The organism is Sphingomonas pokkalii (assembly GCF_003096275.1).
Lineage (GTDB): Bacteria > Pseudomonadota > Alphaproteobacteria > Sphingomonadales > Sphingomonadaceae > Sphingomonas > Sphingomonas pokkalii.
Genome location: NZ_QENQ01000001.1, coordinates 1,253,297 through 1,310,967, shown reverse-complemented (window position 1 = coordinate 1,310,967; position 57,671 = coordinate 1,253,297). Strand labels below are relative to the sequence as shown.

General features: G+C 63.9%; 48 protein-coding genes, 1 tRNA gene and 1 pseudogene (1 of these 50 cut by a window edge). 20 read left to right on the top strand and 30 right to left on the bottom strand.

The features are described from left to right. Window positions 1–313, bottom strand: partial view of an FAD-dependent oxidoreductase gene (locus DD559_RS05925; protein WP_116468370.1) — the beginning only. It extends 1,328 nt beyond the left edge of the window; only the first 313 of its 1,641 coding nucleotides appear in the window; its start codon is at window positions 311–313; its stop codon lies beyond the left edge, outside the window. Window positions 314–382: 69 nt separating this feature from the next. Further along, a complete protein-coding gene (locus DD559_RS05920; protein ID WP_116468369.1) occupies window positions 383–745 on the bottom strand; it encodes a hypothetical protein in 363 nt (120 codons plus the stop codon). Between the two features lie 126 nt (window positions 746–871). Between DD559_RS05920 and DD559_RS05915 the strand changes: the two genes are divergently transcribed. Beyond that, complete coding sequence (locus DD559_RS05915) at window positions 872–1,285, top strand: EVE domain-containing protein (RefSeq protein WP_116468368.1); 414 nt, start codon at window positions 872–874, stop codon at window positions 1,283–1,285. On the opposite strand, the gene DD559_RS05910 is transcribed toward DD559_RS05915, so the two are convergent. The 7 genes from DD559_RS05910 to DD559_RS05880 all read right to left on the bottom strand — a co-directional run bounded on the left by DD559_RS05910 (window position 1,179) and on the right by DD559_RS05880 (window position 6,922). Then, a complete protein-coding gene (locus DD559_RS05910; RefSeq protein ID WP_116468367.1) occupies window positions 1,179–1,799 on the bottom strand; it encodes a hypothetical protein in 621 nt (206 codons plus the stop codon). The genes DD559_RS05915 and DD559_RS05910 overlap by 107 nt on opposite strands. Before the next feature lie 63 nt (window positions 1,800–1,862). Further along, window positions 1,863–2,087, bottom strand: coding sequence for a hypothetical protein (locus DD559_RS05905; protein WP_116468366.1), 225 nt, complete (start codon window positions 2,085–2,087; stop codon window positions 1,863–1,865). Window positions 2,088–2,179: 92 nt separating this feature from the next. Beyond that, complete coding sequence (locus DD559_RS05900) at window positions 2,180–2,797, bottom strand: response regulator transcription factor (protein WP_116468365.1); 618 nt, start codon at window positions 2,795–2,797, stop codon at window positions 2,180–2,182. Then, window positions 2,794–4,563: a PAS domain-containing sensor histidine kinase gene (locus DD559_RS05895; protein ID WP_116468364.1), complete on the bottom strand. Its 1,770-nt coding sequence runs from the start codon at window positions 4,561–4,563 to the stop codon at window positions 2,794–2,796. Before DD559_RS05895 ends, DD559_RS05900 begins: the two co-directional genes overlap by 4 nt. Continuing rightward, window positions 4,560–4,925, bottom strand: coding sequence for a response regulator (locus DD559_RS05890; protein WP_116470743.1), 366 nt, complete (start codon window positions 4,923–4,925; stop codon window positions 4,560–4,562). The genes DD559_RS05895 and DD559_RS05890 overlap by 4 nt, the downstream gene beginning before the upstream one ends. A 147-nt stretch (window positions 4,926–5,072) precedes the next feature. Continuing rightward, window positions 5,073–6,449: an FAD-containing oxidoreductase gene (locus DD559_RS05885; protein WP_116468363.1), complete on the bottom strand. Its 1,377-nt coding sequence runs from the start codon at window positions 6,447–6,449 to the stop codon at window positions 5,073–5,075. Beyond that, window positions 6,446–6,922, bottom strand: a complete 477-nt coding sequence (locus DD559_RS05880; protein WP_116468362.1) for a DUF4126 domain-containing protein — start codon at window positions 6,920–6,922, stop codon at window positions 6,446–6,448. The genes DD559_RS05885 and DD559_RS05880 overlap by 4 nt, the downstream gene beginning before the upstream one ends. A gap of 154 nt (window positions 6,923–7,076) precedes the next feature. On the opposite strand from DD559_RS05880, the gene DD559_RS05875 reads away from it, so the two are divergent. From DD559_RS05875 to DD559_RS05815, 13 genes are all read left to right on the top strand, one after another. Beyond that, window positions 7,077–8,189, top strand: coding sequence for an S-(hydroxymethyl)glutathione dehydrogenase/class III alcohol dehydrogenase (locus tag DD559_RS05875; protein WP_116468361.1), 1,113 nt, complete (start codon window positions 7,077–7,079; stop codon window positions 8,187–8,189). Window positions 8,190–8,203: 14 nt separating this feature from the next. Beyond that, a complete protein-coding gene (locus DD559_RS05870; RefSeq protein WP_116468360.1) occupies window positions 8,204–8,587 on the top strand; it encodes a VOC family protein in 384 nt (127 codons plus the stop codon). Between the two features lie 10 nt (window positions 8,588–8,597). Further along, window positions 8,598–9,452, top strand: coding sequence for a formyltetrahydrofolate deformylase (gene purU / locus DD559_RS05865; protein ID WP_116468359.1), 855 nt, complete (start codon window positions 8,598–8,600; stop codon window positions 9,450–9,452). After that, window positions 9,449–10,291 (top strand): S-formylglutathione hydrolase, encoded by an 843-nt coding sequence (gene fghA / locus DD559_RS05860; RefSeq protein WP_116468358.1) that lies wholly within the window; start codon window positions 9,449–9,451, stop codon window positions 10,289–10,291. Before purU ends, fghA begins: the two co-directional genes overlap by 4 nt. Window positions 10,292–10,354: 63 nt before the next feature. Further along, the gene (locus DD559_RS05855; RefSeq protein WP_116468357.1) at window positions 10,355–11,278 is read left to right on the top strand and encodes a TraB/GumN family protein; all 924 of its coding nucleotides are present in this window, start codon (window positions 10,355–10,357) and stop codon (window positions 11,276–11,278) included. Between the two features lie 40 nt (window positions 11,279–11,318). Continuing rightward, entirely contained in the window at window positions 11,319–11,804 is a 486-nt protein-coding gene (locus DD559_RS05850) for a DUF1440 domain-containing protein (RefSeq protein WP_116468356.1), read from the top strand. 263 nt (window positions 11,805–12,067) lie between these two features. Continuing rightward, window positions 12,068–14,257, top strand: coding sequence for a sodium-translocating pyrophosphatase (locus DD559_RS05845; RefSeq protein WP_116468355.1), 2,190 nt, complete (start codon window positions 12,068–12,070; stop codon window positions 14,255–14,257). Window positions 14,258–14,445: 188 nt separating this feature from the next. Next, window positions 14,446–14,664: a translation initiation factor IF-1 gene (infA, locus tag DD559_RS05840; protein WP_003049127.1), complete on the top strand. Its 219-nt coding sequence runs from the start codon at window positions 14,446–14,448 to the stop codon at window positions 14,662–14,664. Between the two features lie 13 nt (window positions 14,665–14,677). Next, complete coding sequence (locus tag DD559_RS05835; RefSeq protein ID WP_116468354.1) at window positions 14,678–15,247, top strand: Maf family protein; 570 nt, start codon at window positions 14,678–14,680, stop codon at window positions 15,245–15,247. Then, complete coding sequence (locus DD559_RS05830) at window positions 15,240–16,190, top strand: ribonuclease E/G (RefSeq protein WP_116468353.1); 951 nt, start codon at window positions 15,240–15,242, stop codon at window positions 16,188–16,190. Before DD559_RS05835 ends, DD559_RS05830 begins: the two co-directional genes overlap by 8 nt. Window positions 16,191–16,195: 5 nt before the next feature. After that, window positions 16,196–16,378, top strand: coding sequence for a DNA gyrase inhibitor YacG (locus tag DD559_RS05825; RefSeq protein WP_116468352.1), 183 nt, complete (start codon window positions 16,196–16,198; stop codon window positions 16,376–16,378). A gap of 31 nt (window positions 16,379–16,409) precedes the next feature. Beyond that, window positions 16,410–16,485 (top strand) — tRNA-Phe (locus DD559_RS05820). A gap of 162 nt (window positions 16,486–16,647) precedes the next feature. Beyond that, window positions 16,648–17,859, top strand: a complete 1,212-nt coding sequence (locus DD559_RS05815) for a tyrosine-type recombinase/integrase (RefSeq protein WP_116468351.1) — start codon at window positions 16,648–16,650, stop codon at window positions 17,857–17,859. Window positions 17,860–18,108: 249 nt separating this feature from the next. On the opposite strand, the gene DD559_RS05810 is transcribed toward DD559_RS05815, so the two are convergent. From DD559_RS05810 to DD559_RS05790, 5 genes are read right to left on the bottom strand one after another with little or no spacing between them, the layout of a single operon-like run. Beyond that, window positions 18,109–18,711 carry a plasmid pRiA4b ORF-3 family protein gene (locus tag DD559_RS05810; RefSeq protein WP_116468350.1) on the bottom strand — a complete coding sequence of 201 codons (603 nt, stop codon included), beginning with the start codon at window positions 18,709–18,711 and terminating at the stop codon, window positions 18,109–18,111. After that, window positions 18,708–20,297: an IS66 family transposase gene (gene tnpC / locus DD559_RS05805; protein ID WP_116468349.1), complete on the bottom strand. Its 1,590-nt coding sequence runs from the start codon at window positions 20,295–20,297 to the stop codon at window positions 18,708–18,710. The genes DD559_RS05810 and tnpC overlap by 4 nt, the downstream gene beginning before the upstream one ends. A gap of 55 nt (window positions 20,298–20,352) precedes the next feature. Then, entirely contained in the window at window positions 20,353–20,700 is a 348-nt protein-coding gene (gene tnpB, locus DD559_RS05800) for an IS66 family insertion sequence element accessory protein TnpB (RefSeq protein ID WP_066727407.1), read from the bottom strand. Further along, window positions 20,697–20,942, bottom strand: coding sequence for a transposase (locus DD559_RS05795; RefSeq protein ID WP_116468347.1), 246 nt, complete (start codon window positions 20,940–20,942; stop codon window positions 20,697–20,699). The genes tnpB and DD559_RS05795 overlap by 4 nt, the downstream gene beginning before the upstream one ends. Next, on the bottom strand, window positions 20,911–21,834 hold the full coding sequence (locus DD559_RS05790; protein ID WP_116468346.1) for a HEPN domain-containing protein: 924 nt from the start codon (window positions 21,832–21,834) through the stop codon (window positions 20,911–20,913). Before DD559_RS05790 ends, DD559_RS05795 begins: the two co-directional genes overlap by 32 nt. 411 nt (window positions 21,835–22,245) lie before the next feature. Here DD559_RS05790 and DD559_RS05785 point away from each other — a divergent pair, with 411 nt between their 5' ends. After that, on the top strand, window positions 22,246–23,550 hold the full coding sequence (locus tag DD559_RS05785; RefSeq protein ID WP_116468345.1) for an ATP synthase subunit B family protein: 1,305 nt from the start codon (window positions 22,246–22,248) through the stop codon (window positions 23,548–23,550). A 369-nt stretch (window positions 23,551–23,919) separates the two neighbouring features. Here DD559_RS05785 and DD559_RS05780 read toward each other — a convergent pair whose 3' ends face one another. The 3 genes from DD559_RS05780 to DD559_RS05770 all read right to left on the bottom strand — a co-directional run bounded on the left by DD559_RS05780 (window position 23,920) and on the right by DD559_RS05770 (window position 29,148). Next, window positions 23,920–26,349: a TonB-dependent receptor gene (locus DD559_RS05780; protein ID WP_116468344.1), complete on the bottom strand. Its 2,430-nt coding sequence runs from the start codon at window positions 26,347–26,349 to the stop codon at window positions 23,920–23,922. An 85-nt stretch (window positions 26,350–26,434) separates the two neighbouring features. Continuing rightward, window positions 26,435–27,889 (bottom strand): GH39 family glycosyl hydrolase, encoded by a 1,455-nt coding sequence (locus DD559_RS05775; RefSeq protein ID WP_116468343.1) that lies wholly within the window; start codon window positions 27,887–27,889, stop codon window positions 26,435–26,437. Next, window positions 27,889–29,148 (bottom strand): FAD-dependent monooxygenase, encoded by a 1,260-nt coding sequence (locus DD559_RS05770; RefSeq protein ID WP_165831004.1) that lies wholly within the window; start codon window positions 29,146–29,148, stop codon window positions 27,889–27,891. Before DD559_RS05770 ends, DD559_RS05775 begins: the two co-directional genes overlap by 1 nt. A 75-nt stretch (window positions 29,149–29,223) precedes the next feature. On the opposite strand from DD559_RS05770, the gene DD559_RS19585 reads away from it, so the two are divergent. Next, complete coding sequence (locus DD559_RS19585) at window positions 29,224–29,895, top strand: GntR family transcriptional regulator (protein ID WP_165831002.1); 672 nt, start codon at window positions 29,224–29,226, stop codon at window positions 29,893–29,895. A gap of 58 nt (window positions 29,896–29,953) precedes the next feature. Here DD559_RS19585 and DD559_RS05755 read toward each other — a convergent pair whose 3' ends face one another. Next, on the bottom strand, window positions 29,954–31,135 hold the full coding sequence (locus DD559_RS05755; RefSeq protein ID WP_240610139.1) for an MFS transporter: 1,182 nt from the start codon (window positions 31,133–31,135) through the stop codon (window positions 29,954–29,956). A gap of 1,036 nt (window positions 31,136–32,171) precedes the next feature. Here DD559_RS05755 and DD559_RS20450 point away from each other — a divergent pair. Next, window positions 32,172–32,399: pseudogene (locus tag DD559_RS20450) on the top strand (tyrosine-type recombinase/integrase); the annotation flags it as partial. A gap of 7 nt (window positions 32,400–32,406) precedes the next feature. After that, the gene (locus DD559_RS20445) at window positions 32,407–32,520 is read left to right on the top strand and encodes an integrase core domain-containing protein (protein ID WP_438270418.1); all 114 of its coding nucleotides are present in this window, start codon (window positions 32,407–32,409) and stop codon (window positions 32,518–32,520) included. A gap of 172 nt (window positions 32,521–32,692) precedes the next feature. On the opposite strand, the gene DD559_RS05740 is transcribed toward DD559_RS20445, so the two are convergent. The 6 genes from DD559_RS05740 to DD559_RS05715 all read right to left on the bottom strand — a co-directional run bounded on the left by DD559_RS05740 (window position 32,693) and on the right by DD559_RS05715 (window position 48,025). Then, complete coding sequence (locus DD559_RS05740) at window positions 32,693–33,913, bottom strand: ArsA family ATPase (protein ID WP_116468338.1); 1,221 nt, start codon at window positions 33,911–33,913, stop codon at window positions 32,693–32,695. A gap of 53 nt (window positions 33,914–33,966) precedes the next feature. Then, on the bottom strand, window positions 33,967–35,178 hold the full coding sequence (locus DD559_RS05735; RefSeq protein ID WP_116468337.1) for an ArsA family ATPase: 1,212 nt from the start codon (window positions 35,176–35,178) through the stop codon (window positions 33,967–33,969). Beyond that, window positions 35,175–36,542 (bottom strand): patatin-like phospholipase family protein, encoded by a 1,368-nt coding sequence (locus DD559_RS05730; RefSeq protein ID WP_165831001.1) that lies wholly within the window; start codon window positions 36,540–36,542, stop codon window positions 35,175–35,177. Before DD559_RS05730 ends, DD559_RS05735 begins: the two co-directional genes overlap by 4 nt. Window positions 36,543–36,558: 16 nt before the next feature. Continuing rightward, on the bottom strand, window positions 36,559–46,224 hold the full coding sequence (locus tag DD559_RS05725; RefSeq protein WP_165830999.1) for a non-ribosomal peptide synthetase: 9,666 nt from the start codon (window positions 46,222–46,224) through the stop codon (window positions 36,559–36,561). A 70-nt stretch (window positions 46,225–46,294) separates the two neighbouring features. Next, window positions 46,295–47,167 (bottom strand): class I SAM-dependent methyltransferase, encoded by an 873-nt coding sequence (locus DD559_RS05720; RefSeq protein WP_116468334.1) that lies wholly within the window; start codon window positions 47,165–47,167, stop codon window positions 46,295–46,297. A gap of 57 nt (window positions 47,168–47,224) precedes the next feature. Continuing rightward, a complete protein-coding gene (locus tag DD559_RS05715; protein WP_165830997.1) occupies window positions 47,225–48,025 on the bottom strand; it encodes a class I SAM-dependent methyltransferase in 801 nt (266 codons plus the stop codon). 379 nt (window positions 48,026–48,404) lie between these two features. Here DD559_RS05715 and DD559_RS05710 point away from each other — a divergent pair, with 379 nt between their 5' ends. Both DD559_RS05710 and DD559_RS05705 read left to right on the top strand, forming a co-directional pair. After that, entirely contained in the window at window positions 48,405–48,665 is a 261-nt protein-coding gene (locus tag DD559_RS05710; RefSeq protein ID WP_240610138.1) for an MbtH family protein, read from the top strand. A gap of 69 nt (window positions 48,666–48,734) precedes the next feature. Further along, complete coding sequence (locus tag DD559_RS05705; RefSeq protein WP_165830996.1) at window positions 48,735–49,625, top strand: DUF1796 family putative cysteine peptidase; 891 nt, start codon at window positions 48,735–48,737, stop codon at window positions 49,623–49,625. 405 nt (window positions 49,626–50,030) lie between these two features. Here the strand turns inward: DD559_RS05705 and DD559_RS05700 are convergent, their stop codons facing one another. From DD559_RS05700 to DD559_RS05675, 6 genes are all read right to left on the bottom strand, one after another. After that, complete coding sequence (locus DD559_RS05700) at window positions 50,031–51,353, bottom strand: glycosyltransferase (RefSeq protein ID WP_116468330.1); 1,323 nt, start codon at window positions 51,351–51,353, stop codon at window positions 50,031–50,033. Beyond that, window positions 51,353–51,688 carry a hypothetical protein gene (locus DD559_RS05695; RefSeq protein ID WP_133243782.1) on the bottom strand — a complete coding sequence of 112 codons (336 nt, stop codon included), beginning with the start codon at window positions 51,686–51,688 and terminating at the stop codon, window positions 51,353–51,355. Before DD559_RS05695 ends, DD559_RS05700 begins: the two co-directional genes overlap by 1 nt. A gap of 214 nt (window positions 51,689–51,902) precedes the next feature. Then, the gene (locus tag DD559_RS05690; RefSeq protein ID WP_116468328.1) at window positions 51,903–53,234 is read right to left on the bottom strand and encodes a family 1 glycosylhydrolase; all 1,332 of its coding nucleotides are present in this window, start codon (window positions 53,232–53,234) and stop codon (window positions 51,903–51,905) included. Window positions 53,235–53,307: 73 nt separating this feature from the next. After that, entirely contained in the window at window positions 53,308–54,210 is a 903-nt protein-coding gene (locus DD559_RS05685; protein WP_116468327.1) for an alpha/beta hydrolase, read from the bottom strand. Window positions 54,211–54,260: 50 nt separating this feature from the next. After that, complete coding sequence (locus DD559_RS05680; protein WP_116470741.1) at window positions 54,261–56,633, bottom strand: TonB-dependent receptor; 2,373 nt, start codon at window positions 56,631–56,633, stop codon at window positions 54,261–54,263. 140 nt (window positions 56,634–56,773) lie between these two features. Beyond that, complete coding sequence (locus DD559_RS05675; protein ID WP_116468326.1) at window positions 56,774–57,553, bottom strand: cyclase family protein; 780 nt, start codon at window positions 57,551–57,553, stop codon at window positions 56,774–56,776. Window positions 57,554–57,671 lie beyond the last annotated feature (118 nt).

The window sequence follows — 57,671 nt, the reverse complement described above, 5'->3', positions numbered from 1 at the left end:
GCGCGCGAGCGCTCACCAGGATTTTGCGATCGTTGAACAGGTCTAGCTCGCCGGTGAACTGGCCCGGCCCATGGGTATGGATCGGGCGCTCGCTCCTCTTGGCGTCGGTGTCGACGATCGCGATTCCGCCGGCCAGACACAGGAAGAAATCGACGCTCTGGTCGCCACGCGCATATAGAGTCGCGCCGTCCGCGAGCGCCTGTTCTTTGCCGAAGGCGGCGACGCGCGCCACCATTTCGGCGGGCAGGACCGGGAAGGTCTGGGCGGATCGCGCATAGGGATCGGCCGGATCGAGCGACTCGGGTGGTGCCATGGCGCGATCCTATCGCGCCGAGTGGCGCGCACGAACCATCTCTTCAGATGGTCGCGCGCATCCGTGGGATCAGTCGCAATAACGGATCAGCACCGGCTGGCCGATATAGGGATCCCATACCCGGCGAACGCTGCAATATTCGTAATAGCGATAGCGCGGGTAATTGTCGCGATACCAATAGCCGTCGACCGGATAATAACCGCGTTCGCGGTAGAAACGGCGATCATAGTCGTAGCGTCGATCGTTCGAGATCGCCACGCCGATCGCCAGCCCGGCGATGCCGGCCACCAGCGCCGCGCCGGCCACATCGCCACCGCGATCGCGGTAATGACGGCGCCAGCGCCAATCCTGCGCCTGGGCAGGCGCAATCGAAATCAGCAGGCTGGCGCCGGTGGCGACGCCGAGAACCAGCTTCTTGGCCAGAGGGCTCATCGAATCTTCTCCTCACCTCTCAGGCGCCGCGAGTCGCTGAGCGCCGACACCCGCTGGATGCCACGCCGCGGCTTAATCGGGTTGGAACCGGCTGTTCAGCCGCGGTTTAGCTGGGTAACGAGCGGCATGGCCTACTGGATCCTTCGCTCCGAACCCGATGCCTATTCCTGGGACGACCTGGTGCGCGACAGCACCACCGAATGGAACGGCGTGCGCAACTACACCGCCCGCAATTTCCTGAAGGCGATGGTGCCCGGCGACCAGGCGATCTTCTACCATTCGAACATCCAGAAGGCCGCGGTCGGCATCATGGAGATCACCCGTGCCTGGCAGCCGGACGGCGACGACGGCAAATGGGCCAGTGTGGAGGTGAAGGCCCTCCGCCCGCTGCCCCACCCCGTGCCGCTGTCCGATATCAAGGCCGAACCGCGGCTTACGGCACTCGAGATGGTGCGCCAGTCGCGCCTGTCGGTAACACCGGTTCGGCCGGAGGAATGGGCGGTGCTGATGGAGATGGCCGGGCTGTCACCGGATCGCTGAGATCGATCGGCATGCGGTTCGACTTATCGGTCTTCTTCTTGAACGCCCGGCCGATGCCTTTGCCCGCATCGCCGACGAGCTTGAAGAAATTCGTCGATTCGCCCGGCTCTTCGCAGCAGCTGCCGGGATCGATCGCCTTACCCACCAGCCGAACCGCCGTCGTCGCCGCGCCGAACAGGTCGATGCCGGTGGTGCAGCCGCCCATCCGCGCGGCACAGGGCTCGACGGTGGCGTTGAGCGCGCCGATACCGGTGCGATCAGGATTGCTCGGCATCGGCCGATCGGGCGGGCCACGTTCGCCCGGCAACGGCAGGCGCGGCGCCTGCACGCCCTTGCCGCACACCACGATGGTATCGCTGCTGGTGCCGTCCTGCACCGAAGCGCAGGGATCGGCCAGGACGGACCAGCGCATCGTTCCGTCCGCCGCCTGCTGCGGCGTATCGACCGTTGCTGCGGTGCCCGGAGCACGGTCCTGCGGAACCAGGACCGAAAGAGATAACGCGATCAGCAACATACTCACCTCCCGCGGCGATGCCACGCGTTAGAGCATGTCCTGCAGCCGCGCGGAAGGGCCGATTCAGGCGAAGAGCGCCCGCTCCTCTTCTTCCAGCACATCCGGAATCGGCAGCAGTGCACCGCGCTCCGCTTCGCGCCCATGCGGCGGCGGCACCAGGTTCCACGGGGTCATCACCGCCTGGCACCAGGCCGTGAACAGCCCGCAAGACCAGGCGCCGAGCGTCGTCTCCGTCGCCTTGATTGCACTGCCTTCGAAAAACTCGATCGGTGTTGGTTGCATCGTCATCGTCACCGCTCCCTGTCGCGTGGATGATTCCGTCCCCCGAGTCTCTCGACCATAGCAGAAAAATGGCGTGACCGCACGGCTTTACCGCCCATTCACCCCTTGCCCATTCCCGCCGCGAACGCGATGCGCAGCGCCTCCGAAAGGCTTTTCGCACCCAGCTTCGTCATCACATTGGCGCGGTGCACTTCCACGGTGCGCGCCGAAATGCCCAGATCATAGGCGATGGTCTTGTTGGGATAGCCCTGTGCCAGCCCTTCCAGCACCTCGCGCTCGCGCACCGTCAGCGCGCCGAGCAGCGTTTCGGCATCCTCGGCACGGGTCTTTACGTCCTCCGCCGCGTCCAACCGGTCGAAGCCGCGGTTGATGGCTTCGATCAGCGCCTTGCTGTCGATCGGCTTTTCCAGAAAGTCGATCGCGCCCGCCTTCATCGCCTTCACCGCGATCGAAACGTCGCCGTGCCCGGTCAGCACGATCACCGGCAGGGCAATGCCGCGCACGTGCAGTTCCTGCTGCACTTCCAGCCCATCCATCTCCGGCATCCGCACGTCGAGCAGGATACAGCCGGGTTCCACCTGCCGCGCTTCCTTCAGGAACGCCACGCCCGAGGGCCAGGTCTGCACCGCGAAGCCGGAGGTCTTGAGCATGAAACTGGCGGAACGGCGAACGCCATCCTCGTCATCGACGATATGGACCAGGCGTTTCTCGGTCACGATGCGTCCCCTTCTTCTACTTGGACCAGGGTGAAATGAAAGCAGCTGCCGCCCCCGGAACGCGGCTCCAGCCAGATGCGGCCGCCATTGGCCTCCACAATGGTGCGGCAGATGGATAGGCCCAGCCCCATCCCGTCGGCCTTGGTGCTGTGGAAGGCACGGAACAGATCCTCCGCCACCGCCGGTGCCACCCCGGGCCCGGTATCGGCGACGGTGACGCGGACGAAGCCCGCCGATTCGACGCGGCTCGAAACCGTCAGCCGCCGCTCGGGCGAATCGGCCATGGCTTCGATGGCGTTGCGCATCAGGTTGATCAGCACCTGCTGGATCTGGATGCGATCGACGAGCACGCGCCCAGCGCTGGGATCGAACAGGAATTCGGCGATCACGCCCTTCTCGCGCGCACCGATCAGCGCCAGCTTGCACGCCTCGTCGACAAGATCGGGAATTGCCTCGACGCTCTTCTCGACCTCCCCGCGCGCCACGAATTCGCGCAGGCGCCGCACGATCGTGCCGGCCCGCAGCGCTTCCTGGATGGTATCCTCCAGCGCTTCGCGGATCATGGGCAGATCATCGATGCCGCCACTGTCGATCAGGTTGGCTACGCCGTGGACATAATTCACCACCGCGGTGATCGGCTGGTTCAGCTCATGCGCCAGCGTGGAAGCCATGGTGCCCATCGCGCTCACCCGCGCGGCATGGATCAGGCCCGATCGCAGCTCCTCGATCCGCGCCTCCGCGCGCTGCTTGTCGGTCAGGTCGCGGATGAACCCGGTAAAGACGCGTTCGCCCTCGGTGATCGCTTCGCCTACCGAAAGCTCGATCGGAAAGATCGATCCGTCCCGGCGCCGGCCGGTAACGGTACGGCCGGTGCCGATGATCCGTCGCTCGCCGGTTTGCAGATAGCGGCGGATATAGTCGTCGTGCCGGGCCCCGTCGCCGGCCGGCATCAACAGGCTGATGTTCGCGCCGACCAGCTCGTCCTCAGGATAGCCGAACATGCGCTCGGCCGCGGCGCTGAACGAGAGGATGTTGCCGCGTTCGTCGATGATCACCATCGCGTCGAGCACCGTCGCCAGAATCGACCGCAGATGGTTCGCCGCGGCCGTTGCCTGGCGCTCGCTGGCGCGCTGTTCGGTGATGTCGCGCACGACCTTGCCGAAGCCGCGCAACCGGCCGTCCGGCCCGCGCAGCGGCGTGATCAGCACCTGCGCCAGGAACTCGCTGCCGTCGCGGCGCAAACGCCAATCCTCTTCCTCGAGCTTGCCGTCGCGCAGCGCCGCGTCCAGGTCTGCCCGCGGTTTGCCGGCGGCAACGGCGGAGGCCGGGTAGAAGAGCGCCATGTCACGCCCCAGCACCTCGTCCTCGCGCCAGCCTTTCACCCGCCGCGCCCCTTCGTTCCAGAAGGACACGCGGCCCATCGGATCGACGGTGTAGATCGCATAGCCGACGGCGCCATCGATCAGCAGATTGAGTTCGGCAGCCAGCTCGTCCGCACGATCGGCGCGATGACGGGCATCCGCCTCCTCGGCGCGCAGGCGGCGGCGCAGCGCCCGGCTATACGCCGCCAGCAACAGGATCGCCGCCGCCCAGGCTATCAGCACGCCGACCAGCACATAGCGCTCCCCGCGCGAGACGAGCGGCGCCAGCGCCAGGCCGGAAACCAGCAGCAGCAGCGTCGCAAGCGCTTCGGGCACACGCATCCGCAGGCGATCCGCCAGGCTGGGGGGCAGCGCATGGTCGAACTGCGGAAGCGGAACGTTCATCGCGCCAACGCGCCCAGCAGTTCCAGCCGCCCGACCGGCTTCTTTACCACGCCGGCGAAACCGGCATCGCGCGCCGCATCGTCCAGCTCGGCATGGCTCTCGCCCGCGATCAGGATCGCACGCCCGCGCCAGCCACGCGCAGCAAGCCGACGCAGCAACTCGATCGCGTCGCCATCAGATAATTGCCGCGCGATCAGCAGGGTACGGATCTGCTCGAGCATCGTCTCCGCCATCGCTGCGGCGGCCGAGGAGAAGGCGCGCACGTCCATCCCGCAGCCCTGGAGCAGCAATTGCAACGCACGGCGCGATTCATCCTGCGAATCGACAAGAAGGACGCGTTCGCGGACGGAACGACCCGGCATCGGAGCGCCCTCCTTCATGCATGAACGCAGCCGCACGGAGCGGACGGCGCGATGGGAGGGAAAGGGCAGACGCTGAAACGCATGGAGCCAAAATAATGGCCTCACCGCGCAGCGGGATGCGGATTGGTACGTACGTAATGGCCGCGCTCAGGCCGGCTTCCGCTCTCCGGCGATGGTCGGCAGCAGTTCGGCAACGGTGGGGTGGATATGCACGGCATGGGCCAGATCCTGTGCGGTGCCCTGCTTTGCCATCAGGTCAAGCACGCCGTGGATCGCCTCGTCGCCACCGGTGCCCAGGATCGCGCCTCCCAGGATGCGACCGCTATCGGCATCGCTCACCAGTTTCATGAAGCCTTGCGTCTCGTTCTTCTCCACCGCCCGGCCGACGCGGCGCATCGGCCGTTTGCCCAGCTCGATGGCATGGCCGGCAGCCTTCGCCTCCGACTCGCCCATGCCGACGCGGCCCAACGGCGGATCGATATAGAGTGCATAGGCGGGAATGCGGTCGCTCACCTTGCGGTCGGCGCCATCGAGCAGGTTGTCGGCGACGATCTCGAAGTCGTTATACGCGGTATGGGTGAAGGCACCGCGGCCGTTGCAGTCGCCCAGCGCCCAGATGCCGTCGACATTGGTGCGGAGCCGGTCGTCGACCTGTATATAACCTCGCGCGTCGGTTTTCACCCCCGCCGTTTCCAGTCCGAGATCGTCGGTATTGGGCGTGCGCCCGACCGCGAGCAGCACATGGCTGCCCAGCACCTCAGGACTGCCCTCACGGCAATCGACCCCCACCAGCACGTCCTCGCCCTGCGCTGCGAAGCGGATGCATTCCGCGCCGGTGCGCACCGCGATCCCCTCGTCTTCCAGGATGTCGCGCACCGCATCCGAAATGTCGGGATCCTCGCGGCCGATCAGCCTGGGGCCTTTCTCGACGATCGTCACCTCGGCGCCGAAGCGGCGGAACATCTGGCCGAACTCCAGCCCGATATAGCTGCCGCCCACTACCACCAGATGGCGCGGCACCGCACCCAGCTTCAGGATCGTGCTGTTGGTGAGGAACGGCACCGCGTCCACGCCCGGCATGTCCGGCACCAGCGCGCGACCGCCGACATTGAGGAAGATTCGCTCCGCCTCCAGCACCGCGTCGCCCACCCGCACACGGTGCGGCGATTCGAACCGAGCATGGCCGAAGAACAGGGTGCAGTTCGCCATGCCGCCGATCCATTGGCGCAGCGAGGCGCGCGAATCGGCCGAGATCTTCTCCGCCCGCGCCCGTACCTTGGCGAAATCGATGCCGATCTCGCCGCCGATCGTCACGCCGAAATCGGCGGCGCGGCGGGCCATGTGCGCGGCATAGGCGCTGGCGACCCAGGTCTTGGTCGGCTTGCAGCCGGTGTTGACGCAGGTGCCGCCGAGCAGGTGCCGCTCGATCAGCGCCACCGACATGCCCGCCGCGCTTAGCCGGCCGGCCAGCGGGCTGCCCGCCTGCCCGGCACCGACGATGATCGCGTCGAACCGCCGGGTCATAGCGATGCTGCCAGGAACGCGGCCACGGCAATCGCGGCACCGTCTTCGATCAAGGCGGCCGGCAGGTCTGTGCCGAAGGCTCGGCACAAGCCCATCCGCGCGGCATAGCCGCCGAACGTACCGATCACCGCCCCCACCATCGCCGCCGCGACGCACAATGGCAACGATCCGTCGCCAATGCCGATCGCCGCACCGCATATCGCAGCGGAGAGGAGCCGGGCGATCAGTCCCGGCGGCGCCTTGCGGCTGGGCGTGGTCGGCCGCTTATCCCCCACATATTCCAGGATCGCCAGCAGTGTGAAGATCCAAGGCGTTCCCCACCAGCCGAACCAGGCGAGCCAACTGCCCTCCAGCGGCAGCCAGCCCGCAGCGGCGGCCCAGGCGATCGCCGCCGGGGCGGTCATGGTGCGCAATCCGGCGACGCCGCCGAACAACAACGCGAGAATCAGGGGCGGCATCGTCAAGTCTCCCATGGGCCGATCGGAGCGCGTTTCCCGCGGTCGCGCAATTGGACGTGGGTATGGTTCCGCGCTCCCGTCGCCAACGAAACGAACCGCCACGGGTTGCAACCTGCCACCGATTGAAGGATCAGGCTGCCCAAGCCCACGCCATAGGAGAACCGGCCCCATGAAGACGCGCGCCGCCGTCGCCTTCGAAGCAAAGAAGCCGCTGGAGATCGTCGAACTCGACCTGGAAGGCCCCAAGGCGGGCGAAGTGTTGATCGAGATCATGGCCACCGGCATCTGCCATACCGATGCCTACACGCTCGACGGGTTCGACAGCGAAGGCATCTTCCCCTCGGTACTAGGCCATGAAGGCGCCGGCATCGTCCGCGAGGTGGGCGCCGGCGTCACCAGCGTGAAGCCCGGCGACCATGTGATCCCGCTCTACACCCCGGAATGCCGCCAGTGTAAGTCGTGCCTCTCGGGCAAGACCAACCTGTGCACCGCGATCCGCGCCACCCAGGGCAAGGGGCTGATGCCGGACGGCACCACCCGGTTTAGCTACAGGGGCCAGCCGATCTTCCATTACATGGGCTGCTCGACCTTCTCGAACTTCACCGTGCTGCCCGAGATCGCGGTGGCGAAGATCCGCGAGGACGCGCCCTTCCAGACCAGTTGCTATATCGGCTGCGGCGTCACCACCGGCGTCGGCGCGGTGGTCAATACCGCCAAGGTCCAGGTCGGCGAGACCGTCGTGGTGTTCGGCCTGGGCGGCATCGGCCTCAACGTGATCCAGGGTGCACGGCTGGCGGGTGCCGGCCAGATCATCGGCATCGACGTAAACCCGGACCGCGAGGCATGGGGCCGCAAGTTCGGCATGACCCAATTCCTCAATACCAAGGGCATGTCGCGCGAACAGATCGTCGCCAAGGTGGTCGAGCTGACCGATGGCGGCGCCGACTACAGCTTCGACGCGACCGGCAATACCGAGGTGATGCGCACTGCGCTGGAATGCTGCCATCGCGGCTGGGGCGAATCGATCATCATCGGCGTGGCCGAAGCGGGCAAGGAAATCGCCACCCGCCCGTTCCAGCTCGTCACCGGCCGCGTCTGGAAGGGCACCGCGTTTGGCGGCGCCAAGGGCCGGACCGACGTGCCGAAAATTGTCGACTGGTACATGAACGGCAAGATCGCGATCGACCCGATGATCACCCATGTCCTGACGCTGGAAGAAATCAACAAGGGCTTCGACCTGATGCATGCGGGCGAGAGCATCCGCAGCGTCGTCGTCTATTGAGAGGAGAAAAAGGCATGTTCAGTCACGTGATGCTCGGCGCCAACGATATCGAGGCGTCCAAGGCTTTCTACGACGCAGCGCTCGGCGCCCTCGGCATTCCTGCCGGACGCATGGATGACAAGGGCCGGGTGATCTATCTCCACGAGGGCGGGCTGTTCATGCTGACCAAGCCGCTCAACGGGGAGCCCGCCTGCTGCGCCAATGGCGGCACGCTCGGTTTCAGGGCGGCGACTACCGAGGCGGCCGATGCCTGGCATGCGGCCGGCGCGGCCCATGGCGGCACCCCCGTCGAGAACCCGCCGGGCTGGCGCGACGGCAGCTTCGGCAAGCTGTACCTCGCCTATCTGCGCGATCCTGCCGGCAACAAAATCTGCGCGCTGCATCGCCCGGCGGCGTGACGCAAGCGGCATGTCGAACTGGATCCTCACCGTCACCTGCGATGATCGCGTCGGCATCGTCGCAGGCGTAAGCGGCTTTCTTGCCGCACGGCAGGGCTTCATTCTCGACAGCCAGCAATATGCCGATCTGGAAACGGGGCGCTTCTTCCTGCGCCTCGTCTTCCAGGCTGGCGGACCGGACTTTCCCTCCGTTGAAACGCTGCGCGCCGACTTCCAATCGGTGGCGCAGGCACTCGAACTGAACTGGTCGCTTAGCCCCGCCGATCAACGTCCACGCATCCTTGTGGCAGTATCGAAGGGCTCGCATTGCCTCGCCGATCTGCTCCACCGCCGGGCGAGTAACGCACTCGCCGCTGACATCGTCGCGGTAATTTCGAATCATGATGCATTGCGCGGACTGGCCGAATGGCACGGGGTGCCCTTCCATCATCTGCCGGTAGACGACGCCAACCGCGCCGAACAGGAAGCGGCAATCCTTGCGCTGATGACCGAGAGCCACGCCAACTATCTGGTGCTCGCCCGCTACATGCAGGTGTTGTCCCCGTCGCTGACCGAAGCGCTGGCAGGCCGCTGCATCAACATCCACCACAGCTTCCTGCCCGGCTTCAAGGGCGCCCGGCCCTATCACCGCGCCCATGCACGCGGGGTGAAGCTGATCGGCGCCACCGCGCATTTCGTGACCTCCGACCTCGACGAAGGGCCGATCATCGAACAGGCGGTGGAGCGGGTGGATCACCGCGCTACGGCCGACGATCTCATCCGCATCGGCCGCGATATCGAAGCGCAGGTACTTGCCCGTGCCGTGCATGCAGTGGGCGAGCGACGGGTATTTCTCAACCAGGGCAAGACGGTGGTATTCCAATGAGCTTCGAGACCCTTTCGACCAACAAGGCGTTCGGCGGGACCCAGGGCGTCTATCGCCACGCCTCTGGTGCCACGGGCACGCCGATGACCTTTTCGGTCTATGTGCCGCCGCACGAAGATGGCGCGACGCTGCCCGTGCTCTGGTATCTGTCGGGTCTCACCTGCACGCACGCCAACGTGACCGAAAAGGGCGAATATCGCCGCGCCTGCGCCGAGGCAGGGGTGATCTTCGTTGCGCCCGACACGAGCCCGCGCGGCGAAGGCGTGATCGACGTGCCCGACTATGATTTCGGCCAGGGCGCCGGCTTCTATGTCGACGCGACGGAAGCGCCCTGGGCGCAGCATTTTCAGATGCGCGCCTATATCGAGCGGGAACTCCCCGCGCTGGTTGCCGAACGGTTCCCGATGGCGGACATGGGGCGGCAGGGCATCACCGGCCATTCAATGGGCGGCCACGGCGCGCTTACAGTGGCGTTGCGCAACGCCGAGCGCTTCCGCAGCGTCTCCGCTTTCGCGCCGATCGTGGCCCCGGGCCAGGTGCCCTGGGGCGAAAAGGCGCTCGGCGGCTATCTGGGCGCAGACCGCGCTGCCTGGCGCGCCTATGATGCGGTGGCGCTGATCGAGGATGGCGCTCGCCTTCCCGAACTGCTGGTCGATCAGGGCGATGCCGATGCGTTCCTCGCCGAGCAGCTTCGCCCGCAATTGCTGGCCGATGCCTGTGCAGCTGCACGCATCCCGCTGACGATGCGGATGCAGCCCGGCTACGACCACAGCTATTATTTCATCTCCAGCTTCCTCGCCGAGCATGTCGAATGGCACGCCGCGCGTCTGAAAGCGTGATATGACACCAGCATATATGCGAGGCGCGGAGCCTCGCCATGTCCATCGGGGGAGTTTTCGGGCGTGAAGTTGAAGTCGCTGTTCGCCGTCGCCACTGCGCCGCTTGTGCTGTTGTTCAGCCCGCTCGCCTGGGGTCAGGCCGCCCCCGTCGCCACATCCGCCGGCGTGCAGAGCCGGCCCGCCGATCCGGCGCTCTGGGTGGTGAAGGATGCCGATACCACCATCTATCTTTTCGGCACCGTCCATGTGCTCAAGCCGGGGCTGGACTGGTTCGATTCGGCAGTGCAGGCGGCGTTCGACAAGAGCGACACGCTGGTCCTCGAACTGATTGAGCCGGACCCTGCGACGATGCAGGGCCTGCTGGTGAAAATGGCGCGCGCGCCTGCCGGTTCTAAGCCGATCGCCGAGCAACTGCCCGCCGACAAGCGCGGCGCTTATCTCAAGGCCATGGCCGATATCGGCATACCGCCAGCCGCGTTCGATGTCTTCCAGCCCTGGCTGGCGGGCATCACGATCAGTATCGCGGGTCTGCCCAAGCTGGGCTATAATCCCGCCAGCGGCGCGGAAAAGGTACTGACCGTCGCAGCCAAGCAAGCCGGCAAACCGATCATCGGGCTGGAGACCGCCGAACAGCAGCTCGGCTATTTCTCCGGCATGTCGCCGGCGCTGCAACTCGCCTTCCTTGGCTCCGCGGTGGAGGATTATCCGAAACTGGGCAGCGAACTCGACAGGATGATCGACCAATGGGCCGCCGGTGACCCGGAGGGTCTGGGCGCGACGATGAACGAAGGCATGCGCGACACCCCGGAGCTCGCCAAGATCCTGCTGACCGATCGCAATGCGCGTTGGGCGAAATGGATCGAAGCACGGCTCAAAACGCCGGGAACGGTGTTCTTGGCGGTAGGCGCCGGCCATCTCGCCGGTACCGATAGTGTCCAGGCGTTCCTCGCCAAGGATCGGGTGGCGGCCGAACGGGTCCCATACTGACGATTCCGGCGACCAATCGCATCCTTTTGGAGCAGTTCGAATGGCATCGAATCCCCGTCCCCTGATCGGCCTGCTCGCGGGCGTCACCGCCGGCCTGGTCGCCTCCGCCGCGATGGCGGCATTCCAGCACCAGGCGGGCAAGCTGATCCCGAAGGGGGATCAGAGCGACGGCGACCCCGCAACGGTCAAGGCAGCCGATGCGGTGGTGGAAGCGACCACCGGTGAGAAGGTGTCGGAACCGTATCGCGAAGCCTCCGGCCAGGCGGTGCATTACATCGTGGGCGGCGTGCTGGGCGGCATCTACGGCGTGATCACCGAATATCGGCCGGAAGCCGCCTCAGGATTTGGCGGCGCATACGGCGTCGTCACCTCGGCGCTGCTGGATGAAGGCGCGGTGCCGGCGCTGGGCCTGGGCAATGGCCCGGCCGAGACCCCCGCCGCTATCCACGCCTATGGCGCGGCTTCGCATCTCGTCTTCGGCTGGGTGCTGGAGGGCGTGCGGCGGATCATCGCCGGCGCGCGGTAACGGCGCCCCATACCAACAGCCGTCATCCCCGCGAAAGCGGGGATCCATTGGGGTCGCCGGGTCGGCGCTTGCCGTGAACGCACAGGCGAATGGATCCCCGCCTTCGCGGGGATGACGTTAGGGTTGGAAAAGCGGCCTGCCCATCTCCCCGCCCCTCGCGCCTTGCGCGAACCCCTTATTGCTATACCCTCCGTAGTCGCGGACGAGACTGGACAGACCCGGCGCGCGCCGCAACCCGCAATAGCAGGGGAGGATGTCACTCTATGACGATCGTCTATTTCGCCATCGTCTGCGGCCTGATCGCCGTGGCCTATGGATTCATCACCAGCCAGCAGGTGCTGCGCGCACCGGCGGGCAACGCCAAGATGCAGGATATCGCCGCCGCCATCCAGGAAGGCGCCAAGGCCTATCTGACGCGACAATATACCGCCATCGCCGTGGTCGGTGCCGTGGTGGGCGTCGTGCTGTTCCTCACGCTGGGGATCATCCCCACCATCGGCTTCCTGATCGGCGCGGTATTGTCCGGCGTGGCCGGCTTTGTCGGCATGAACATCTCGGTGCGCGCCAATGTGCGTACCGCCGAGGCGGCGCGCGGCAGCCTGCAGGGCGGGCTAACCCTCGCCTTCCGCTCGGGCGCGATCACCGGCATGCTGGTGGCGGGCCTGGGGCTGCTCTCGATCGCGGTGCTGTTCTGGTATCTGGTGGAGGTCGCGCAGCATGCGCCGAACGATCGCCTGGTCGTGCTCACCTTGTCCACGCTCGCCTTCGGCGCCTCGCTGATCTCGATCTTTGCGCGGCTCGGCGGCGGCATCTTCACCAAGGCCGCGGACGTCGGTGCCGATCTGGTCGGCAAGGTGGAAGCCGGCATCCCGGAGGACGACCCCCGCAACCCGGCGGTGATTGCCGATAATGTCGGCGACAATGTCGGTGACTGCGCCGGCATGGCCGCCGATCTGTTCGAAACCTATGTCGTCACGCTCGGCCTCACCATGGTGACGATCGCGCTGCTGATGCGCGGCATCGACGCGGCGCTGCTGACGAAGCTGATGGCGCTGCCACTGCTCGTTGGCGGCGTGTGCATCATCACGTCCATCATCGGCACGTACATGGTCCGCCTGGGCGCCAACCAGTCGATCATGGGGGCGCTCTACAAGGGCTTTTGGACCACCGTGATCCTCGCGGTGCCGGCGATCTACGGCGTCACCCACTACACGCTGGGCGGCCGCATGCAGGACTCGATCGCTTCGCTCGGCGAGCCCTCGGCGCTGCTCGACGGCAGCACGCTCTCGGCCGATGCCCTGGCGGCCGCCGCCGCAATGCCGACTGTCACCGGCATGGGGCTGTTCTGGTGCATGATGATCGGCCTGGTCGTCACCGGCCTCTTGGTGTGGATCACCGAATATTATACCGGCACCAATTTCCGCCCGGTGAAATCCATCGCCAAGGCCTCGGTGACCGGCCATGGCACCAACGTCATCCAGGGCCTCGCGATCAGCCTCGAATCGACCGCGCTGCCGACGCTGGTGATCGTCGTCGCGGTGATCGCGACCTATCAGATCGCGGGCATCCTCGGCGTGGCCTTCGCCGCCACCTCGCTGCTGGCGCTGGCCGGCATGGTAGTCGCGCTCGACGCCTATGGTCCGGTGACGGATAACGCCGGCGGCATCGCCGAGATGGCCGGCCTCGAAGACGAGGTCCGCCACAAGACCGACGCGCTCGACGCGGTGGGCAACACCACCAAGGCGGTGACCAAGGGCTATGCGATCGGCTCGGCGGCACTGGCGGCCCTGGTGCTGTTCGGCGCCTATACCACCGACCTCGACCATTATCACGACGCGCTGGGGCTCACCGGGCCGGTCAACTTCTCGCTCTCCAACCCGTACATCATCGTCGGCCTGCTGCTCGGCGCGCTGCTTCCCTATCTGTTCGGCGCGTTCGGCATGACCGCGGTGGGCCGCGCCGCCGGATCGGTGGTGGAAGACGTCCGCGCGCAGTTCCGCGACAATCCGGGCATCATGGCGGGCACCAGCCGGCCCAATTATGCCCGGACGGTGGACATCGTCACCAAGGCGGCGATCCGCGAGATGATCATCCCCTCGCTGCTGCCGGTGCTGAGCCCGATTCTCGTCTATTTCCTGATCGCCGCGGTCGCGGACAAGGAACAGGGCTTCGCGACGGTGGGCGCGATGCTGCTCGGCGTGATCGTCTCCGGGCTGTTCGTCGCCATTTCGATGACCAGCGGCGGCGGTGCCTGGGACAATGCGAAAAAGTACATCGAAGACGGCAATTACGGCGGCAAGGGCAGCGATGCCCACAAGGCTGCGGTGACCGGCGATACGGTGGGCGATCCGTACAAGGATACGGCGGGCCCGGCGGTCAATCCGATGATCAAGATCACCAATATCGTCGCGCTGCTGCTGCTCGCAGCGCTCGCGGCCGGCGGCACGCACTAATCGACCATCCCCCCTCCCGCGCGCGGGAGGGGCATTTTTGCGGGGTGATCGGGCCGGTCTTGCACCCCCGCCCCCAAATCGCCATGTCTTGGGTGTAGACGTGCGCGTGTCGCGCCGCCTTCCCTTTTTCCTTCCAGCGCGGTAAGGGCGACGCACTTTTACGCGCGCTAATCCCTGAGAGGCATTTTTTGGCCAAAGAAGAACTGCTTGAAATGCGTGGACAGGTTGTGGAGCTTCTCCCCAACGCCATGTTCCGCGTCCGGCTCGAGAACGATCATGAGATTCTCGGCCACACCGCCGGCAAGATGCGCAAGAACCGCATCCGCGTGCTGGTCGGCGACGAGGTGCTCGTCGAGCTGACCCCGTACGACCTGACCAAGGGCCGCATCACCTACCGCTTCAAGTAAGCGGGTGCCGCCCATGCGGCTCGTGCTCGCTTCCACCTCGCCGCGACGGCTCGATCTACTCACCCGGATCGGCGCCGCGCCCGATCGCGTTGCCGCGCCCGATGTGGACGAGGATGTCCGCCCCGGCGAGCTGCCGCGACCCTATGTGCTGCGCGTCGCCACCGCCAAGGCGCATGCGGTGACGCGTGCCGCGGACGAGATCGTCCTTGCCGGCGACACCACCATCGCCGTCGGCCGCCGCATCCTCGGTAAGCCCGAGGATGAAGCCGATCTGCGGCGGATGCTGGCGCTGCTCTCCGGCCGCCGCCACCATTGCCTCTCCGCGCTCTGCGTGATCGGCCCGGACGGCCGGGCCCGCACCCGCGTTGCCGACACCGTCGTCGCCTTCAAGCGCCTCAGCGACGCCGATATCGACTGGTACGTCACCAGCGGCGAAGGCATCGGCAAGGCGGGCGGCTATGCCATCCAGGGCAAAGCCGAGGCGTTCGTGCGCTTCCTCTCCGGCAGCCATTCGGGCGTGGTCGGCCTGCCGGTGTTCGAGGCGCGCGCGCTGCTGGCCGGCGCCGGCTATCCCCTTGGCTGAGTGGCTGTACGAGGCGGGAATCGGCGAGAACCGCGCCGCCCTCGTTTCGCGCGGGGTGATCTGGAAGGCGCGAATCGAGCTGGCGGGCACCCGCCCCCAGGTCGGTGCGATCTGCGCGGCACGGCTCACCGACAAATCCACCGGCAAGGTGACGCTCGACCAGGGCGGCGAGGCGCTGTGCGATCCCCTCCCCAAGGGCATCACCCAGGGCGCGCCGCTAAAGGTGAAGATCGTCCGCGAGGCGATCCCCGAACCCGGCCGCGCCAAGCTCCCCAAGGCCGTCCCCGCACCGCCTGAGGCGCCGTTGGGCGACGGCCCGGACCTGCTCGCCCGCATCACCGCCAGCGACCATCCCGTGCGCACGCTCCGCTCCCACGAGGCCGATGCGCTGGAAGAGGCGGGCTGGTCCGAATTGCTCGACGAGGCCTATAGCGGCGAGATCGCCTTTCCCGGCGGCGCGCTGCGCATGAGCCCCACGCCCGCGATGACGCTGTTCGACGTCGACGGCGCCGGCCCGCTCGAACCCCTCTCGATCGCCGCCGCCCACGCCATCGCCCGCGCGATCGAACGATTTGGCATCGGCGGCTCGATCGGCATCGACTTCCCGACGCTGAGCAGCAAGGCGGCGCGCAACGCCGTTGCCGAGGCGATCGACGCCGCGCTACCCCAGCCGTTCGAGCGCACGGCGGTGAACGGCTTTGGCTTCCTCCAGATCGTCCGCCGCCGCACTCGCCCCTCGCTGCCCGAGCTGCTCCACGCCGATCCGGTGGGCGCGGCGACGCGCGCCGAGCTGCGCCGGCTGGAACGTCTTCCCCCGCCGGTGCCCGCGACCCATATGGTCGATACCCGAATCGCCCGCCGCCTGGCGCGCGAACCCGACTGGACCGAGACGCTCGCCCGCCGCATGGGCGGCGTGGTCCGGTTCGTGACCCCCAAGGAGTGACCCGCATGCCTCGCGACGCCTGCCCGATCTGCGGCAAGCCCGGCACCGCCGACTTCAAGCCCTTCTGCAGCCGCGGCTGCAAGGATCGCGACCTGCTGCAATGGCTGGGCGAGGGCTACCGCGTGCCGGGCGAGCCGGCCCCAACAAATGTGCAATCAGGGCTGGACAGCCAAGAATTCCCCGACTAACAGGCGCGCTCCCCGGCGGCTCCGCCGGTGTGCCCGGGTAGCTCAGTTGGTAGAGCATGCGACTGAAAATCGCAGTGTCGGCGGTTCGACTCCGTCCCCGGGCACCATCCACCTCTCCGCACAGATCCATCAATGTCCAAAAATCGGCAGATTTGCGTGGTTTTTGACGGTATCTGATCCGCCCAAATCCGGGCCGATCCATTGGAACCCGCGGGCTTTGGCGGTATATTTGACGGTATCAGCACTGCGCCAGCGGAGGAGATACCGTCATGCTCACCGATGCAGCCGTCCGTCGAATCAAACCGCGCGACAAAGCGTTCAAGACTCAGGACATGCACGGCATGTACCTCCTCGTTCAGCCTGGCGGCGGTCGGTACTGGCGGTGGGACTATCGTCACGACGGCAAGCGCGGCACGGTGGCGCTTGGCGTATATCCTAACGTCTCCCTAAAGGAAGCGCGCGAGCGCCGAGAGAACGCTCGGAAACTGCTCGAGAAGGGCATTAACCCCTCCTCCTACGGCAAACTGACGCGCGGCGTGGGCAGCATTTCGGCCGGAGATACGTTCGCCACCGTCGCCGACGAATGGCTGAAGAAGATCGAGGCGGAAGGGCGAGCGGCGAAGACACTCGAAAAGCTCCGCTGGCTGATCGCGTTCGCCAACCCACTGATCGGCACTCGACCGATCGGCGACATCAGCGCACCAGAGCTGCTCACCGTGTTGAGGACCGTGGAGGTTCGGGGCCGCTATGAGACGGCACGACGCCTCCGCAGCACCTGTAGCAGCGTCATTCGCTACGCGATCGCCACCGGACGCGCGCAGAGAGATGTGACTGCCGATCTCCAGGGCGCCCTGATCACGCCCAAGGTCAAACATCATGCCGCGATCATCGAGCCCGACAAGGTCGGCGCACTCTTGCGCGCCATAGACGGGTACGAGGGCCAGCCATCGGTTGCCTTGGCGCTTCGGATCGCCCCACAAGTCTTTGTGCGTCCGGGCGAGCTGCGCGCTGCTGAGTGGGCAGAGTTCGACCTATCAGCAAAAGTTTGGACCATCCCCGGCGAGAAGATGAAGATGGGCCGCCCGCATCGGGTCCCCCTTTCCAATCAGGTGCTTTCGCTTCTAGCGGAGCTTCGAGGGATGAGCGGCAGGTCGAAACTTCTGTTCCCGAGCGTCCGGTCAGACGCTCGCCCCATCTCCGACAACACCATCAATGCCGCCCTACGCCGGCTGGGGTACGACAAGACGCAGATGACGGGCCACGGCTTCCGCGCGATGGCCAGCAGCCTCCTCAACGAGAGCAGGAAGTGGCACCCCGACGCGATCGAGCGGCAGCTCGCGCACGTGGAGAACAATGACGTCCGCCGCGCATATCTCCGCGGCGAGCATTGGGACGAGCGGGTTCGGATGATGCAATACTGGTCAGATTATCTCGACCGCTTGAAAGCCAACGGTAACGCCAGAAGGTCGAAACCCGCCTAGCCTTTCGCGAGGAGGAGCCGGCTACATCGCTCCGAAGGCAGAGGCCACAGGTTCGAATCCTGTCGGGTGCGCCATTTTTCAATGGCTTAGCTGGCTCAGCAGCAAACTTGTCAAATATACGTCAAATATACACGGCCGGACCCCTGCGGTTGCGGGCGCACGCCTTTGTTCGACTCCGACCGGTTGCAGCTTTGGCCGCTCTCCGACTCGTCGCGGAAATTAGGTAAGCGAGGCCTGTAGGCCGCCTTGCTATTGTGCTCGGCTTTTCAGGTAGGCGATCTTCCCGGCATGGCGGCGGTTGGCGATGGCAGCGAGAGCGCGTCTGGTGAAGCGTTCGTCGATGTCGTCGGGATTGTATGGGCCGCCATACCATTCCCGTAGGCGGTGGTGCTCCTCGTGGCTGGGGTCGGCCATGGCATCGAGGAACATCTCGAAGCCGGGCAGTCCCCCGACATCCTCGGGCGGACAACGTCGCTCGCCATCGACAAAGCGCGGATATTGTTGGTCTGGTTCACCGGGGCCGATGCTCTCGATGGTGATGGTGTGCCGCCAGTCATCGCCCATGTCGTAGGTGTAGAGGAGTTCCCGCACCCCGCGGTCGAGGAGCGCCGCGAGCTTGACGTTCCGCGCCGCAGCCATGCCGTGGTCCGGCCATGCCGGATCGGGCACACCGTAGCGCCGGTCTCCGGCCTCGAAATGCCACAGGTGGTAATTCTCCCAGCCCATGGCGGCCTGGATGATGTCATGGAGCATCTTCAGGCTGGCAGTGACCGGCACGTCGACCTGGCGCCAGATGGCGGGTTCGATGTCGTTCAGGACGATATGGAGGCGGGCGATGGTTTCGGCGCTCATGCCGCCATTCTGGCAGGTTCGCCTGCCCAGTTCCACGGCAGGAGTTCGTCCCAGCGGCTGGCCGGCCAGTCGTCGGCGATTTTGGCAATGACGTCGGCGATATAGGCCTGGGGGTCGACGTCATTGGCCTTGCACGTCTGGATGACGGTGTAGATGGCGGCGGCACGTTCACCGCCCACGCGGGAGCCGGCGAACAGCCAGTTGCGACGGCCGATGGCGACGCCGCGCAGCGCGCGCTCGGCCCTGCGCGTCTCCGCCATGCCCCCGGCATGGCTACGATGCTCGGTGTTGTCGACCTCCAGCCGACCGTCGTCGAGGAAGCGCGACAGCGCCGGCCAGCGCTTGGTGCCATACGCAATCGCCTTCGCCATGTCGGACTTGGGCGACAGGCGACGCAGCGCGGTGTTGAGCACCGCACGCAGGGCCTCGACCAGCGGTTTGCTGCGTTCCTGCCGCGCCCGGTGCCGGATATCCGGCGGCTGGCCGCGCACTTCCACCTCCACGGCATAGAGCGCGCCGATCCGCTCGAGGATGTCGATGGTCAGCGGCGTGGCGGTGCGTTCGTGCAGGTCGAAGATCTTGCGCCTGAAATGCGCCCAGCAGGCCACCTCGGTCACCCCATTGCGGTAAAGTCCATCATAGCCGGCATAGGCATCGGCCTGGAGGAAACCGCGAAAGCCGGCGAGATGCGCCAGTGGGTGCGCGGCGGTGCGGTCGGGTGTGAAGCGATACCAGGTTGCGCGCGGCGCCGTACTGCCCGAGGCCTGGTCGTCGGCCGCGTACACCCATAGCCGCCCGGTCGCGGTCTTGCCGCGGCCGGGATCGAGCACCGGCACCGGGGTGTCGTCGGCGTGGATCTTGTCGGCGTGCAGGACTTCGTCGCGGATGCGGGCGACGATCGGATCGAGCAACGCTGCGGCCTGTCCGGCCCAGCCGGCCAGCGTCGAGCGGTCGATATCGAGCCCTTGCGCCGCCATCATCTCTGCCTGGCGGTACAGCGGCAGATGGTGCTCGAACTTCGACACCACGACATGCGCGAGCGTGGCGAAGCTGGCCTTGCCGCGCGCGACGGCGCTGGCCGGCGCGGGTGCCTGGACGATCTTGTCGCAGACCCGACAGCTATATTTTGGGCGGACGTTGCGCACCACCCGCCAACGCACCGGCACCACGTCGAGCATCTCATGGGCATCCATGCCCAGCCGGCGCAGCGCGCCGCCGCAATCCGGGCAGGTGCAGGCGCCCGAGGCCGGTTCGTGGACGACCTCTTCGCGCGGCAGGTGCGCCGGCAGGCTGCGAACCGGTGCCGGCCGCGACGCGCTTTCCGGCGGGCGCTCCTCTATTGGCCCCGCATCGCGCTCGGCTTCCAGCTCTTCCAGCGCCAGTTCGAGCTGCTCGATCTCGCGGCCCAGCTTTTCGGAGGAGGCGCCGAACTGCATCCGCCGCAGCCGGGCGATCTGCCCGCGCAAGCTGTCGATGAGCAGATCGCGGGCGGCAAGCGCGGCATTGGCCCGGGCGAGCAATGCCTCCAGCGCGGCGATCCGCGCGGCGGCATCAGCAGGGGAAACGAGTGCTTCCGACACCCGAATTTGCTAGCAGATCGCGGCGCTTCAGGCGAGCAAAAGCGACGCAAAACCGCCGGTTTCAGCCCGCCAGCGTCGGCGTGCAGGTCCGCTCCGGGCGGCGCCAGTCGATGCCCTCCAGCAGCATCGACAATTGCGCCGGTGTCAGCACCACCGTTCCGCTTGCCGTCACCGGCCAGACGAAACGGCCCCGGTCGAGCCGCTTCGAAAACAGGCAAAGGCCTTGTCCGTCGAACCACAGCAGCTTGACCAGATGCCCGCGCTTGCCGCGAAACGCGAACAGCGCGCCCGAATGCGGGTCTTTCGCCAGCACCTGCTGCACCAGCACCGCCAGGCCGTCGAACCCCTTGCGCATGTCGGTCACGCCGCACGCCAGATATACCCGGGTCGGCAACGGCGCCGGACTCACCGCAGCACCGATAACACCCGTGCCAGCGCACCCGCATCCACCCCACCGTCGACACTGATCCGAACACCGCCGGGCAGCTCGATATCGATGCGCCCCGACGAACACGGCACCGGCGGTGACGCCGGCACGACCGGCTCGGCGAACGCAGTGAAGCGCTGCAGATGCAGCGCGAATTGTCGTTCGCGGACGCCGGGAAAATCGCCGCCTAGGTCAGGCGGCGGCGCTGCGTTCCAGTGCCGCAATCCGCTCTTCGCAGATTACCTGCACGGCTTGGCCAAGCGCTTCGACGCGCTCGCCCAGCCACGCCAGTTCCTCTTCGCTGATACGGTAATGTTTCGAGTAGCGCGCCTTCACATAGGCCTCTTTCAACTTCTCGAACCGGGCGCGGGCGCCGCGCTGATCACGCGGCCAAGCATCGACCAAACGCGGGTCGATACGCTCTGCCTGGGTGCGCAGGAACCCCAGATTATGCACATGCGGCGTGTAGAAGGTGCAGACCAGCAGCACGCAGTGATAGAGGCGCTCTGCAGCTTGGTGTAGCTGAAACGCAGCGTTGTTCGATCGACCTTGCGACAGATTGAATTTGAAGTTGTCGTAGAACTCTCCGCCGCTCGGATACCACTCGTCAAAATACTCCCGCGCCATCGCCAACGCCTGCTTCGGCGTTTTCGGTTTGGGCTGATGCAGTTCCGTGTCGTCGCTCTGGTACAGCGCGATGCCGTCGCGTGCGACATCCATGAAGAAATACCGCCCATGCGCCAGCCCATCATTCACCTCCTGCAGGGTGTGGACGATGAAATTGACGGGCGTGCGGAGCGTCTTGGTGATCGCCAGTTCGCGGTTGAGCCGGTCGTCGACGGTCGTCCAAAACTGGGCGCGATCGGTGAGCCTGTCGTTGTTGACGATAACCAGAAGGTCAAAGTCTGACTGATAGCCCTTGGCGGTATGGGGCTCGTCGACCCATCCGCCGCGCGCGTAGCTGCCGTACAGAATGACCTTGAGGATGCGCCCCTGCTTCTTCCAGTCCGAGGTCGCAACGGCGGTCGCGTCGCCGAATTCCTGGAACAGGATTTGGACGACACGCTCCAGCTCGCGCTGCTTGGCTGGCGGCAGATGATCGAGGCCGGTCCTCATGGATCGATCCTAACGCGCTGATGCCGCGAGGTACACCTCGCCCGCAGGTCGCGGGCGAGGTGTCGCGTTTATCTCGGCCATTTGCCGCGTTCGGCGCGATCCAGCGCGCGCGCCGCACCCGCGTTCCGCTGCCGGCACTTGCCGGCGGCCGACCCGCAGGATCGGCCAACGTCCGCGATCAAAACCCGAAGGGCCGAGACGGCCCAGCCCGACTCGGCGCCGCGTGAGCGGCGTGCGAGCGCAATCACGCCGCTGGCGTGAGACGCCCAGCATGCTCCACCAAGCCGCATGTCGATCAAAAGGCGCGACTGAACACGAATAGCCTCAGGCCCATTCGGATCCGTCTGGCCAAGGCGATAGGACCAGCACCGCACTGCCGAAACGACAGGTTGGATCGCAAGGGAGCGGCACGTGGTCACGCGTGAGGAACTCTACCGCCTTATCTGGGCGATGCCGATGACCAAGGTCTCGGCGCAACTGGGCATCTCCTACGGCAAGCTGGTACAGATCTGCTCCGCTCTGGGCGTACCGAGGCCGGCGCAGGGCCACTGGACACGCCTTGAGCTCGGCAAGGCCGATCCTGTTCCGCCGTTACCCGCAGCAGCGGAAGGACAGCCCACCACATGGACCGGAGACGGCATGCCCCTCCCAAAGGCGCCACCCGCCGCCCGCGCGCCTCGAAAAAAGGCGATAAAGGGCAACAAGACGGCTCCGGCCATGCACCCGCACCTGCGCGGCACGAAGGCACAATTCCTGAATAGCCGCCCGGCCAGGGATGATGGCTTCCTCCGACCGTACAAACGCGCCCTGCCCGACCTGCGCACCTCCTCCGCTGCGCTCGATCGTGGGCTGCTGCTGGCGAATGCTCTGTACAATGCCTTCGAGGAGGCTGGTCACCACGTGGTACTCAGCGGGCTCAATTCTGCCGCCCGCCGCCTGCAGATCGACCCCAGAGAGGCACCGATAAAGGGACAGCGGTACGCCCCGTATCCACAGCCATGGCGGCCCGATCGACCCACTCTCGTCCAGACAGAAGGGGTGAGCATCGGTCTCATTGTTCTCGAGATGACCGAGCACGTAAAAATGCGCTATACGAACAACGGGTTTGTCCGAGACAGCCCCGAGCTTACTGCACGCCTGGAGCGGTCCCACGGCTCCGGCTGGACAACATTCGAGGATGTGCCGTCGGGTCGGCTCCGTATCGTCGCCTATGCTGCAGACTCCGGCGTCGACTGGTCGCAAAGCTGGCAGGAATCGGAGGATCAGACAGCACCGCTCTCCCCCGAAACCATCGTCAAAGCCGTTCTGGCGCAAAAGCGCCAGCTTTTGGAAATGGCAGAGGAAGCCGCGCGCCGGGCCGAGCTTCGACACCGCGCACGGTTGGAGGAACAGGAGAAATGCCGCCGCCGCGAGGACGAACGCAACATCGCCAAATCTTATGAGGAAAGCATGGCAACCCTGCAACGCGCTATCCAGCGATGGTCAAGGGTCATGGAGATCGAGCAGTTCTTCTCCCAAGCCGAGCAACGCGCAGCGACACTCCCGAGCAAAGCCCAAACGAACGTGCTGGAGCGGGTCCGCCTTGCCCGAAACCTGATCGGTCATCAGGATCCCCTCGATCTCCTTCGAGAATGGAAGGCGCCTGCCGAGATCTATAAGCCGCTATATGCCGACTCCGCCGACATCGTGCGGCAGCGAACGCGAAGAGAACTTTGACGGCCGATTGGCGGGAGCCGTGCTCTGAGTCGGCTGAACATGAGGCCAGCCAGGGAGGCAGCATCCGACCAACTTAGGCCGTTCCTATGCTGGCTGGGAACGACCGCCCCGACCGAAAGCGGCCATAGCAGTCCTATTTCGCCATCGAAGACCGCGCCCTGAAATCGTGATCCACCCGGGCTGCCCGCGCCCACAAACGACGCGGAAAGTCCCCGCCTCCGCCGCGATCTCCACAATGTATCCCGCAAGGGTCGGATCGCGGAAAAGGTCCGGACGGTCCCCAGCAAGGACGGACGGCATCGCGCACCTGAGCCGCGTACAAGCAGGGCGGCCGCGCTTCGATCACCGCCCCGCTCAACAACCTATCACTTAAAACTTGGCCGAGAGGTTCACGCCCAATGTCCGCGGCGAACCGAACGCATAATTGTACAGGTTGATGGGCGGCCCCGCCGTAAATTGCGCGAACGTGATCGGCACATAATTTTCGACGTTGCGTACAAAAGCTTGAACGCTGTATTTTCGGCTGGAGTCCATCCACGTTATTGACAGATCCGTTTGCGTATAGGCCTCTTGAAGATCGGCCGCATAGTTATACGACGTCAGGTGGTAGTCCGACTTGAAGCGGGTATAGGCGCCGGCACGAAGGCTTCCTGCCATGCCTAGATCGAATGTGTGGTCGTATCCAACCGCAATCGTGACCTTGGGCGCCTGTGGCGGCCGATTGCCCTTGAGATCAAGAACCGCCGTTCCTCCGTTCACGCCGGTCGCGAAGGCGTTGAACTTCGTGAATTTGGCGTCCAGATAATTAAACGTGACGCGGAACTGATCGTTGGGCGTCAACGCCGCCGAGAAGTCTGTGTCAACGCCGTTGAAGCGCGCCCTGCCCGCGTTGACGGTCGCGTGCCCGACCGTGGGGTTGATGAAGTTGTCGATCTGAAGATCGGTATAGTCATAATGGAATGCCGAGACGTTGAACTCGACCGTGTTGTGCAGGAAGCGGTTTTTCGTACCGATCTCGTACGACGTGATCTTCTCGGGTTGGAACGTGCCGACCGTTTGACCATTGACGACGACGTTGGTGAGATTGTCGAAGCCGCCCGAGCGATAGCCCGTCGAAACCTTGGCATAGAGCAAATGACCCGCGCCCGGCGTCCACTCGGCGCCCGCCAGCCAGTTGACCTCGCTATGGTTGTAACACTGGTCGAGCGACTGGTAGTTGCCGCTATCGGCTTCCTTGCAGCGGCCGGGCCGCCCGGTCACGGCGAGAATGTCCGTGGCACTCGGGAAGATGAGTCCAAAGCGAGGATTTACGAACCCAAGGCCGGAATTCACGTAGAGCGCGTGCTTTTCGTCACGGGACCACCGAACCCCGCCCGTGAGTTTCAACGTATCCACGATCGGGACGTCGCCCTGCAGGAACAGACCCGTGGAATCGAGATTGACGAACGGCCGATAGAAAATGTTGACGTATGCGTACTCGGAGCCCGGAGGGCCGAAGGGCGGGTTCAAGATTTGAATGCTCTGCGTGACCACCTGCTTTTCATGGAAATAAAAGGCGCCACCCTGCACGAACAAGCCGCGTGGGCCGTGGTAGCTCAGGCGGAGTTCGTTGCTCCAGTCCCTGGAGTCCGCATTCGGCTGGTTCGACACGAACTGCAGATAGTTCGGCGTTCCACTCAGCGGGACATAGGTGCCTGTCTTGTTGATCAGATAGCCGCCGACATACGACAATTCCAGGCCGTCGCTGATGGCGTAGCGCAGGCTGCCGCGAAAGCTGATATTTTCGATGTTGGTGAAGCCGTCCGTGACAAGCGGGAAATCATGCTTTGGCAGGTTGAACGAACTGTTGCGCGGGATGAAATCGCTCCCGCCGCCGACGGTGGGTACTTGAACGACGCCCGGCGTGCTGGTGGTGATCGGAACGCCATATTGCGCGAAGGCAGAGGATCGCGAACGGACATATTCGCCTTGAAGGAAGCCGCTTAGCGTGCTCCCGGTATAGGCGAGCGTGGCCCTGCCGGCATCGGTCTTGTTGCCGTCGTTCCTGCCGGCGGTCCCGCCGTCGACGCTGTTGTTGCGATAGCCATCATGCTGCGTGTGGATCCCGGCCACGCGGAACGCGAGGCCGTCAGCGATCGGCAGGTTGATCGCGCCCTCGACATTCCACGCGTTGTAGTTGCCGTATCCGGCGCTCACATACCCGCCGAACCTGTCCTCCGGCTTCCTGGTGATGATGTTGATGGCGCCCGCGGTGGAATTGCGGCCGTAGAGCGTTCCCTGTGGTCCTTTCAGAACCTCGATGCGATCAAGATCGAAAAAGCTCGCATTCAGCGCCGCCGGCCGATTGATATATTCGCCATCGATGTTGACCGTCAGCGCCGCGTCGGCGCCCTCCGCGATCGACTCCGCGGTAACGCCGCGCAAGGACAGTTTCGTGTAGATCGTGTCCGTCGTCACGCCGAGATCGGGCGCCAGCCGCTGCAACCCGTTGACATCGGTGATGTTGGATGTCCGAAGATCGTCGCCGCTGACGACGCGGAGCGCGATAGGCGTCTTCTGGACGCTGGACGCGGTTTTCTGGGCGGTGACGATAATTTCCTGAAGCCCGCCGCTGTTCGCGGACTGGCCTGCGGGATCCACCGTGTCCGCGGCGGCTGGACCGTTGGTTGCCGCAGCGGCGTTTGCGGTGGTGCCGTCCGAGGCCGTCGAGCCCGGCGAAGCGGTGGTTTGGGCTGACGCCGCGCTGACGCCAATAAACGCGGCTGCCGTGCCGGAGAGCAATAGTATACGTCGCCTCATCAGTACATCCTCCCTATATTGTCGCTCGATTTCGGCGATCTATTTTTAAGGAACGGGCAATCGTCTGGAATTGGTCGTTATTTGACTATGAGGATCGAGTGATTTCGATCAATTCCACGCCCGGTGCCGCCAGCGTGCCTTGGATGGTAATCGAACCGCCTTCGCCTTCCTGCGAGTCGAGGATGTCGCCGAAGTGATCCGCATCTGCCCGGTACCGAACCACTTTGTGGCGGCCCTGGCCCCAGGGCAGGTCGGTGATGTCGAGCGTATAGCCGGTATAGCCGGCACTGCCGGCGTGCACGCGCCTGGAAGGAACATTCAAAGACATGTTCACCCGTTCGGTGCCGATCGGCACCTGGAATTCGAATACGTCGCGCTCTCGGGCGATCAAGTACGGATCGGGGATCGCATAATTGGCGATCAGAATGCGAATGACATCCCCATCTGCGGTGCGGCCGGCCAGCACGGCAAATCCGTTCTCATCGCCACCCGTGCTGGGGAGGCGCTCCGTCGCGGCCAGCGTCTGTCCTACCAGGCGGAACGCGCTCGTTCTCGCATTATCGCTGCCGTCGGCCTCGAAGATTCCGGCGGGATCCCTGAAATTGTAGTGAAAGTCGGTGCCGGTATCGGCGCGGAAGAAGATCGCCTGGTCGACCGCCGAGTCCTGCAAGTAGACGGCTGCTGCAGCGATGAACGCTGCATTTTCGGAATCCTCGAACTTGGCCGTCGGGATACCGGTCATGCTCCAGTAGGAGAGCAGAAGCTGGGTATCGCCGAAGCCGTGCTTGTCGAGGATCGCGCGGACGTCTGCTGCAATCGTTCGAAAATCTAGCGGGTCGCGGGAATTGTCAGCGTACCACATCCAGGACAGGAAATCCAAAGGCAGCGACTTGTCTTTGATGAAGCCGAGAAAGCCTTCGCGGAACGGACCTTCGTTCAGCGGAAAGGCGACACAGGGGCCGCCGAACTTCAGGCCGGCGTCGACACGCTTCACGGCGCGCGCCGCGGCCGCGTACATTTCATAGAATTGATCCGGGGTACCGGAGAAGTGCAGCGTCCCGAAGTCCGGCTGATCCCCGAATTCCCAATGCGTCACAGCCCCCGTAAAGCCGTTGCCCCATCCGCATACATAGTGGCGGACGATGTTTTCGACGACTTGCTCATACTTCGCCAAGTCCCCGATCGGTTGCTTGTTCGACGGGATCTCGCTGGCGATCGTGAAAAGGATATCCGCCCCGATCGAACGGACCTGCCGTACCCAGGAATCGGTCGCAGCGAAATTGTAATTGGCTGGATCACTGGGATCCGCCGACCAGTCGGGAAACAGGCTCCTCGGATTGTCGACGGTGTCCAGCCTCGAAACCCAATCATACGACCGAACGAGCGTTACGTGCGCAGCCTTCCACACGTTCAGGATGTCGGGAACGCCGTCCGTTCCGGCTGCAGGCCCGGGAATGCCCGATGTTCCGTGAAGCTTGCGCATGTCGCCGGTCGAAACGCCCGCATGGACCGACACCTTCGCGATACGGTTAGTGTTCATCAATATTCACTTTCCAGAATGCGGTGAATGTAATCGAGGACTTTCGGCTCCTCGTGCACGAGATATGCGAGCCTTCGATCGAGCGCCTCGGGTGTCGCGGAATCGAATTCCTCGTGCATCATCTTCAGCGACTGGTCCCAGATGGCTTTCACGCGCGGGTATCGTCTTGCCATGAACTTGGTTTGCACGTCGTAGAGCGTGTCGTCCGAACGCAGGAGCTTGGCGAAGACCACGCCGTCTTCGATGGCCATCGCCGCGCCCGATCCGAGATAGGGCGTCATGGCATGGGCGGCGTCGCCCATGATCATGACCCGCCCCCGGTGCCACGGATAGGGAACCAGGACCGTATCGAGCGGCGTGTACGCAACGTTGGTGGCGGTGCGCAGCGAGTCGATTTCCGCCGCCATGAATGCGGAGTCTCCCATCATCTCCCGCGCTCTCTGATGCATGATTTGCGGGAAGGCGGCGGGGTCGTGGCGCGGGCGGCCTGGCTCGTAATGCGTGACGATCACGTACATCATGCCGCCGGCCAGCGGCACGAAGCCCACTTTGCCGCCGAACCCATGGCAGAATATGGCGCCCTTCAGCGTGTCCGGGGCGCGTACCGGCGCACGCCAGGCGACGCCGCCGCTGCGAACGGGGACGTAGGCCTCTCCGAACAGGTAACGGCGAATACTCGAGTTGATGCCGTCAAAGCCGATCACGAGATCATATCGATGCGACGATCCGTCGCTCAGCTCCACCGTCACGCCGTCGGCATCCTGCTGGATGTCGGTTGCCGTCGTCGACATCCTGATCGAGCAGCCGGCCTCCAGGGCGCGGGCGCTGGCCATCTCCAGGAAGCCCAGGCGGGGGAGTTGGACGTTGTTGGGCATGCCGTCGAACTGGCGCCCGTACGGGATGTCGACGACATGGTGTCCGTTCCTATCGAAGTAGGAAAGTGGCGGCGTTGGGAACCCGATCGACAGCGTCGGTTCGAGAAGGCCGATCTCGCGCAGCGCGCGAAGGCCGTTGGTCCGCAGCCCCCATCCCACGCCAGCAACGGCGTTGTCCGGCTTGATATCGATGACGTCGACTTCCGCGCCGATCTGCGCAAGCGCGACCGCCGTGCACAGGCCGCCAATGCCCGCGCCGACAATGAGAATCCTGTCAGGCCTTGCCAATTCGACCTCTCCCGAAATTTCCGCGTGCGCACGGCAATCGCCGGCCGCACTGCAATTGTGATATATCACGATGGCATGTGCGCGATTCTCGGTCAAGGGTTCCAATCTTGCCAGTGCTGCTGGACGGAGGCATGGTTCGCCCTCGGCACGGTGCCGAGCAGGAGGTGCTGGATGGCAGAGGCCGAGGGACGAAAACAGACGCTGGCGGACCAGGCCTATGCGGTTCTGCGGCAGCGGATCGTGTCCCTCAAAATGCCGCCTCGCATGCGCTTCACCGAGCGAGAGATATCAAAGGACATTGGCTTCGGGGCGATGCCGGTGCGGGAGGCCTTGGACCGGCTGAACCACGATGGTCTCGTCGAAACGATCCCCCGCCGCGGTTACCGCGTGGCTGGGCTTACCTTGAAGTCGGTGGATGACTTCTTCACGGCATGGAGCGCCGTATCACCGTTGATCATGCAGCTGGCACAGGAGCGAATCACGCCCGAGCAAAGCGCCTCTCTGGATGCCATCCAGCGCGAGCATTTGCGGGCGATCAGAAAGGCGAAGCTCAATCCCGAGCACTGGATTCAACTCTCGCGGCAACGGTTCGATCTGCTTGTGGAGGCTACGCGTAATCCGTACCTCGGCGCGATCTACCGGAACCTGTCTGCAGAGATGGACCGGATCTTCCATTCCATCAGCAATCACGGCGAGGATGTCCGTACCATCTTCGAACTCGCAACCCGGTTCGACAGCGCGATTCCTTCTGTCGAGGACACAAGCGAGTTCATCAGGATCAGCCGCGCGAAAATCGCGGAGATCATCATCGAGAAGGGCTTCGACTACTCGCAGGGCGGCTAGGTACGCAACCACAAGACATGCGCCTTGTTCCCGTGTTGTGGCTTTGTAAGCTCCAGTACTAGGTCGCGACGACGGCCCGCTTCGTCGATTTGCCGCGCAGCAGCAGCGACCCGAGCGCGATCAGCATCCCCGCAAGGGCCATGATGCCTGCGGCGACAAAGGTGCCCTGCATGCTGCCGATGGCGCGCTGCACCAAGGTGACGGCCGGCGGGCTCAGGAACTGCCCGAGAAAGAAGCAGCCGGTCCAGACGCCCATGCCGCGCCCGCGATGTTGGGCCGGAAGCTCGCGCTGCGCCCATGCGACCAGCGCCAGGATCATCATTCCAGCGCCGGTCTGCTGGATCATCACCCCCGCGCTCATCCACTTCCAGTCGGGAGCGAAACCGATCACGCAGAGGCCCGTGCCCACCAGCCCAAGCAGGAGGACAAAGGCGACTTCCGAGCGGCGCTTGCCGGCAAGCCAGAAGATGCCGGCCCCGACGGAAACCATGAGGCTCGGCAGGAAGGTGATGCGGCCGAGTTCGTCCGACGACGCCACGCCGACCTCGCGAAAGGCCAGGCCGCCGTTCACGGCGTAAACATAATATATCGCCGAGCAGAACAGCGTCACCAGGCCGATCCGTCCGATCTTCCGAACCGGGAATGCCGGCCGGTCGTGCGGACCTTGCTCCGCCGCCGCGCGGGGGGCGTCGATGTTCGGCTCGAAGACGAATGCCAGCATGGCGAGGAAGATCGGGAAGGCGGCCAGGTAGATGAGGAACACCCCGTTCCACCGCATGCCCGTGAGATATCCGGAACCCAGGATCAGTGCGCTGCCCAGGAACGGGCCGACCATGCCCTGGATGCTGAGCCAGTGTCTTCGGCCCTGCTCGTCCCAATAGTCGGCGATCAGGGTGTTTACCGTAGTGAGAATTGCCGCTTCCGCGACGCCAAGCGCGATGCGCGACAGGAACATGGCATTCAGGCTGGTAAGGAAGAAGGGTGCCGTCCCCGCCATCGCGTAGAGCAAGGTGGACCAGACGACTAGCGCGCGGCGTCCGAAGCGATCGATGAGCGCACCGGCGAAAGGCGCGGTCACCGCGATCGCGAGACCCGGCGCCGTGACCATCCACGGCACTTTCCAGCTAGCCGTCGGATCATCGTGGAAATGGTCGATGATCGAAGGGACGGCGGGAAACATCGAGACGACCGCGATCATCGGCAAAAAGCCCGCGACCACCACGATGAGTCCCTGCGGCACCCCCGCCCGGGGGCTCCGTTCATGCTGCAAGCTTGCCACGAGCCTCTCCACTAAGCCTGATTATCGAATATGTTTCCCGTAATATATCAAGGGACGGGCGGAAGGCAACTAAATGGCTCGCTACCCGCCACAGGGCGTGTTGTGCGCTCGAAGGCGCTATCGCCGTTCAATGCGTCGCACCTTGCTCTGACGCTGACGTGAAGCGTGGAAAGGAACCATGCGCGTCGCAGGCAAACAGCCGATCGCTGATGAACATGTGTGAGCAAGCCGTCGGCGTGGAAATCGCGATCGTTGAGGCCATAGCGCAACGCTGACAGAGTGGCAGCTTTTTGCGAAAGCTGCAGTCCACGCGCTACATGGGAACGGCAGAAAAGTCCACTTTTCGCCATCGCCAGCGGGTGAACTCCGACACGAGCGCAAGTCTGGTGCAGGCGCCTCGCCGAGTCCACGCACGGATGGGATCATTGACTTCACAAGCGCCGGTACCGCGGAAGTCAAATACCCGCCGTTTCTTGCTCAGATTTGCATTTCTGGGCGCCAGATGGCAATGTCTCATCCTACGTTAGGCCCAAACAAGGCTGGAATCGCCAGCCATTTTGGAATCGAACCCACCCTACATTTGCCGGTGACGGTATATCACGCGGTATCAGGGCTGACGGTATCTTGTTCAAGTCTTTGAATTAACTTTCATATTTCAGCCAGTTCGATTCCGTCCCCGGCACCATCCACTTCTCCACAGACATCCAGTAACCTCCCAAAAACGGCAGATTTGCGTCGTTTCTGACGGTATCTGATCCACCCAAATCCGGGTCGATCCATTGGAACCCGCGGCACCTTACGGTATCCGCGCTGCGCCAGAGGGGGAGATACCGTCATGCGCACCGAGGCAGCCGTCCGTCGAATCAAACCGCGAGACAATGCGTTCAAGACTCGGGACTTGCACGGCATGTACCTCCTCGTGCAGCCTGGCGGTGGTCGGTACTGGCGGTAGGACGATCGTCATGCCGCGATCATCGGACCCGACAAGGTCGGCGCGATGCTACGCGCCATAGATGGCTACGAAGGGCAACCAGCAGCTGCCCTGGCCCTTCGGCTAACCCCACACGTCTTTGTGCGGCCCGGCGAACTGTGCGCTGCGGAGTGGACGGAGTCCGACCTTACAGCGACGGTCTGGACCATCCCCGGCGAGGAGATGAAGATGGGCCGCCCGCATCGCGTCCCACTCTCCAAACAGGTCCTCGCGCTCGTCACGGAGGTTCGAGAGGTGCGCGATGAATACCTCAACACGCACTGGTTTTTATCGTTGGGGCAATGCCAGGGCCAGGATCAAGGCGTGGCGGGCGGAGTTCAACGAGAGCCGACCTCACACATCCCGGGGGTCCTGAGACCGGCCGAATTTGCTTCACCGGTCGGGGCTAATCCCCTCCGATGAAGCGCGGAATCTCGTTCTGGCCGGAGGTATATTTCCGAGACAGGGTCCCTACTGGCCGAGTCGATGGCTGAAGCCGGTATTCGACTGAAGTCGGAGGGGTTCTCCTAATCGAGGACTCTAAACAGCTAACCGTCCGCGACCGCTTCCTCGCGGCTCGATGCAGGTGTGCAAAAACGCACGCGCAATACACCATCCTCCAGCGACGCGACGTTCTCCGCAAATGTTGCGAACGCGCTGGGCAGGGTGACACGCCGCTTGAACGTGCCGACACGTATCAGCAGATCCTCGCCCTGTCGGCTGACGTCCAACTGCTCGCGTTCGGCAAAGGGTAGCGACATGGTCATGACGAATTCTTCGCCCTCTACCGTGTAGGTCACCGGGGTGCGCCGGTGCAAAACCGCAGCGGGATCCTGCCCGCCATAAACGGCCGCGGCAAACTGCTCGAGTGCAGCCAGGCCGACCACTTCGCCTTCAAGGAAGGGCACCTGCACGCAGGGAACGCCTTCGAAGCTTGCGCTAACCGATGCGATCAGATCCTGCTGGTTCTGGGCATGCGCTCGAAAATAGGGCTCGTCATCCACGAACACGCGGTTGATCACCACCTGATCGACAGCGACGCCGTACATGGAGAAGTACATGAAGGCGCGTTGCGTCTCCCGCATCACGATGCGTTCCGGGTTGCAGACGAGCCGCAGGGACGTGACGTCAGGGTCCTGCAATCGTTCCTCAAGCGCGGTCAGGCTTTGCACGATCTCCGCGAATGTCGCGAAGAAATCGTCCCCGGGTAGATGGAAGGAATCGCGGTCGATCATCCGCGCGAGCGGCCGCAGCACCTGCGCCAGCGCGCGCTCGCGCTTAAGCCGGTTATCAACGTACCACTTCATGCCGGAGGCCATACCGATGAAACGAAGGGTAGAGGCCGTCGGGGGGCAATCGAGAACCACCGTCTCATAACGCCCCAGCCGCACATATTTGTGCAGCGCCAGCAAGGCGGAAATATCTTCCATGCCGGGCAGCATCGCAAGTTCCTGCGATAGTGCCGAATCAAGCCCGCCGCGCGACATCAGCTTGGCGAGATGGCCATATACCGGCCCCCATTCCTTTTCGATTTCCTTGGATACGTCGAGTTCCTTGATGTCGAGGAACGGCGTGAGCGCATGCGCATCCTCCTCCGGTGCCAATTCGACAAAGCCGCCAAGGCCGAACGAGTCCCGCAGCGAATGGGCAAGATCGAACGAGAGAATGAGCGTCTTTCGCCCGCTCTTGGCGATCTCCAGGGCGGTGGCCGCTGCCAGCGTGGTCTTGCCAACGCCGCCCTTGCCGGAAACGAGGATAATGCGCGTCATAGGATCCTTACCGAGCGATGGAGGACGAGATGGCGGGTGCAGGCCATCCCCGATCAGGCCCGCAAGCCGCCAAATCGGATCGTGAGATGATCGTTGACGAGTTTGGCACCCAGAACGTTGAGCGATTGCAACACGCGTGGCAGCATGATCACTCGGCGAAACGGACCGATCTTGATGGCCAGCCCTTCCTCGACACGGGCGAGATCGATGTCCGATCGGTCCGCAAAGGGCAGACGCAATTGTAGCCGATAGGGCTCGCCCGCCGCTTCGGGATCGAACACGCGATAGGCGGGCGCCGTGATGAACGCATCGCGAGCGTCGCTCTCACCATATAAGCGATCCGCGAACGCCTCCAGCGCTTCGCAACCGATCACTTCTCCAGGCATCCAGGGAACGCGCCACATCGGCACCGGAGCGAAATCCTGCTCCACCTCGGCCAGATACGCCGCCTGCGACGCCAAGCGCCTGGCATAGCTGCGTGCATCGTCCGGCAGCAGCCTGTTCATCACCACGGCGTCGCAGGTGATGCCGTACATGGAGAAGTACATCAGCGCCCTTTTTGTTTCTTCGACCACCATCTTCTCCGGATTGGAGACGAGCCGGATGGTGGTAATCGCCGCGTCGCGCAGGATGCCGTTCATCGCCGTCATCCGCCGCGCGATCTGTTCGATCAGCGCGAAGTGTCGATCCTCGGGGAAGAACATTTCCCACGATCGATCGATCGACAGTGCGATCGGCCGGGCCAGGCGGGAAAAGCGGCGATCGACCGGCAGTCGCTTCTGCACATAGAATTCGAGCAGCGCGACAAAGCCCACAAACGCCAACGCTTCGGCGGTAGGCGGACAATCGACCACGATCACATCGTAGTTGCCGCTTTCATAATGCTCGTGGAGACAGTGCAGCGCGACCAACTCCTCCATGCCTGGCATCACGCCCACTTCCGAAGCGAGCGCCCCCTGCATGCTGTTGCCGCCATAGATCATCCCCGAAACGAGCTGGAACGTATCGCCCCATTGACGTCCCAACGCTTCGTACAGATCGATTTCCAGGATGGAGAGATTGTCGTTGATGGTGCGCGGCTCGCCTTTGTTCAGGCCGATCAGCGCGCTTTGCACGGCGAAGGAATCGCCCAGGCTGTGGGCAAGATCGAACGACATGACGAGGGTACGGCTGCCCGCCTTAGCGCTGCGCAGCCCGGTGGCAGCGGCGACGCTGGTCTTACCCACGCCGCCCTTGCCGGAAACTAGAATGATCCTCGTACTCATGCCTCGTCGACCTTCTGCCCGGCCTGCGAATCTCCGACAGGGATGTCCGTGGGAGGAGCAGCATCGTCGCTCGCGAGAACGGGGACTACCGCCGCAGCGGCAGGCGGAGTCGGCGGTGTCTGCGCCCGATCGTCGACGCTGACCCAACCGCTCGCGACCAGCCAGTCGACAACGCGATCCAACTCGTCCTGCTGCATGGCGGCGCGAACGAACGAGCGAAGCTCCTGCGCGGGCACTGCGCGGCTATTCTGGAGGCGCGGCGCGAAGCGACAATAGCTGGGAACGTCGTCGATCGGCTGGAGAATGTTGCGCAACTGGAAATCGACTTCTTCCATTTGGGCGCTGAGCACGACATTGAGCAACAGGAAGGGCTGGGTGGGGTTGAGCAACCATAACAGATAGCCCCAGGTCGCCGAGCCTCCGACGAACTTCAGGCGGTCCGGCCCGACATAATCGGGACCCGGAAAACTGTTGGCAGTGCCTGCGCCAAGCGAAAGCATCAGAACCTTCCCCGATGGCGGCACCGTCGCCAGCGCCGCTGCCGAAGGTGATGGCACGTTGATTGTCGCCTCCGCGAGGCTCGCACCGTTCTCCGCGTCGTCGGCCAGCAACGCATTGGCCTGGACGGGATGGTGCGAGAGCTTGTTGATGAGGGCATATGCACGGGCGATGGCGACCATGCCGGCACTGTTGGCCACGTAGCCCCCGTCGATGAAGCCTGAGCCTTTACCGCTTTGCGCCTGGTAGATCGGGAAATAAACCGGCTGGGCCGATGTCCGCAGCGCGACATCGATACTTAGCTCGTCGACATCGTTGTTATCGGGATCGATGCTGCGAGGCACGTTGGTGAACACGCGCGGCACCCACCGGCGGTTTTCGACGTCCTCGTTGTCGAGCTGGAACGCGGTAATCGCAACAGTCTTGTGTAGGTCGCCCAGCTTCTTCTGCCCGAACTGGCCGGTCAGCAGCGCCTTGATGGCGTCGTTGTTAACCACATTGTGCAGCCCCGCCAGCGCAAGCCCGAGCTGCGCCAGATATTGCAGCACCTGAATGGGATAGGCGAAGGGTGCCAGCGGCCCGAAGGCGGCGATGGCGTTGTCCGGGCTAGGAGCCTGTGGCCGGGGCGGCAGCGGGAGCATGGCCAGTTCCAGCTGCATCCACAGCGGGAGCAGTTCGTTCTTCAGGAAACCGTCGGCATCGCTTTGCTGCGCCAGCAAAAGGCTGTTGATGCCGCCGGCCGAAGATCCCGCGAAAAGCGTGACCGAATTGAGGAAATTGCCGCCCGTGCCGGGGTATTTCTGCTCCAGCCGCTGGGCGATTTCCTGCAACAGTTGCGCCGTAACTCGGCCGTCGCCGCCGTCCATGGAAAGAACGCGGAAGTCATGTTGCGTAGTCATGATGTTTCTCGCTCATAGTGGACGTGATCAAAGCGGGCGCTGGCGGCGTCATCGGCGCCGTCTCGTCGCGGGCCGCATGGCGCGCGACGAGACGCGCCAACATGGCGGCCAGCATCGGACGGTGGGTATCGTCGAACAGCGTCATATGCGTCCCCGGAAGCGCCAGCGTCTCGACGCTGCCCTGCACCTGGGCGCGCAACACGGCATATGCGGGATCAAGGGCGGCATCCTGCCAATCGGCACTCTGGGTGCGCAGCAGAACCACGTCGGCGTGCAGCCTCGGCAGGCAATAGCTTCGATTGGCCAACCAATGGGTCACGAACAGGCGCGCAGCCCGTGCGGCGCCTCCCAGCGTGGCGAGGGCAAAGCGCCACTTCTCGGCTGCACTGCGCAGCACCAGCGCATTGCGCCGAGCCGGCAAACTGATCCCAATCCACAAGGCCCATTGGCGGAGCCCTGCATAGGAGGTGAAGCGCGCCTTCGCCATCGCGCGCCATTCGCCACGCGCCCGGCGCCACCTTGCCCCGATACTGCGCTTGGCCCGCTTCTCCGTTCCTTTGGTGATTTCGGTGTCGATGAGCACGACGGTGCTGGCTCGGCCAAGTGCCGTGAGCTGATGCGCCATCTCCAGCGCTACCACTCCACCGAAGGACCAGCCCGCCAGAAGGAAGCGGCCCTCGGGCTGACGCAGCCGCGCAAGTCCAACCAGATGACTTGCAAGATCGCGAACGCTGGCCAGCGGCCGCTCGCCAGGAAAGAGGCCCGGCGCCTGCAAGCCCCAGATCGGGCCGGCACCCGCAATGTCTCGGGCCAGATCGAGATAGCCCGCCGCACTGCCAGATGCCGGGCATAGCAGGAACAGTGGCGGCCCATCGCTTCCTTCACGCAGCGGGATGAGACTGGTAGAGGCCGGCAGCGCCATCAATCGCGCCGTGCGCGCGGCGCTGTTGATGAGGAGAGCAAGATCGCGCGGACTCGCTGCTTCAAACAGCTTCTCCAGCGAAAGCTCGAAGCCGAAGCGGGTCCGGATCCGATTGGCCAGCCGCATCACCAACAGCGAATGTCCACCCAGATCAAAGAAGTCATCCAGCGGAGATACCGCAGGCAGGCGTAGCAGTTCGGCAAAGATGGCGGCGATGGCCGCTTCGGTTTCGTCGGCATAGGCTGCCGGCTGCACCGCCACCGTTGGGGCCGCCGCCACCGCATCGGCAAGCACGCGCCGCGCAATCTTGCCGCTTGCGTTGCGCGGCAGGCGGTCGAGCAGGTTGTAGCGGCGCGGCACCATATAGTCGGGCAGGCAGGCCTCCAGCGCGCGGCGGAGCGCTTCGATCCCAACGAATGCGTGCCCGTAGGGCACCACATGCGCGACCAGTTCTGCACCGTTTTCGCCGTCGCGCCGAACCGTCACCACCGCCTCGGCGATATCGGCGCGCTTGTTCAGCGCCACCTCAATCTCGCCCAGTTCGATCCGGAAGCCCCGAATTTTCACCTGATCGTCGGCGCGACCGAGGAAATCGATCTGGCCATCCCTGCGTTGGCGCGCAAGGTCTCCCGTGCGGTACATCCTCGCCCCGGGAACGCCGGCATAGGGATCGGGCACGAAACTCGCGGCGGTAGCCGAGCCATCATGCAGATACCCCCGCGCCAGCCCGGCCCCGCCGATATAGAGCTGCCCTGCAACCCCCCGGGGCAAGGGGTTCAAGTTATGGTCGAGAATGTACGTGCGCTCATGGTCGAGCGCCGCGCCGATCGGCGGCGCCAGCGTTGCCCCCGGTTCGAGCCGCGCGAAAGTGGAATAGGTCGATGTTTCCGTCGGTCCGTAGAGATTGTAGATCTGGCGAACGGTGCCCTGGCTGGCGATCGCATCTACCAGCGACTGCGGCACCGGCTCACCAGCCAGGTTCACGGTCCGGACACTGGCGGGAAGCGGGGCGGTGCGGATCAACTCCGCCATGGCCGCAGGCACGGTGTTCACCAGAGTGATGCCCTGCAGCCGCGGCAATTCCAGGACGTCTTCCGCAACTACAAGGCTACCGCCATGACAGAGCGGCAGAAAAATCTCGAACACGGACAGGTCGAAATTCAACGAGGTGGCGAACAACACCCGCTCGATCTCGCTGCGGGAGAATTGGCGTCCCGCCCAATCGATCAGCGCCATCGGTCCGCGCATGGGCAACGCCACCCCCTTGGGCTGGCCGGTCGAACCAGACGTATGCAGAACATAGGCAAGTTGATCGGGGGAAAAGCGGCGCCCCGGATTGGCCGCATCCTCGTCACCTAGCCGGTCAATGTCGATGACCGCCGCATCGGCATCCGGCGGATCGAGCCGGTCAGGCGCGCCAATCAGGGTCTGCAGACGCGCATTGGCGATGATCGCCTGGATGCGCTGCGCGGGATAGCGCGCATCCAGCGGCACATAGGCTGCTCCCGCCTTCAGCACGCCCAACACTGCCGCCACCATCGCGGGATCGCGGGGCAGGTGAATGCCAACCACGTCCTCTGCACCGATCCCGCGCACGATCAGCGCCTCGGCCACGCGATTGGCCCATTGATTGAGTTCGGCATAGGTGAACGTGCGGTCGCGCTCGACAATCGCCGGCGCATCGCCGCACCTGAGAACCTGCCTCTCGAAAAGGGCTATCAGGTCGCCCGCAGGGGCGGGCGGCAGCGGGGCGAGGCTCTGCGGCTCGCGCAGCATCCAGTGCTGCGCCTCCGCCTCGGGCCGGGAAACGATCTGCTCCAATAAACTCTCGAACCAGTGCAACAGCGCCGGTGCCAGGTCGATCGCCAGCCGATCCGGCCTGAATGCCAGGCGCATCGCAATCCGTTCCCCTGGGATCACCGCAAGGGTCAGGGGATAGTTGGTCCGTAACGAAAGATGCTGGAAAGAGATGGCGAGATCGCCAACATCGAGGTCTGCGTCGACAGGATAGTTCTCGAACACGAGCAAGCTGTCGAACAGCGCCTCGCCCCGCGGCAGGTCGCTCAATTCCTGGATTTCGGCAAGGCTCAGCGGCGTCGCCGCCTCGCGTTCATATTGCTGCGCCTGCAGCTGCCGCAAAATCTCGTCCAATCCGGCATTCTCATCGATCTGCAGCCGCACCGGGACCGCCCGGATCATCAGCCCGACGATCGACTCCGCACCCGGCACCGGTGCCGAACGACCAGAATCGATTGTGCCGAAAACGACATCGCTGGTCTGTGCGCAACGGCTGAGCAACAGGCCCCAGGCGACGCTGAACAACGTGCTGAGCGTCGTCCGGTGCTGCCGGGCGAAATCCGTCAGTCGCGCGGTGAGTTCTCGACCGAGCAGCAGTTCGGCCTCCGACGCAGACGATTGGGCAGCTCCCGCCGGTTCCGCCTGGAACGGCAGAACCGTAGCGCTTTCGAATCCGGCCAGCAGCTTCCGCCAGTAGGCACGTGCCCCAGCCTGGTCGGCTTGTGCCGCAAGCCATTCGGCATAACGCCGCATCGGCTGAGGGGGCGCCAGCGACGGCGCCTCGTGACGGTAGAGGGCCAACCATTCGCTGACCAGAATGGCCATGCTCCAACCATCGATCAGCGCGTGGCTGTGCGTCCATAGCAGCCGGTGATGGTCGTCGCCGATTGTCAACAGCGTCAGCCGGAACAGGGGCCCGTGTTCGGGTGGGAGCCCGCGCAGGCGATCCTCACGCACGATATCGGCGATCCGCGCGTCGCGCTCGGCTTCCTCCAGGCCACGCAGATCGATCGATTGCCAGGGCAGTGCGACCTTTCCAAGGATCTCCTGGCGAACACTGCCATCGTCCCCGGTGCGAAAGCGCGTGCGCAGTGCTTCGTGGCGCTCGATCAGCCGCTGCGTCGCCCGCTTCAATCGTTCCACCGACAATATGCCGGTAATGTCGAACAGCAGTTGCTCCACATAGAGCCCGCTTGCCGCCTCGATCGCGGCATGCAGCAGGATGCCCTGCTGTGACGGCGTCGCCGGGCAGGTTGCGACCACCATTGCCCTGTCGAGTTCCGCCTGCCCCTTCTCCTCCGCCATATCGGGCCGGGCAAGACGACGCAGGTGCCGCTCAAAGGATGCGGCCAGATCGGCGATCTGTTCCGGAGAATATCGGTTCTTCGCTGCGGTCCAGCGGATCTCCAGCCTGCCGTCCCAATGCACGGCCTGCACGTCCAGCGCATTGAGCGCCGGACTGGCCGGATCGGTGGCGAGGCCGAAACTGGCCTCGCCCAGTCTGGCGCCGATCCCCCCGTCCGATCGGGCTACGAAACTGCCGAGATAGCCGAACGTCACCTCCGGATCGCGCAGCGCGCGGGCTTTGTCTGCAACCGGGTGATCGGTCACGAGGCCGCGGGCTATGCTGTATTCGAAACTAGTCGCCGTCGCGCTCGCGATGCGCGCGCGGACACTGGCGACCAGTTCGCTGGGACGCTGTGTCCGATCGAGCGTGGCGATTACGGGGAACAGGGTAGTGAACCAGCCCACCGTGGCGGCGATATCCAGCCCAGGCAATCCGGGCTCGCGGCCATGGCTCTCGATCAGCAAAGCAATGTCTTGGCAATCTGCCTGCGCACCGAGCGTCGCGACCAGCGCTGCCGCCAGCACGTCACGCGCATGGCCGCCGCAGGTTTCCGGGCGCGCGCGCAAGACGGCGCTGGAAAGAGCCGCATCGCAGCTACTCACATGCACGGCGGAAGCCGGCCCGAGCGATGGCGCCTGCGGCAGCGCAGGCCTCGCCGCGGCTGATGCGCTGACGCGCGCGATTTCGCTTTCCAACGCCGGGCTCGCGACGAACGCGGCAGCGCGGCGGGCAAGTGCCCTGCTCCACTGCCCGAAGCTGTTACCGGATTGCTTCACCGCGTCGACGGTCGGCTGTCGATAGGCATCTTCCAGCGCGTCGAGCAGAATGCGCCACGAGACGCCGTCGACAGCGAGGTGATGGATTCCCCAGAACAGCCTATCGTCCTCAGACGTCTCCGTCCGGTAATAGGCCGCCGTCCAGATCGGCCCGGCAAAGGGATCGATGGCAGCAATGCGCGCCTGGCTATCTGCGGCGATCGCCTCCGCCAGCGCCGCACCCGCCAGATGGGAGAAATCGACCACCGCGAACGGCAGCTGTGCCCCGTCTTCCGGCACGACCTGCTGCTCCCAGTCGTGCGCATTCCTGACGAAGCGAAGGCGCAGGCTGGCATGGACCAATTGCACCTGCGCGAAGGCGCGGACCAATGCCGCCGGCCGCAGCGCTTCGGTGACCGGCAGGGTGAGGTGCTGCACGAACAGCCCCGGGTTCGCCCAGCCCTGATCGAAGAACCACCGCTGGATCGGCGTCAGTGGGAAAAAGCCCCCCTCCTCCGCTTCAGGCATGGGATGCGCTGCATCTTCTCCGATGGTATCGAGGATCGGCGCTATCTCGGCGATGGTTTGCAGTTCGAAGATCTGGCGAACGCGCAGGTTCCACCCTTCAGCCCGGGCACGGTTGGCGATCTGGATGCATTGGATCGAATCGCCGCCAAGATCGGCAAAGGCATCGTTAGGGCCCACCGGCACGCCCAGCACGGCGCTCCATATCCGCTGGAGTGCCTGCACCTTCGAACTCGCCCCCGCGTCGATCCGCGGTGGACTCGATGCCGCCTCGGGCAAGGCGGCCCTATCGAGCTTGCCGTTGATCGTGAGGGGAAGCGCCTCGACTACCGAATAACCACGCGGAAGCATGTACGCTGGCAGCGACGCCTGCAGATGGCGATGCAGTGCCGGCACCAGGCTCGCATGCACAACGTCCAGTGCATCCTGTAGTTTTGGTCGATTGGTGAACACACCCGCGCCGGACGGGAGAGCGCCAACGGTGTCGAAGGACAGGGGTGGAGTCGGCCCATGATAGAATATCGCGTCGAAGGCGAAATCGCCGCCCGTCCGGCTTGGGCGCAAGGCCAGCTGCCGGCCGTGCCGGCGTGCGATCCGCGCCAGATCCGCGGGTGCAAAACACGGATTCGGCGCCATGGCCGGGCGCTGATCCAACCTGGCGCGCGGCTGGGCTTCCGCCCAGGTCCGCAACGCCGAGATATCGGCGAGCCTGGCGTTGCCCAACCCGTCCACTCCCAGCGCGGCACCTTTATGGCCGGCAAGATGCATCTCGACGTCTGCGAGCGACGCCAGTCTGGCACCCGCGATCCAGTCGATGCTTCCTTCGGGCACCTCCGCATGATCGCCCACTTCAAGGACGACCTGATACCGGAACTGGGTCAGCTCATTGTCCGAACGCGACTGCTTCAACCGGATGCCGACGCGACGGATGCGCCCGTCCCTGCCGGGTAGCGTTTGAAAGAAGGCAGGATCGATCAGCAGTTCGCGCAGCGCATCCGCGCGCTGCTCGGCGCGGGCAATCAGTTGCGCGGCACTGGTATCTCCACGCGCGCGATGTGCTTCCACGGCCAGGCAGAAGGCATCCCGCAATGGCAGGCTTCGAACATCGCCCACATACACCGCGCCCCCTGGCCGAACGAGTCGCACGGCGCCCGCAATCACTTGCTCGAGATAGGCCTGCGAGGGGAAATACTGCGTTACCGAATTGAGCAGCACCAGATCCTGCGATTCAGGCTCCAAGCCCGTGAAATCGGACGCGTCTCGATGCAAAAGCCGGACATGGGCCATCGCCGGATCGGAGCCGGCCAAGGCCTGCGCGCGAGCCAGCACGCCGGCCGACAGATCGGTACCGATGAAGCTATCGCAGTGGCGCGCCAGCCGCGCCATCAGCAACCCTGCGCCGCAGCCTATCTCCAATATGGCCCGCGGTGCATGACGCAGCACGTCCTCCACCGTTTCGTGCAGCCACTCGCGCATCGCTTCCTCAGGCAGCGGCGTGTCGTCATAGCTGCTGGTCCAGCCGGTAATGTCGAAATCGCTCGGCACGCCCGCGCTCGGCGTGAAGATGTCGTCGTACAGATCCCGCCACGAGGCGAGCTTGGCATCCGCCACAGCCCCATGCGTGCGCGGGACGATGTAGGCCGTCAAGCTCGGGCTCGCTTCGTCGCGCTGCGACACCAGCACGCATGCGGCCTGCACCTCGGGATGGCGCAGCAACGCCGCTTCGATTTCTTCCGGCTCTATGCGGTGGCCGTTGATCTTGACCTGCTGGTCCTGGCGCCCCCGAAAAGCGATGGCACCGTCTGGCAGCCACTGCGCCCGGTCGCCCGTATGATAAAGGCGCGCGCCCGATACTGTCCCGAACGGATCGGGCACGAAGCGTTCGGCGGTGCGCGCAGGATCCTGCAGATACCCCAGCGCCAGCGCCGGACCGCCGATATAAAGGTCGCCAACCAGCCCGATCGGCACCGGGCGCAGCTCGCGATCCAGGATGTGGCAACGCAGATTGTACAAGGGGCGGCCGATCGGAAAATAGCCGGACCCGGCCTCATATCGGTGTATCGTCGCACAGACGGTGGTCTCGGTCGGACCATAAGCGTTGAAAATCGTGACGTTGCGAAACGGCGCGATCACTTCCGGCGGGCAATGCTCTCCCGCGACGATGAGGGTGATGCCCGATGGAACGGCATCCGGCGGCGTCACGCGCAGCAGCGACGGCGGCACCGTGACATGCGTGACGGCAGCGCCACCAAGATACTCCCAGAGCTCCGCACCGATCAGCCGCTGTTCACCCCAGCCGAAATCCAGGCAGGCGCCCGCCGCGAGCGTCATCACGAATTCCGAGATCGACGCGTCGAAACCGATGGAAGCGAAAGTATAGATCTTGCTGCCCGCGCCGATCCCGAACATATCGGCTTGTGAAAGCGCCAGATTGCCGATCCCGGCACGGCTGACGAGCACCGCTGCCGGCGCACCGGTGCTACCCGACGTGAAGATGACATAGGCTGGCAAGTCGTGCGGGAAGGCCCGGGCAACGCTTCCATCCGGCCATGGCCCGCGGAAACTGGTGGCGATATCGATGTCGATCCGCAGATATTCAGGGAACAGGCCGTCATCCGGTGTTAGCAGCGCGGCCACGCGCGCTCGAACGAGCATGTCGGTGCGTCGCGCGAGGGGTAGCGCAGGATCGATCGGAACATAGCACAGACCGGCTCTCAATATGCCGAGGAACGCTGCCACCTGCTCGGCGGACCGCCCGAACCCCACCGCGATTGCGGCCCCCGCCGACAAGGCAAGGCTGCGCAGACGGGCGGCGACATGCTCCGCCGCGCAATCGAGCTCGGCATAGCTGAAGCTGCGCCCATCCTTGGTGATCGCGATAGCGTGGGGCGCGGCGGCCACGCGCGCGGCGAAGAGGCTCAGAAAGTCGGTGTTCGCATAGGCGGCCCGGATTTCTCCAAGGGCGAAGCCGCCCAACATCGCCGCGTCCACCGGGGGTACGCTAACATAGCAATCAAGCCGCTGGTCCGGCGTCGACAGCAGCTGCTGCACCAGATGCGCGAAGATCCCGGCAATGGCCGCAACTTGCGGCGCAAGATGTGGGTCGTGATCGAAATGAACAGGGACCGGACCGGTTTCCTGATGATTCTGCACGGCTACATGCAGCGCGTGGCGATTGAACCCCTGCGATAGCACCACCAGACCGGTCTGGGCGTCGCCGAAACGGATCGGCTGACCAAAGGGCTCGTAGGAAAAGGTCGCTTCGAAGGGTGCCGAGGTGTCGCCATTGCCATTGATGGCCTTGGCGATGCTGCTCGAAGGACATTGCTGATGCTGGTATAATCGCCGCAATCGGGCCTTTATCGCCGCCGCGACATTCTCGACGGAGTGGTCGGGGGCAAGATCGATCCGCAAGGGGACGACCGAGGTGAACATGCCCGTAGTCTGTCGAAAACGCGCCTTGGGACGGTTATGCGTGGTGGTGCCCAGCATCAGGGCATCCCGGTCGAACGCTTTGCCCAGCGCCAGGGCAACCAATGCGATCAGAAGATCGGAGATGGATAATCCCCAACTGCTCGCAAGCCGGCACAGTGCATCGAAATCACTCCGCGCCAGCCGGGATGTCAACCGCGCGGGAGCGGCGGATTGATCGCTGCTTTCGGTGAACAGCGGCTCGGGCCGATCCTTATAGGCCGATGCCCAATAGGCGACATCCACCGCATGACGTTCCGATTGCAGATAGGCCTGTTCGTGTTCGGCATAAGCAAGATAGGAACGCTCGACCGGCGCAAGGACCGTGTCCGCGCACGCCGCCGCATAATGCTCGGCGACGCGACTGAGGAAAGGGCGAATCGACCAGCCATCGAAGACGAGATGACTGTACTTCATGTACCAGTAATGTCGTTCTGGGCCGACCTTGATCAGGGCGAAGTCGAATAGCGGCCGCGACAGATCTTCGAACGGCAACGCCACCTGCTCATCGATCCAACGTAGTGCCTCCGCCTCGCCATCCGGTCGCGCGCTGAAATCAATCTCGGGCAACTGCCACTCTATCGTCGGGCAAATCCGCTGCAGGGGTGCGCCGTCTTGTGCCCCCGTCTCGAACACCAGACGCAGCGAGTCGAACTCGTACAGCGCCCGGTCGATCGCATCGCCCAGCATTGCGCACGTGATGGCGCCGTCGATCTGGAGATAGCCGCCCAGAATATAGATCGAGGATTTGGCCGATAGGTGCAGGTCAACCCAGACATCCCGCTGGGCGCTGGTCAGATGCGTCGTGGTAAAGAGGCGCGGTGCATCCATCTGGACCAAAACTCCTTGCACTGGAAGAAGCGAAAGCTCGCTGTCTTGCGTTGGAAGGACTGCGACAGGTTCAGCCCGGCTTCTGGAAAAGCGCGGCGTCGAGATAGTCGCAGAAGCCATCTGGCACGTAGCTGACCAACGGCAGGATCTTGCCGAAAGCGTCGTGCACGTGTTCGGGGCGGTGATAGGCGACGCCATAGGGGGCATCGCGCGGTGAATCTCGATAGGGAAGGAACACGAAACCGTCGCGATCGAGCTGCTCGACCTCTGCGGGCTCAAGAAAGCTCCAGATGTCGAGGCTCGCACTGGCCATGATGCGCTCATTGAACAAGCGCAGCGGCGCGCCATGGGGCCGGGCAGCGTATTTCTCGGGCGTATAGCCCAGAAAAGTCAGCAGCACGATGCCGCCCGGCGCGAGCACTCGCCGGAGCTCGGTCAACCAGGCGATCTGTCCCGGATAATCCAGATGCGTGAAGACAGAGAGCGCGTAAATCAAATCAAAGCTGTTGTCCGGGAATGGCAGCGGCGGCACCGGGTTGGTGACCTCGAAGCGCGCCGGGCCGATATGGCCTCTGCACCAGTCGATCGCCTCGGCGTCGATATCGACGCCCCAGACGGTCGCCTCGCGGGTGAGGTCTCGCATCCAGCGCAGGGTACGCCCGCAACCGCACCCGAAATCCAGGATGCGCGGGAATTCTCCCAGGCGTCGGCCAATCAGGTTGAGACTTGCCGCAATGCTGGCCCGACTCAGGCGTCCGGCCTCGACATAGGTTGTCAGATCGGGAGTCCCCTGGACGCGATAGCGCAGCCAAGCAGGCGCTATCGCGTCATAGCCGAGCGCCGAAATCGCCGCCTGATCGAGGCAATTGGCCAACGCGGCTGAAACATGAACGAATTGCCCGTACAGGCCGTCGACCGAGTTGAGGAGTGCGTGTCCAGACATGCGAGGCCCCTTCGTCTACGCAGCCCACCCGGAACGACCGGGCTGGCGCCATGCCGTTCAGCGTTTCCTGAGAATGGCGATGTCGTGATTGGCGTCGAGCGCGAGCGGCAAGTAATCTACAACGTCGAAATACTTGCCGAAGTTAGACGTGACATATTCCACGCTATGGTAGGTGTTCTGATACCATTCGGGGAACACGCCGTCCCATAGCCGGGTCTTGGCAACGAACACGCCTTCCTGCTGCAATTGTTTCACTGCTTCCGGCGGGAATGCCTTCCACAGATCATGGCCATGCAGGCTGGCCAGCAGCAGCCCGCCGGGCCGCATCACGCGGCGCAGCTCCTCCAGCCAGAAGAACTGGTGCTCCTCGTCCATATGGGTGAAGACCGAGATGGAATAAATGAGGTCGAAACTGTCGCCGGGATAGGGCAAGGGCGCCTTCTGGCCGTTCACGGACGCCGACACATAGTCCAAGTGGCCCTGGACCCAAGCGATGGCGTCGCCGTCGATATCGGTGCCGTAAAGCTGAGATTGCGGGGCCAATTTGGTGACCCACCGCAAAGTCCGTCCCGATCCGCAACCGAAATCGAGGATCTGCCCAAAGTCGGCAAACTGTTTGCCCTGGGTGGCCAGTGCAGCCTGCAGATCCTGGGCACAGCGGCTGCCGACATCGAGGAAACTGCCCAGATCGGGGCGCCCATGGACCCGCATGCGCAGGTGCATGGGCGGAACTTCGCCGTGGCCGGCCAGCTGGCTCAGCGCTTCATCCACCAGCGTCGCTTGGTAGCCGATGAACTTTAGAAAGCCGAAATACCCCTCGACCATCCTTATGCCTGAACGGGCAATATTATCCATCATGATGCCTATTCCCCCACAAATCGGCACACAGTAACAGGCGGAACATAGCCACCAATTACCCTTCGAATGAACTTGAAACCCCCAGAAAGGCGCATCCATACCGCCCTAAAACCGGGATTCACCGTTCATTTTGAATTGTTTTGAGTCTGGCCTACCAATTCCCCTCTGCCAGATCATCATTACAGGAATACCGTTGCGAATCGCAATGTGTCAACGCCGTTTTATTGTATCCATTTCCAACGATTATATGATGCTATAGGCGATATTTAGAGTTTGACCGACATTAAGAACTGTGTTCTTTGAGAAAGATTCCAAGACATCGTTGAAGATGAAATTGATCGCACGCCACCTACCCTCGTAATGCGTAATACCGGTTCGGATGGAAATCGATGAACAAAACTATTCATTCCGGAGGAATAGTAATATGCATGAAGGCATGCAGAACTTTATGGTCGTAAAGAACGACGAAGAACAATATTCCATTTGGCCATCCGCGAGAGAATTGCCGCCCGGTTGGCGTGAAGCTGGATTCTCCGGAGAAAAACCCGCCTGCCTGCAGTGGATCGAACAAGTTTGGACGGATATGCGCCCCCTCAGCCTGCGCAAGGCGATGGAAGCGGCCGCAACGACAACCCCGTGATCCATCAGCGGGAGGAAAGCGCCAATCCCGCAACCAATCCCCATGCCAGTTCGGCTTTTGGGAGTCCTTATGTCGTATGAGCTTCACGCCCCTCCGGCGAATCCGCTGCCACTGATCGTTCCCCTGGGCGGGAATTGCTTTCCCCGATGGTGCGCCACCTTGCTTGGGTTCAAGCCCCGCAAAGCCGATGGTGAACCCAGCTTTCCGTTCGATGCCGGCATCTTTCCGTTGCAGATGGTGCGGGATCTGGTGGAGAGCGATTTCGCCGGCATGGCCGACCCGGCGAATCTCATCGTCCGCGAAGCTCCAGGCGGCTATCAGGTGCTCAGCGACCGACGCTACCTGATCGGCACCTACAATCACGAAATGGCGCCCGCCACCGATACGGACTTTGTCGCGAATAACTTCGCCCGCTTTGTCGAACGCTATGAACGGCGCATCGCAGCCTTGCGCAGCCGTGTTGCGATGGCACCGGAAGTGGTTCTTTTTCTATCGGTCTCGAACTTGACCGATGCCGAAGAGCCGCCAGCGTCCTATGCGGATTTCGAAGCCATTCTAACAGCGTTCGAAGCGCGTTATCCGGCCACGCGGTTTCGCCTGTTTGTCGTGATCGAACGCTTCCAGAACCAAATTCCTGATTCTTGGAATGGGCGCATCCGCGTGTTCAATTTCCAGATGCGCGGACCTTACACCAAGTTCATCATGCCACTGATCTATGCGATCGCTCGGCAAAATGCATTGGGATCGGTCGTGCACTCGTTCGGCCATCCGGTACCGCCACCGACACTACCCGATCCCGCCATCGTGATGGCAGTGACGCGCAGCGCCCTTCAAGCCAGTTTACTGGCGCATCTGCTGGATACACCCCTACCTGCGCTCATGCGTAGCCAGACGCCGCTAGGGAACGCCGCGCGCGCGTTCGCAGGGCTATTACCCCAGCCGCTCGCCCTGATGGCCTGATCAGGGTGTTGCCGGTCGACGCGCTTACAGCCCGTTGAGACTTCGGCGGCGGAGGGCTGGGAAGGGATTTTTCGTCGTCGCGAGGCTCCGACCGCAGCCGATGCCGGAGGCATCGGTGAGGATGGCAACGCCGCGGCGACGAGACAGCCCCGGCAACCCGACCCGATCGAATTCTCAAACGGGCCCTTACCGCCGACCTGCCCCCTGTGGGCGGCGCAGGCGGCACTTGGCGGCATCGATCGCGTCGAACCCATCGGGTCGCGGGCGCTGCATCATTGGTTTGCCGACCTTGCTCAAGCCCGGACCGGCGCATCGAGTCGCACGCCGCCGTTCGAAGCGCTCTCCGGCCGAAAGGTCATCCGCCGTTATGCACTGGTGGGGTAAGAACTCCCCCAGTCCGAACGATCAGGATACCCCTGCCCGCACCCCCGTCGGATTGTGTATGCGGACAGCGGCGATAGGCTTACGACGGGAAACAAGACAGGAATCGATCGCAGTGGTGAATGCATTGCGCCTCGAAACGCGCCGAATCGCACTGCTCAACCGCTTGGCGCCCGCCGCATAGCTGCCGTCCGCCGTGAGTGTCGTCAGCGCCGTCCGCAGCGCCCCCTGGTTTACGGACGATTCCGGCAATTCAAGCGACGCCTTGCCGCGCGCCAACAAGGCCATGAAGGCGGCCTGATCCATGTTGCTGGTGATACCCAGCACGGGGCAACCGGCGCGCAATGCTTGCGGTGCAGCGGTCGATCCACCATTGCAGATCGCAAGAACCGCCATCTTCGCAACAGCGCCGCCATCCAGAAAGTCGGCCACGAAGACTTGGCCCGGGACCGGCTCGATCCGAGTACGTCCGGCAGTCGCGACGATCATCTGGAAACCGAGCGCCACGCCGACCTCGACGATCATCTGCAGCAAGCGCGGCTGCCCGGAGGATCCGAGCGATACATAGACGATAGGCCGCGCAGTATCGATCTGCCCCCACCATGCTGGCTTCGGCACGTCGGGTGCCCACACCAACGGCCCGACATAGGTCGCATTCGACGGCACGGTGCTGAGCGGTGACCAGTCGGGAATGTCGGGAAACAGAATATGATCGCCATCACATAGGGTCTTGCGAAAATCAGGTCCTGGGGGCCGCAGCCCATATTTCACCGCGAGAAGATTGGGGTAGAGCGTCGCCACCGGAGCGAACACATTGGCGATGAGGTTGACCGTGCGGGCAGACAGGCTCGCAGAGAAGGGAGCCGCCGGCACCCTCAGATCGGTCCGCGCTTCGGGATGCCAGTAGCAGCTTTGGATGTTCATGTAAGGAATATCAGCCAAGCGCGCACTGATGTTGAGCGAGAGGCGCATGTCACCAACCACCACATCCGGGAAGTATCGCTCGAACAGATCAAGATCTTCGGCAATATAGGCTTCGAATGTCGGCAAGTCGTAGAGTTCATCCCTCAGATCGGTGAACCTGTCGATATTCGTCCCATGCATACGCGACGTAAGGGGAACGAAGCGGCAATGCTTCGGCAGTTTAAGCAACCCCCGCAGCCGATGATCACAAGCAAAAATCACTTCATAAAGGGCGGGATCCAGCGTCTGTGCAAGCACCAGTGGTCGCGAAATATGCGACAGCGTGATCGCCTCGCCAATGAACAATATCCTGGTTTTGCGCACCGTCTGGCCCGATGCAATGCTCCCTATCCCGCGAAAGGCCGGCGCCTTGGCGCCAGCCATCAGTCGGCTTCGATGTCGATGGTCTGGGGTCCGCCCCGATGGGCGCCTGCCGTCGCGGCATCGGCGTGCGACCGGGCCGCTTCGTCCAGTTCCGCCAGCCGCCCTTTGACGACATCCGAACAGGTATTGAGAAACGAAAGGTGCAGCCGAATGATCTCTCGCTCCGTCTCGGGTGCATTGCTCTGCACATTCTGCATATACTGATTGTACGACACCATCAGAGAACGGCCAAGCGCACTGATCGCCGATAGCAAATTATTGAATTCGTTCATTGGTGCAAAACCGTTCGATCGATTAAAGGCAGCAGCACCAGAAAACGATTGTTCAGATTCCATGGGGCAGACTTTCATGCCAGAGGATGATGCGGCCTCAGCTGATCAGAAATCATGATGCGATGCAACTCGATTCGTCGCTATCGGATTATTATACCGTCATAATTATGAAACCTGCGAAAACGGAATGCGCTCGTCGGGGTGTATTCACATGCTGTATAAGGAATATAGCTGCCAGCGCTGGGACATGCTGATCGACGCCAGGGAGGTCAGCCGCTCAAACCGCGTTTCGCCGCGCAATCGCCCCAAGCACGCGGGCACTTGGCTTGGCCGTTCGCTTGAAGGTTTCCCGATCAAACGAATGCAGGCCAAAGCGGTAACGATAGCCAAAGCCCCACTCGAAGTTGTCGATCAACGACCAATGGATATAGCCGCGCACCGGCACGCCTTCGTCCATCACGCGCTTAAGGTCAGCAAGCGCGGCCGGGATCAGCCATTGGCGGAGCGCATCGTCATCTGAATTGACGCCATGTTCCGTCACATAGACCGGCAGTTTGGTTGCTTCCCATGCATAGCGAACCGCACCGGCGAGCGATCCTGCCCAAACTTCGGCACCGGCGGTATTCAATCTCGCGCCTGCAGGCGGCGGTAGCGAGCCTTTGTCGTCCCAAATCTTGCGTTCGTAGTTCTGGACGCCGATGAAATCACAGGTTTCGGCGGCGAGGCGCAGCCATTCACCATAATATCGTTCGCGCATACGATCTCGGATTGAATTCTTGCCGACCGCCTGATCATCGAGCAGGGCCAGGCTGACCCCGACCTCCAGATCACTGCGCACCGCCTTGATCGCGGCGACGCCGCGGCGGTGCGCTTCCATCATGTTCGCGCGATAGGTTTTTGCTTCGGGCACATAGAGTGCGACGCCAGGCGAATATTTCGGAACGCCCAGTTGCTTCGCCGCCGCCTCTTGCGTCGCGCGGTCGCCCGCCAGCAGTTGCGGCGGCAGGATCTCGCCGATCAGGCCCGCCAGGTTCGGCTCGTTGAGGGTGAGTGCCAGCGCGATCCCGCTTGCGAGGTGTTTCGCCGCCCGATCACAGAAGCGCGCGAACAGCAGGGGCGACTCCGGATTGTGCCAACCACCCTGCGCCGCGAACCAGCGCGGGGTGGTGAAGTGGTTGAAGGTTACGACGGGCTTCAGCCCCCGCGCCCGGCACCCCTCGATCATGGCTTTGTAATGATCGAGCATCGCGCGAGAAAAATGCCCCTTGTCTGGCTCAATCCGCGCCCATTCGAGGCTAAAGCGATAGGTGTTCAGACCCATGGATTTCACCAGATCCAGATCGACCGGCCAAAGATCGAAGCTGTTGGTCGCGTCGCCCGATCGCTCGGCAAAGATCGTGTTCGGGACGTTCTCGATCACCCACAGGTCAGCATTCAGGTTGTTTCCTTCCACCTGATGCGCCGCCGTCGCCGCCCCCCAAAGAAACCCGTCGGGAAATGAGGCACCGGTGGCCTCCGCAACGGCGTCAGCCAGTGCATGGCCGGGAAGCAATGCGCCCGCGGCCCCGGTGGCAAGCGCAGAGGTGATAAGGCTTCGACGATTGATCATGCGCTTGTTCCTTGAAACGTTCTAAAGACCACATGCCGATCGCCCGCGACCGCGATGTGGAAATCTCCCACCGTCACTTCGCCGATTTCGTCAGGCCCATGACATCCAGCCACAGGAAGAACTGGTCGAGCCAGTGCGCGGTCGCGGTTCCCGCCTTGCCTGCGCCAAAGCCATGCCCGCCATCGGCGAACAGATGGAACTCCAGCGGCCGACCGGCAGCGCGATAGGCGTCGACCAGCGGCAATCCCTTCTCGCGATTCAGCAGAAAATCGTCGGTGGCGATCGCCACGAACATCGGCGGCGCGTCGGCGGGTACCTGCATCGACGCCATGTTCGGGTAGATCGGTGCGGCGAAATCGGGACGATCGGTACCCCCCTTCTCGACGACGCTGCGCGTCAGGAATCCGCCGGCGGAAAAGCCCATAAAGCCCAGCCGGTGCGGATCGACCGCATAGTCTTCCGCATGCTGCCGCACGAAGCGCAGGGCTGCGATGCCGTCGGCCAGGGCTTCGGGCGGGGTGTCGCTCGGCGGGGCAAACGCCGCCTTTTGCCCGGTGATCATTTTGCCCAGTTCGGCAACGAAGATCTTCTGGTCGGCAGGAGTCGGCAGCGTACGATATTTGAGCACGAAGGCGGTGACGCCGTGGGCGGCCAGTCGCCGGGCAACCTCCCACCCTTCCTTGTCCATCTCCAGCCCCAGGAACGCACCGCCGGGCGCGACGATCACCGCAGCGCCGTTTGGCTTCCCGGTGGGACGGAACACGGTAAGCGTCGGATGCGAGACGTTGCGCACCGCGAGCAGGCCGGCGCTACGGTGCCAGATCTCGCGATCGGGCGTGTCCGGCGCGGGGAGCGGCAGGGCATTCGGTTGCGCGGGTGCCGCCTCGGTAACCGTGGCGATTTCGGACTGCGCCTGCGCCGACGGCGCAAGCACGACGGCAGCGAGCAGCGCTACCGTGACGGAAGATGCACGCATCAGATGCCTCCCCAAACCGAAGGGCGGCCGGTCGCCGCCCTTCCCCTCATTCAGAAGTCGAAGCCAAGCCGTAGGCCAATCGTGCGGACGGAGTCGTAGCTGAAGCGCTGGTTCAGCGTCAGCACCGGCGGCCCCTGCACCGGGTTGGCATCGCCACCGTCCGAACCGATCGAGATCGGCCGGATCTCGTTCGTGCAGTTCTTGCAGAAGATGCTCGCGGACCAGTGCTTGCTCTTCAGGCCGAGGCGCAGATCGAACGTATCCCAGGTAGGGATGAAGAACGGCGTGCCCAGTGCCGACGACTGGGGGGAGCGGTGATAATAGCCGATGCCGAACTGCGCATCGAGCTTCTCGGTCAGCGGCTGGCTATAGTCCGCGCCCAGCGTGGCGGTGAACTTCGCCGAGAGCGGGAGCTGATAGCCCGCGGCGTTGAACGTGCCGACATAGCCGGGGGCGTCCGAACGCAGATCGGCGCGGCAGCCGTTGCTGGTCTGCCCGGTATAGCATTGCGCGCCGGGAAAGTTGTCGAACTTGGCATCGACATAGGATGCCGAGCCTGACAGGGTCAGCCGTGTGGTCGGCCGCGCCTGAAAGGAGAAGTCGACGCCCTCCGTGGTCGCGGTCGCCGCGTTGCTGAGCACGAAGGTGCGCAGGGACGTGATCCACGACTGGACCTGCAGGTCGGTGAACCGCGTGTGGAACGCCGAGACCAAATAGGTGATCTTGCCGTCGGCGAGGCGTCCCTTGATGCCGATCTCGCCGCCGCGCGAGATTTCCGGCCGCACCGCCAGCTTGGCGCCCGGCGCCGGCGAGGTGTTGGAGAAGCCCGGCCCCTTATAGCCTTGGCCATAGAAACCGTAGAGCATCGTCGACGGTGTCACCTGCCAATCGGCACCTAACTTGAAGCTGAAGTTCGTAGCGTCCGTCGACTCGACGGACCGATTGTTCGGCACGCCAAGCGTTACGAAATACTTGCCCACATTCTCGAGCAGGTCGATCGTGCCCTTGTCGTAGGTGACACGGGCGCCGGCGTTGAGCTTCAGCGTGTCGGTGACATGGTAGCTGAGCTGCCCGAAGCCGGCATAGCTGTTCTGCTTCAGGTTGTACTTGTAGTCCTGGCCCAGGAAGCTGGCGTTGCTCACCGGGCAGGCAGCGGGAGGCGCGCCGAGCTGGGTGGCGCCGACGCAGAAGGGGAAGGTGGGCAGAAGGAAGCCGGGGAAGCCGTTATTGCCGCCGCGGGCGCCGACCACCGAACCTACCGAGCGATAATAATATAGACCAAATTGCCCGGAGACCTTGTTGCCTTCGGGCAGCGCCAGCCGCAGCTCCTGCGACAGCTGGTTGTAGACCTGCCGGCTATAGTTCGTATTGAAGAAGTTTACCGGCGTGTTGTCTGAATCGAACTGGTAGGAGACGACAGCATTCTTCCAGGCGGTGATGCTGGAGATCTCCATCCCGTTCGACAGCGAATAATTGATGTTGGCCTGCAGCCCGCCGGTATCCGCATCGCGATAATTAGGCGCATCGCTGTTGTAGCGAAGGTTGTCGGCGCCGGACGGATAGCCCAGCCCGGTATAGGCACTGCCCGCGCCGATCTGCCGGAAGGTGATGTCATACCGGCCCGAGATGCCGCGCTGACGATTATACTCGCCGATCACATAGATGGAGAGCGCATCGGTGGGCTCGTACAGATATTTGCCCCGCAAGCCCAGGTTGCGCAGGCCGAAGTCGTTGCGCACGGCGCTGTTCACCGTCGGATACGTGACCGAATCCTGGCCGCTGTAGATGGCGTTTAGGCGCAGCGCGCTGTTGGTGCCGATCGGCAGGTTGACGGTCGAGCGGACCTGGATGCCCTGCCCGTTCTTCACCGGGCGGTCGCGCTGCACCGCTTCGACGTCGCCGGAAACGCTGGTCTGCCCCAGCACCGGCCGGTTGGTGGTGATGTTGACGAGGCCCGCCGAGGCGTTCTTGCCGAACAGCAGCCCCTGCGGCCCGTTCAGCACCTCGACGCGTGAGACGTCGTAAAAGGCGTTGGCGGCGAACTCCTTGTTGCCGATCACCACATCGTCGAGCACCTGCGACACGCTCGCCTCGACCGTGGTCGCGAAGGTGCCGGTACCGACGCCGCGCACCGCGAAGGTGTTGTCCTGCGCCACCTGCAGACTGGGGGCGAGCTTGGTGACGGCGGTCAGATCATTGGCGCCTCGCTGGAGCAGTTCGTCAGCGCCGACCACGGTAACGCTGAGCGGGACCTTGAGCACGTTCTCGCTGCGACGCTGCGCCGTGACAATGATCTCGCCGACGCTGTTGTCGTCCTGCGCGGCCGGCGTCTCGGCCTGCGGCGCGGCGGTTTGGGCCAGCGCTGCGATCGGGGTCATGCCGGTCAGCACGGTCGTCGCCAGCAGGATCTTGTGTACTTTCATCATCTCTCCTCCCCACCTTTGGTGGCTGGTTGGTGCACCGGCCGGACGATCGTTCTGATGCGACTCGCTGCGGCCCTCTTCGCCGAAGATGGGCACCCGTACGGGATACCCGGGGCTCGGCAGCCCGTGTTCGATCGACGTCAGTCCTCGAGGATGGCGACGGCGCGGGTCCAGCCGGCCGAGGCGCCCTTGATCTTGTGCGGGAAGCAGCTGACGGTGAAGCCGTGCGGCGGCAGCGCCTCGAGGTTGTGCAGCTTCTCCAGGTGACAATAGCCGATGTCGCGGCCGGCCTTGTGACCTTCCCAGATCAGCGAGGTATCGCCAGTTTCCTTCACCTTCTCCGCGGTATAGGCAAAGGGCGCGTCCCAGCTCCACGCATCGGTGCCGGTCACCCGCACGCCGCGCTCGGTGAGGTACATCGTCGCCTCGTATCCCATGCCGCAGCCGATATTGACGAAGTTGGGGTTGCCGACCGCGCCGCCGGCGGCGGTGTTGACCAGCACGATGTCGAGCCGCTGCAGGTCATGGCCGATCCGCGCCAGCTCCGCCGCGACATCCTCGGCGGTCACCACATAGCCGTTGGGAAAATGGCGGAAGTCGAGCTTCACGCCCCGCTGGAAGCACCATTCGAGCGGCACTTCGTCGATGGTGATCGCGCGCTTGCCGCCGTCCATCGTCGGGTGGAAATGCCAGGGCGCGTCGAGGTGCGTGCCGTTGTGCGTGGTCAGCGTCACCCATTCGGCCGCGGCGAAGCCGGCACCGTCGGGCGTCTGCTCCTGGGTCACACCGGGGAAGAAGTGGCCCAGTTCCGCCACCGTTTCGCCATGCGTCTGGTAGGTGATCTTGGGCCGCATGAACGGCGGATCGGTGATCACCTCGTTCTCGAGGGTGATCGACAGGTCGATGAAACGGCGCGCCATGACGGTTCTCCGGGGGCTCAGGCGGTGTGGCCGCTCAGGGTTTCGGCGAACCAGTCGGCGATATAGTCGCGGCCGTACGCCATATTGTCCGCGCCGACATGCTCGACCCCGCCCTCGC

Bases quoted from the DNA above. Each gene is read 5' to 3' on its own strand.
- DD559_RS05920 (WP_116468369.1), bottom strand. From the start codon at position 745: ATGAGCCCTCTGGCCAAGAAGCTGGTTCTCGGCGTCGCCACCGGCGCC.
- DD559_RS05915 (WP_116468368.1), top strand. From the start codon at position 872: ATGGCCTACTGGATCCTTCGCTCCGAACCCGATGCCTATTCCTGGGAC.
- DD559_RS05910 (WP_116468367.1), bottom strand. From the start codon at position 1,799: ATGTTGCTGATCGCGTTATCTCTTTCGGTCCTGGTTCCGCAGGACCGT.
- DD559_RS05905 (WP_116468366.1), bottom strand. From the start codon at position 2,087: ATGACGATGCAACCAACACCGATCGAGTTTTTCGAAGGCAGTGCAATC.
- DD559_RS05895 (WP_116468364.1), bottom strand. From the start codon at position 4,563: ATGAACGTTCCGCTTCCGCAGTTCGACCATGCGCTGCCCCCCAGCCTG.
- DD559_RS05890 (WP_116470743.1), bottom strand. From the start codon at position 4,925: ATGCCGGGTCGTTCCGTCCGCGAACGCGTCCTTCTTGTCGATTCGCAG.
- DD559_RS05885 (WP_116468363.1), bottom strand. From the start codon at position 6,449: ATGACCCGGCGGTTCGACGCGATCATCGTCGGTGCCGGGCAGGCGGGC.
- DD559_RS05880 (WP_116468362.1), bottom strand. From the start codon at position 6,922: ATGGGAGACTTGACGATGCCGCCCCTGATTCTCGCGTTGTTGTTCGGC.
- DD559_RS05875 (WP_116468361.1), top strand. From the start codon at position 7,077: ATGAAGACGCGCGCCGCCGTCGCCTTCGAAGCAAAGAAGCCGCTGGAG.
- DD559_RS05870 (WP_116468360.1), top strand. From the start codon at position 8,204: ATGTTCAGTCACGTGATGCTCGGCGCCAACGATATCGAGGCGTCCAAG.
- purU (WP_116468359.1), top strand. From the start codon at position 8,598: ATGTCGAACTGGATCCTCACCGTCACCTGCGATGATCGCGTCGGCATC.
- fghA (WP_116468358.1), top strand. From the start codon at position 9,449: ATGAGCTTCGAGACCCTTTCGACCAACAAGGCGTTCGGCGGGACCCAG.
- DD559_RS05850 (WP_116468356.1), top strand. From the start codon at position 11,319: ATGGCATCGAATCCCCGTCCCCTGATCGGCCTGCTCGCGGGCGTCACC.
- DD559_RS05845 (WP_116468355.1), top strand. From the start codon at position 12,068: ATGACGATCGTCTATTTCGCCATCGTCTGCGGCCTGATCGCCGTGGCC.
- DD559_RS05835 (WP_116468354.1), top strand. From the start codon at position 14,678: ATGCGGCTCGTGCTCGCTTCCACCTCGCCGCGACGGCTCGATCTACTC.
- DD559_RS05825 (WP_116468352.1), top strand. From the start codon at position 16,196: ATGCCTCGCGACGCCTGCCCGATCTGCGGCAAGCCCGGCACCGCCGAC.
- DD559_RS05815 (WP_116468351.1), top strand. From the start codon at position 16,648: ATGCTCACCGATGCAGCCGTCCGTCGAATCAAACCGCGCGACAAAGCG.
- DD559_RS05810 (WP_116468350.1), bottom strand. From the start codon at position 18,711: ATGAGCGCCGAAACCATCGCCCGCCTCCATATCGTCCTGAACGACATC.
- DD559_RS05790 (WP_116468346.1), bottom strand. From the start codon at position 21,834: ATGAGGACCGGCCTCGATCATCTGCCGCCAGCCAAGCAGCGCGAGCTG.
- DD559_RS05780 (WP_116468344.1), bottom strand. From the start codon at position 26,349: ATGAGGCGACGTATACTATTGCTCTCCGGCACGGCAGCCGCGTTTATT.
- DD559_RS05775 (WP_116468343.1), bottom strand. From the start codon at position 27,889: ATGAACACTAACCGTATCGCGAAGGTGTCGGTCCATGCGGGCGTTTCG.
- DD559_RS19585 (WP_165831002.1), top strand. From the start codon at position 29,224: ATGGCAGAGGCCGAGGGACGAAAACAGACGCTGGCGGACCAGGCCTAT.
- DD559_RS20445 (WP_438270418.1), top strand. From the start codon at position 32,407: ATGAATACCTCAACACGCACTGGTTTTTATCGTTGGGGCAATGCCAGG.
- DD559_RS05740 (WP_116468338.1), bottom strand. From the start codon at position 33,913: ATGACGCGCATTATCCTCGTTTCCGGCAAGGGCGGCGTTGGCAAGACC.
- DD559_RS05735 (WP_116468337.1), bottom strand. From the start codon at position 35,178: ATGAGTACGAGGATCATTCTAGTTTCCGGCAAGGGCGGCGTGGGTAAG.
- DD559_RS05730 (WP_165831001.1), bottom strand. From the start codon at position 36,542: ATGGACGGCGGCGACGGCCGAGTTACGGCGCAACTGTTGCAGGAAATC.
- DD559_RS05725 (WP_165830999.1), bottom strand. From the start codon at position 46,224: ATGGATGCACCGCGCCTCTTTACCACGACGCATCTGACCAGCGCCCAG.
- DD559_RS05720 (WP_116468334.1), bottom strand. From the start codon at position 47,167: ATGTCTGGACACGCACTCCTCAACTCGGTCGACGGCCTGTACGGGCAA.
- DD559_RS05715 (WP_165830997.1), bottom strand. From the start codon at position 48,025: ATGATGGATAATATTGCCCGTTCAGGCATAAGGATGGTCGAGGGGTAT.
- DD559_RS05710 (WP_240610138.1), top strand. From the start codon at position 48,405: ATGGAAATCGATGAACAAAACTATTCATTCCGGAGGAATAGTAATATG.
- DD559_RS05705 (WP_165830996.1), top strand. From the start codon at position 48,735: ATGTCGTATGAGCTTCACGCCCCTCCGGCGAATCCGCTGCCACTGATC.
- DD559_RS05700 (WP_116468330.1), bottom strand. From the start codon at position 51,353: ATGGCTGGCGCCAAGGCGCCGGCCTTTCGCGGGATAGGGAGCATTGCA.
- DD559_RS05695 (WP_133243782.1), bottom strand. From the start codon at position 51,688: ATGGAATCTGAACAATCGTTTTCTGGTGCTGCTGCCTTTAATCGATCG.
- DD559_RS05690 (WP_116468328.1), bottom strand. From the start codon at position 53,234: ATGATCAATCGTCGAAGCCTTATCACCTCTGCGCTTGCCACCGGGGCC.
- DD559_RS05685 (WP_116468327.1), bottom strand. From the start codon at position 54,210: ATGCGTGCATCTTCCGTCACGGTAGCGCTGCTCGCTGCCGTCGTGCTT.
- DD559_RS05680 (WP_116470741.1), bottom strand. From the start codon at position 56,633: ATGAAAGTACACAAGATCCTGCTGGCGACGACCGTGCTGACCGGCATG.
- DD559_RS05675 (WP_116468326.1), bottom strand. From the start codon at position 57,553: ATGGCGCGCCGTTTCATCGACCTGTCGATCACCCTCGAGAACGAGGTG.